The following is a 55,579-nucleotide window of genomic DNA, read 5'->3' as shown; positions in this document are numbered from 1 at the left end:
CAACGACGGCAAGCTCCCGGACGACCCCCGCGCCAAGATCACCGAGGCGCTCGGCAAGGTCTCCTTCGACGGCGTCACCGGCAAGGTCTCCTTCGACCAATACGGCGACACCACCAACAAGCAGCTCACCGTCTACAAGGTCACCAAGGGCGCCTGGAAGTCCGTGAAGAGCGAGACCTTCAAGGACTGACCCCCGGCAGCGATCCGCACACCCACGAAACGAATCCGCGCGAGGGCGTACCCATCGCCCTCGCGCGGCGTCATATCCGACACGCTCATCGGAGGCCCTGCGGTGCACGAACTGCCGCAAACGCTGGTCAACGGCCTGACCCTTGGCGCCCTCTACGGCTTGATCGCCATCGGGTACACCATGGTCTACGGCATCGTCCAGCTCATCAACTTCGCCCATGGCGAGATCTTCATGATCGGGGGCTTCGGGGCCCTCACCATCTACATCTGGCTGCCCAGCGGCACCGCGCTCTCCCTCGCCCTGCCCCTGATGCTGATCGGCGGCATCGTCGCCTCGGTCGCCATCGCCACCGCGGCGGAACGCTTCGCCTACCGGCCCCTGCGCGGCGGCCCCCGGCTCGCCCCCCTGATCACCGCGATCGGCCTGTCCATCGCACTGCAGCAGGCCGTCTGGGCCTTCTACCCCGACGCCAAGAAGCCCCGCAGCTTCCCGCAGTTCGAGGGATCGTCGTTCGAGATCCTCGACAATCTGCACATCCAGCGCGGCGACGCCTTCCTCCTCATCGCCGCCCCGCTGTGCATGCTCGCCCTGGGTCTTTTCGTCTCCAAGAGCCGGGCCGGCCGCGCCATGCAGGCCACCGCGCAGGACCCCGACACCGCCAAGCTCATGGGCATCAACACCGACCGCATCATCGTGATGGCCTTCGCCATCGGCGGTGCGTTCGCCGCCGTCGCCGCCCTCTCCCACGGGCTCAAGTACGGCCAGATCAACTTCGAGATGGGCTTCATCGCCGGCCTCAAGGCGTTCACCGCCGCCGTGCTCGGCGGCATCGGCAACATCTACGGCGCCATGCTCGGCGGCGTCGTCCTCGGCATCGTCGAGGCCCTGGCCATCAAGTACATCCAGGACATCCCCGGGATGGACCAGCTCGGCGGCGGCGCCTGGAAGGACGTATGGGCCTTCACCCTGCTCATCGTCGTCCTGCTGGTCAGGCCACAGGGTCTGCTCGGCGAACGCGTAGCGGACCGGGCCTGAGGGAGTGAACCGATGACCACCGACAAGACCCAGCCCACCGCCGTGCGCGAGGCCGCGGCCGGCGCCCCCGCCCCGCGCACCACCCTGCTCCGGGCCCTCACCGCGGCCGGCGGCGCCGCCGCCGTCGTCTCCACCTTCCTGGCCTGGACCTGGACCGCCGAGTTCCCCGGCGATCTGACCGTCTACGGCTACCCCGGCGGACTCCAGCTCCTCACCCTCGTCCTCTCCATCGCCACCGGCGTCTTCGCGCTGGCCGCCCTCGGCCTGAAGGGCCTGCGCTGGCTCACCCCCAGCGGCTCCACCCAGGCCCTGCGGATGCTGGCCCTCGGCACCTTCGCCGTCACCTGGTTCACCGTCATCGCCATCGCGGTCGATCTGGACGGCCTGGTCAACCTGGAACCCGGCGGCTGGATCGCCGCCGTGGTGACCGCCGTGCCCGTGGCCACCACCTTCCTGCTCCCGGACGACAGCCGCCCGCTGTGCCGTCCCAAGGAGCTGCCCTCCTGGGCCGAGATCCTGATCATCGCGGCGGTCTTCGCCGTCGGCCTCTACGTGGTCAACTACGGCATCCAGACCGACGCCGACCACCCCGAGCCGTTCCTCGGCTACCTCATCGCCGTCGGATTCGCGGCCGTCGCCCTCGTCAAGGCCGGGCTCATCAGCCGGATCAGCGAGCTCACCAACTCCTACCGCTCCGTCACCCTGGTGGCGGCGCTGATCACCGCGATCGTCTTCCCCTTCTTCCAGGACAAGTCCAGCTTCACCGAACTCGGCGTCAACATCGCCATCTTCGCGACCGTCGCCCTCGGCCTGAACATCGTCGTCGGCCTCGCGGGCCTCCTCGACCTCGGGTACGTCGCCTTCCTCGGCGTCGGCGCCTACACCGCCGCCCTGGTCTCCGGCTCCACCGCATCGACCATCGACGTCAAGTTCCCGTTCTGGGCCGCCGTGATCACCGGCGGCGTGGTCTCCCTGATCTTCGGTGTGGTCATCGGCGCCCCCACCCTGCGGCTGCGCGGCGACTACCTCGCCATCGTGACCCTCGGCTTCGGAGAGATCTTCCGTCTCGCCATGCTGAACCTCGACGGCACCTCCGGCCCCTCCGTCACCAACGGCCCCGACGGCATCCCCAACATCCCCCCGCTGGAGATCTTCGGGTTCAACTTCAACGACGACCACAGCGTCGGCGGAGTCACCCTCGACTCCAACGGCAACTACTACCTGCTGATGCTGCTGGTCACGGTGGTCGTCGTGCTGATCTTCAGCCGGGCGGGCAACTCCCGCATCGGCCGCGCCTGGGTCGCCATCCGCGAGGACGAGACCGCCGCCACCGCCATGGGCATCAACGGATTCCGGGTCAAGCTCATCGCCTTCGCGCTCGGCGCCACCCTGGCCGGGGTCGCCGGCGCCGTATGGGCCCACTTCCAGTCCACGGTCGTCCCCGAGCAGTACGTCTTCGCCGGACCCGTCCCGCCCAACTCCACCTTCCTGGTGGCCGCCGTCATCCTCGGCGGCATGGGCACCATCGGCGGCCCGCTGCTCGGCGCCACCCTGCTCTATCTGATCCCCAAGAAGCTGGAGTTCCTCCAGGACTACCAGCTCCTCGCCTTCGGTGTCGCGCTCATCCTGCTGATGCGCTTCCGCCCCGAGGGGATCGTCCCCAACCGGCGGCAGCAGCTCGAGTACCACGAGACCGGCCAGCTCGACGTCCCCGGCGCCACCGGACTCAAGGACGGTGCCGTCGGCGTCACCAAGGCGGAGGCATGACAGCGATGACCACCACCACGACCTCCCCCGTGCTCACCGCCACCGGCGTCACCATGCGCTTCGGCGGTCTCACGGCCGTACAAGCGGTCGACCTCGACGTCCACCCCGGCGAGATCGTCGGCCTCATCGGGCCCAACGGCGCGGGCAAGACCACCTTCTTCAACTGCCTCACCGGTCTCTACGTCCCCACCGAGGGCAGCGTCGCCTACCGGGGCACCGTGCTGCCGCCCAAGCCCCACCTCGTCACCCAGGCCGGCATCGCGCGCACCTTCCAGAACATCCGGCTCTTCGCCAATATGACGGTCCTGGAGAACGTGCTCGTCGGCCGCCACACCCGCACCAAGGAGGGCCTGTGGTCGGCCCTGCTGCGCGGCCCCGGCTTCAAGCGCGCCGAGGCCGCCTCCAAGGCCCGCGCCATGGAACTCCTGGAGTTCACCGGCCTCGCCGACAAGGCCGACCACCTCTCCCGCAACCTCCCCTACGGCGAACAGCGCAAGCTGGAGATCGCCCGCGCCCTCGCCAGCGACCCCGGACTGCTGCTGCTCGACGAGCCCACCGCCGGAATGAACCCCCAGGAGACCCGCGCCACCGAGGAACTGGTCTTCGCCATCCGGGACCTGGGCACCGCCGTGCTCGTCATCGAGCACGACATGCGCTTCATCTTCAACCTCTGCGACCGGGTCGCCGTGCTCGTCCAGGGCCAGAAGCTCGTCGAGGGCACCTCGGAGGTCGTCCAGAGCGATGAGCGCGTCATCGCCGCCTACCTCGGCACCCCCTTCGAGGGCGCGCCGGGCGCGGAGGAGGCCGCCGAGGTCGAGGCCGCGGAGGCCGGGGCCACGACCGGAGCCACGGGCGGGGCCACGCAGGACGAGGCCCAGCGGGGCACCACAGCACGTACGGAGGACGGACAGTGACCGCACTGCTCGAGGTCGAGGACCTGCGGGTCGCCTACGGCAAGATCGAGGCCGTCAAGGGCATCTCGTTCAGCGTCGAGGCCGGACAGGTCGTCACCCTCATCGGTACCAACGGCGCGGGCAAGACGACCACGCTGCGCACCCTGTCCGGCCTGCTCCAGCCGCTCGGCGGGGAGATCCGCTTCGACGGCAAACCGCTGAGGGGCGTCCCCGCGCACAAGATCGTCGCCCTGGGGCTGGCCCACTCGCCCGAGGGGCGGCATATCTTCCCGCGGCTGTCGATCGCCGAGAACCTCCAGCTCGGAGCGTTTCTCCGGAAGGACTCGGACGGCATAACCGCCGACATCCAACACGCCTACGAGCTCTTCCCCATCCTCGGCGAGCGCCGCAACCAGGCGGCGGGCACCCTCTCCGGCGGTGAGCAGCAGATGCTCGCGATGGGCCGGGCGCTGATGTCCCGCCCCAAGCTGCTGATGCTCGACGAGCCCTCGATGGGCCTCTCGCCGATCATGATGCAGAAGATCATGCAGACCATCGCCGAGCTCAAGTCCCAGGGCACGACGATTCTGCTGGTCGAGCAGAACGCCCAGGCCGCTCTGTCGCTGGCCGACCAGGGCCATGTGATGGAGATCGGCAAGATCGTGCTGTCGGGAACGGGCGAGGCGCTGCTGCACGACGAGTCGGTGCGGAAGGCGTACCTCGGCGAGGACTGAGGGCCGACGGAAAGGGCCCGCACCGCCGGAGCGGCGGTGCGGGCCCTTTCCCTCTTCTACTGCTCCTTGTTGGCGGCCTTCTTCTCCGCCGCGTCCTCGATGACGGCCTCCGCCACCTGCTGCATCGACAGCCGGCGGTCCATCGAGGTCTTCTGGATCCAGCGGAAGGCGGCGGGCTCGGTCAGCCCGTACTGGGTCTGAAGGATGCTCTTGGCCCGGTCGACCAGCTTGCGGGTCTCCAGCCGCTGGGAGAGGTCGGCGACCTCCTGCTCCAGGGTCTTCAGCTCGGTGAAGCGGGAGACGGCCATCTCGATGGCCGGGACCACATCGCTCTTGCTGAACGGCTTCACGAGATACGCCATCGCCCCGGCGTCCCGGGCCCGTTCGACCAGTTCGCGCTGGGAGAAGGCGGTCAGCATCAGGACGGGGGCGATGCGGTCGGCCGCGATCCGCTCGGCGGCGGAGATGCCGTCGAGCACTGGCATCTTCACATCGAGGATGACGAGGTCGGGGTGGTGCTCCTGGGCGAGCGCGACAGCCGTCTCCCCATCGCCCGCCTCGCCTACGACGGAGTACCCCTCCTCCTCGAGCATCTCCTTCAGGTCGAGGCGGATGAGGGCCTCGTCCTCGGCGATGACGACGCGGGTTGTCTGCGGTGGGACGTGCGACTGCGCGTCGGGGGCGTCAGCGGTGCTCACTGTGCTCCTCGTTTTCCTGGCAGGTGGGCACCACGAGCCTACCTAGCTGCGGTAAGGTGGACGCGCAGCGGGTCGTTGATGACCTTCGAACCGTTGGCCCCGGTAGCCCAATTTGGCAGCAGGCAATGGATTCAAAACCCATACAGTGTCGGTTCGAGTCCGACCCGGGGCACTTTTCCTTCGATTCCAAGGTCACAGGGAAATTGGGCCTTTTCACTCGATGAAGTGAACGATCCTTCGAGTGTGCGCGCGTCGGCGGCCTTACCGTCAGGCTCGCATTCGTGTACGACCTCGAAACGCGTGAGCGCGCACTCGCTCTCGTCCGTCAGGGCCGAAGCTTGAACTCGGTGAGTAAGCAAACCGGGATATCGCGTTCCGCGATCCGCGAATGGCAGGTCCGGCCAGAACCCGCCCGCCCCTCAGCGCACTGCCCCAGATGCGCGCCCGATCCACGGCCGCCGGAAGACATCGCTGCCTATGCCTACCTACTCGGGCTGTACCTGGGCGATGGCTGCGTCAGCCGCCTGCGAAAGGGCCTCTACTTCCTGCGCATCGCATGTGCGGACGCCTGGCCGGGCCTCATCGATTCCTGCACGGAAGCGATGCGCGCCGTTCGGCCCGACAACAGCGTTTGCCGCGTCCAGCGGCAAGGGTGCGTCATGGTGACCGGCTACAGCAAGCACTGGCCGTGCCTGCTTCCTCAACACGGGCCGGGCAAGAAGCACGAGCGGCCCATCACCCTGGAATCCTGGCAGCAGGAGATCGTCATGGCTCAGCCCTGGGATTTCGTCCGAGGGCTGGTGCACTCCGACGGCTGCCGGATCACCAACTGGACCACGAAGATCGTCGCCGGGGAGCGCAAGCGCTATGAGTACCCTCGGTACTTCTTCACCAACAAGTCCGACGACATCCGGAAGCTCTTCACCGACACGCTCGATCGACTCGGGATCGCGTGGCGGCAGACCAACACATGGAACATCTCCGTCGCCCGCCGCGCCTCCGTCGCCCTCATGGACCACCACGTCGGGCCGAAGTACTGAACCAGTACTCCGGCCCCAAGGAGCGAGGCTCGGCTACCTCAGGTCGTCCGCGCCGATGTGGTGGACGCGGACCAGGTTGGTGGAGCCGGAGACACCTGGCGGGGAACCGGCGGTGATGATGACCAGGTCGCCCTTCTTGCAGCGGCCGAGGCGCAGCAATTCCTCGTCCACCTGGGCCACCATCTCGTCCGTGGAGTTGACCATCGGACCGAGGAAGGTCTCCACGCCCCAGGTCAGATTGAGCTGGGAGCGGGTGCCCGGCTCCGGGGTGAAGGCCAGCAGGGGGATCGGTGAGCGATAGCGGGAGAGGCGGCGGACGGTGTCGCCGGACTGGGTGAAGGCGACGAGGAACTTCGCGCCGAGGAAGTCCCCCATCTCGGCCGCCGCGCGGGCCACCGCGCCACCCTGGGTACGGGGCTTGCTGCGCTCGGTGAGCGGGGGCAGGCCCTTGGCGAGGATGTCCTCCTCGGCGGCGGCGACGATGCGGCCCATCGTCTTGACCGTGACGATCGGGTACTTGCCGACGCTGGTCTCGCCCGAGAGCATCACCGCGTCCGTGCCGTCGATCACCGCGTTGGCGACGTCGGACGCCTCGGCCCGGGTGGGGCGGGAGTTCTCGATCATCGAGTCGAGCATCTGGGTGGCGACGATCACCGGCTTGGCGTTCCGCTTGGCCAGCTTGATCGCGCGCTTCTGGACGATCGGCACCTGCTCCAGCGGCATCTCCACGCCGAGGTCGCCGCGGGCGACCATGATGCCGTCGAAGGCGTCGACGATCCCCTCGAGGTTCTCCACCGCCTGCGGCTTCTCGATCTTGGCGATGACGGGGAGCCGGCGGTCCTCCTCGTCCATCACCCGGTGGACGTCCACGACGTCGTTGCCGTTGCGGACGAAGGAGAGGGCGATGACATCGGCGCCGATGCGCAGGGCCCAGCGCAAGTCCTCGATGTCCTTCTTGGACAGCGCGGGGACGGAGACGGCCACACCGGGGAGGTTGAGCCCCTTGTGGTCGGAGATCATGCCGCCCTCGATGGCGATGGTGTGCACCCGGGGTCCGTCGATGTCGACGACCTCGAGGGTGACCCGGCCGTCGTCGACGAGGATCCGCTCACCCTTGCTGACGTCGCCGGCCAGCCCCTCGTAGGTGGTGCCGCAGCGGAACCGGTCGCCCTCGATGGGTTCGACGGTGATGATGAACTCATCTCCGCGTTCAAGGAGTACGGGCCCTTCACGGAAACGGCCGAGCCGAATCTTCGGACCTTGAAGGTCGGCCAGGATGCCGACGCTGCGGCCGGTTTCCAGCGAGGCTTTGCGCACTCGCCGATAACGCTCCTCGTGCTCGGCATAGGTGCCGTGGCTGAGGTTGAAGCGGGCCACGTCCATTCCGGCCTCGATGAGCGCCTTGATCTGCTCGTACGAGTCGGTGGCGGGTCCCAAAGTACAGACGATTTTTGCTCGGCGCATGGTGCCGAGCCTATGACTTACCGGCGAGTAAAGAACCGGGAACTTCACACTCCTCCATGGCCTTTGGATGGCAGGTTATTGACAACTAATGAAACGTGCAGCGGGCCGCTCCGATGAGCGTTTCGGAGGGTGGTTACGGGGCTCCGGAGCAGGCGCTTCAGAGCTCGGGCGGGGTCATGGTGAAGCGCGCGTTGACGTGCGCGTACACCGTCTGGCGCTGCGGTTCGAGGTCGAGCGCGGCCACGGCGTCCCGGTCGGCGGGGCCGCCGTAGCCGGACCGGGCGCGCGGGGCGGCGACGGCCACGGGCTGGAGCGGGCCCTCCTCCGCCTCGAGGTCGGCGAGCTCGGTGAGCGCCACCAGCCGGGCGCCGAGCGCTCCCGCGTACTCGCGGGCCCGCTGCACCGCCTCGCGCACCGCCTGCTGCCGGGCCCGGCCGTACGCGGGCGAGTCGGGGCGCAGCCCCCACCAGGGGCCGTCGACCCGGGTGAGCTCGAGGTCGGCGAGGCGAGTGGTGAGCTCGCCCAGGGCGGTGAAGTCGGCGAGGGCCGCGGTCAGGTGTACCCGGCCGTGGTAGGCCCGTACGCGCTCATGGCGGCTCTTGGGGTTGATCTCGGGGGTGACCGAGAAGGCGCCGGTCTCCAGCTTCTCGACCGCCTCGCCGTAGGACTTCACCAGCTCCAGGACCTGGTTGTTGCGGCGGGTGAGGTCCTCCAGCGCGGCGCGCCGGTCGGCGCCGCGGGCGCTGACGGTGACGGTGAGCCGGGCGATCTCGGGATCGACCTCCAGGGTCGCCTCGCCGCGGACGGCGACGCGCGGGGTGTCGGGGGTCCCGTACGGCACGGGGGCGGCGGGCTGCGGCGGCTGGGCGGGCTGAGGCGGCTGGTCCACGGTGGCTCCCGGTCAGATGTGCGAGGGCTGGTGCGAAGCGGTGCGGTTGGGCCAGAATCTACGCGCGTTGTACCCAATTCGCAGGTACCTCAGGGGAGATCAGCCATGCCGCTCAACCGTCGGAAGTTCCTCGGCCGCACCGCGGCGACCAGTGCGGGGGCCGCCCTCGCCTCCGCCGCGGCCGCCGTCCCGGCGGAGGCGAGGGGCCACGGGCGGCCCCGGCGGCGGTACGCCTTCACCGTGATGGGCACGACCGATCTGCACGGCAACGTCTTCAACTGGGACTACTTCACCGACGCCGAGTTCGACGACGCGGCGCACAACGATGTGGGCCTGGCGAAGATCTCCACGCTGGTCGACCAGGTCCGCGAGGAGAAGGGGCGCCGCAATACGCTGCTGATCGACGCGGGCGACACCATCCAGGGCACCCAGCTGTCGTACTACTACGCCCGGGTGGACCCGATCACCGGGGCAGGCGGCCCGGTGCACCCCATGGCGCGGGCGATGAACGCGATCGGCTATGACGCGGCGGCGCTGGGCAACCATGAGTTCAACTACGGCATCCCGGTGCTGCGGAAGTTCGAGGAGCAGTGCGACTTCCCGCTGCTGGGGGCGAACGCGCTGGACGCGAAGACACTGCGGCCCGCCTTCCCGCCGTACTGGATGACGCGGCTGCGCACCCCGTGCGGACGGGATGTGAAGGTGGCGGTGCTGGGGCTGACCAACCCGGGCATCGCGATCTGGGACAAGGTCAATGTGCAGGGCAGGATGACCTTCCCGGGCCTGGAGGAGCAGGCCGCGAAGTGGGTGCCGCGGCTGCGGTCGATGGGCGCGGACGTGGTGATCGTCTCGGCGCATTCGGGGACCAGCGGCACCTCCAGCTACGGCGACCAGGTGCCGTACGTGGAGAACGCGGCGGCGCTGGTGGCCGAGAAGGTGGCGGGGATCGACGCGATCCTGGTGGGCCACGCGCATGTGGAGATCCCCGAGTCACGGGTGGTCAACAAGGAGACCGGGCGCGAGGTCGTGCTCTCGGAGCCGCTCAAGTGGGGGCAGCGGCTCACCCTCTTCGACTTCGAGCTGGAGTGGGAGCGGGGCCGCTGGCAGGTGGCGTCGGTGTCGGCGAAGGTGCTGAACTCCAACACGGCCGAGGAGGACCCGCGGATCGTGCGGCTGCTCGACGCCGAGCACAAGAAGGTCGTCGGCTATGTGAACCAGGTCATCGGCACCTGCTCGGCGGCGATGACGGCCACCGAGGCGCCGTACAAGGACGCGCCGATCGTCGACTTCATCAACCATGTGCAGGCGGAGACGGTGAAGGCGGCACTGGCGGGGACGGAGTACGCGGAGCTGCCGGTGCTCTCGCAGGCGTCCTGCTTCTCCCGTACGGCGGCGATCCCCGCCGGGGAGGTCACGATCCGGCAGGTGGCGGGGCTGTATCCGTTCGAGAACACCCTGGAGGCGCGGGTGCTGACGGGCGCCCAGCTCAAGGACTATCTGGAGTTCTCGGCGCGCTACTACGTCCAGACCCCGGCGGGCGGCGATGTGGACCCCGCGAAGCTGACGAACGCCTCGGGCATCCCGGACTACAACTACGACGCGGTCGGCGGCCTCCGTTACGAGATCGACATCGCGAAGGCGCCGGGCTCACGGATCGCGAAGCTCAGCTTCGACGGCGAGCCGGTCGACGAGAAGGCGCGGTTCGTGCTGGCGGTCAACAACTACCGGGCGAGCGGGGGCGGCAACTTCCCGCATGTGGCCTCCGCGAAGCAGGTGTGGGCCAATTCGGAGGAGATCCGGAACACGATCATCGCCTGGGTGCGGGCGAAGGGGACGATCGATGTGCCGCGGTTCGGGTCGGTGGACTGGAAGCTGACCCGCGACGGCGTTCCGGTGTTCTAGTTCGTACCTGGCATGCCCTACGCGGTCAGGGCCGCGTCGGGGTGAGGGGGGTGCGCTGGTCGGGGAGGTGCGGGTTGCCGATGACGGTGCCGCACCGCCCCGACGGCTGGAGCCCGAACGCGGTGAACGCGGTGCGGGACGGCAGCCGGTAGGCGGGGTCCGTGAGCAGCGAGTTGAGGATGACGGCGGAGCGCCAGGCGGCGAGGCCGAGGTCGGGGGTGCCGACGCCATGGGTGTGGCGCTCGGCGTTCTGGACGTACACCGAGCCCTTGATCATGGGGTCGAGGACCATGCGGTGGTCGGCGTCGACGCGGGGGCGCTCGGAGGCGTCCCGGCGGATGTAGGGGTCGAGGGCGGCGAGGAGGGTGTCGACGCGGCGCTCGCGGTAGCCGGTGGCGAGGACGACGGCCTCGGTGGTGTGGCGGGCCCGGGTGCCCTGCTCGGTGTGTTCCAGGTGGAGTTCGAGGCGGGCGGCGGCGGTACGGCCGGCGGTGCGGACGGTGACACCGGGGGTGAGGACGGCGCCGGGCCAGCCGTCGGAGTGCAGGGCGCGGCGGTAGAGCTCGTGGTGGATCGCGTCGAGCGTCTCGTGGGCGATGCCCTTGTAGAGCTGCCACTGGCGGGGCAGCAGTTGGTCGCGGACGGGCTCGGGCAGGGTGTGGAAGTAGCGGGTGTAGTCGGGGCTGAACTGCTCCAGGCCGAGCTTGCTGTACTCCATGGGCGCGAAGGCGGGGGTGCGGGCCATCCAGTGGAGCCCTTCGGCGCCGAGGGGGCGGTTGCGCAGCAGGTCGAGGAAGACCTCGGCACCGGACTGGCCGGAGCCGATGACGGTGACGTGGCCGGTGGCCAGGAGCCGCTCGCGGTGTTCGAGGTAGTCGGAGGAGTGGAGGACGGGCACGTTAGGGGCGTCGGCGAGCGGGCGCAGGGGTTCGGGGACGTACGGCTCGGTGCCGACGCCGAGGACGAGGTTGCGGGCGTATACGCGGCCGAGGGCCCTGCCCTCCTCATCCGTTCCGGTCGCGTCGGAGGCGGGGGCGTCGGCGGCCGGGCCGAGCCGGGTGAAGTCGATTTCGAACAGCTCGCGTTCGTGGTCCCAGCGGACGGCGTCGACGCGGTGGTCGAAGTGGAGTCCGGGGAGCTGTTCGCTGACCCAGCGGCAGTAGGCGTCGTACTCGGCGCGCTCGATGTGGAAGCGCTCGGCGACGTAGAAGGGGAACAGCCGCTCATGGGCCTTGAGGTACTGGAGGAAGGTCCAGGGGCTGCCGGGGTCGGCGAGGGTCACCAGGTCGGCGAGGAAGGGGACTTGGATGGTCGCGCCGTCGATGAGGAGGCCAGGGTGCCAGTGGAAGGCGGGCCGCTGCTCGTAGCAGGCGGTGCGCAGGGCGGGGACGCCGTGGGCGAGGGCGGCGAGGGAGAGGTTGAACGGGCCGATGCCGATACCGGCCAGGTCCAGGGGCCGGTCGGCGGCGGAAGCGGGCCCGGCGGGGGTGGGGGGTTGTGCGGTGCTCATGGGGTGGTGTCGCCTTCCACGAGTTCGAGCAGCCCGCGCAGATCGTCGGGCTGGATGTGCGGGTTGAGAACCGTGGCCTTGAGCCACAGCCCCTCGGGGGTGGCGGCGCGGCCGAGGACGGCCGCCCCGTGGTGGAGGAGGCGGCGGCGCAGCGCGGCGACGGCGGCGGGCGGTGCCCCGGTGGGGCGGAAGAGAACGGTGCTGATGGTCGGGCGGGCGTAGAGCTCGAGCCCGGGGCGGGCCTCGATGAGGTCGGCGAGGTGCTGGGCGGCCGCGCAGACGTGGTCCACGAGCTCGCCGAGACCGCGGCGGCCGAGCGCCCGCAGCGTGACAGCGATCTTGAAGATGTCGGGGCGGCGGGTGGTGCGGAGCGAGCGGCCGAGCAGATCGGGCAGGCCCGCTTCGGTGTCGTCGTCGGCGTTGAGGTAGTCGGCGTGGTGGGCCAGCGCGGCGAGCGCGGCGCCGTCGGGCACGGCGAGGAGGCCCGCGGCCACCGGCTGCCAGCCGAGTTTGTGCAGGTCGAGGGCGACGGTACGGGCGCGGTCGAGCCCGTGGAGCCGTTTGTGGAGGGTGTCGCTGAAGAGGAGGGGCGCGCCGTAGGCGGCGTCGATGTGGAGGGTGGCGCCGTGGTGGTCGCAGACGTCGGCGATGTCGGGGAGCGGGTCGATGGCCCCGGTGTCGGTGGTGCCGGCGGTGGCGACGACGAGGGTGGGGGCGTCGGACGGCCGGTCGAGGGCGGTGTGGAGCGCGACCGGGTCGAGGACGCCGCCGGGGGTGGGGAGGGTGAGGGGCTCGGGCAGCCCGAGCAGCCAGGCGGCGCGCTGGACGCTGTGGTGGGCGTTGGCGCTGCGGACGATACGGAGGGGAGCGCCCTGGGCGGCCTCGCGGGCGAGGAGCAGGCCGAGCTGGTTGGATTCGGTGCCGCCGGTGGTGACGAGGGCGTCGGGGTCGGGGCCGTGGGGGTGGACGAGTTCGGCCAGGGCGCGGCAGGTCAGCGCCTCCAGCGCACAGGCGGCGGGGGCCTGGTCCCAGGAGTCGAGCGAGGGGTTGAGCGCGGAGACCGCGAGGTCGGCGGCGGTGGCGACGGCGAGCGGTGGACAGTGCAGATGGGCGGTGCAGCGGGGGTCGGCGGGTTCGGCGGCGCCATGGGCGAGGGCGCGGACGAGGCTGCGCAGCGCGTGGTGGGGCCCCTCCCCCTCGTCGGGGATGAGCGGCCGGGCCGCACCGCGTATCCGCCGGGCCACCGCGGCCGGTCCCCCGGCCGGGAGGGGCCCACCGCGGTCGGCGGCGCCGTGGGCGAGGGCGTCGAGGACGGTGTCGACCATCGGGCGGAGCACGCCCGGTCCGCTCTGGCCCCCGGCGAGGAGGCGGGCGGTTCCGGATGCGGGCACGGGCATGGGTGTGCCCCTAGGGGGTGTCTGGGCGGCGGTCAGGGCTGCCTAAATTACTTCGCGCGCCAGCGGTCCGATCCGGGGTCGCGGTCAAGTGCACCCGTACGTGGTACGGCCCGGCCCCGCGAATTGATCGGCGGAGCCGGGCCGCCCCGGGCTCGCCTCCTGCTCCGGCCTGATCGGTTACTCGATGTGCCCGGTCTCGGGGTCCACTTGGGCGAGGAAGTCCCGTGCGGACTCCTCCAGTTCCCGGGTGCTCAAGGAATCAGCTCCGTGCACACCGGTGGTGAAGCCGTATCCGGGGTTGGGCCCGGTCAGCCAGGTGAAGTCGTACGTCCCGGGCTCGTCGGGACGCTCGGCGACGTCGAACCCCTCCCCGTCGACCGTCAGTGTCCACCGGCGCGTTCCTCGATCCATGCCCGCCAGTCTGCCTCGTGCCCGGACGGCATCCTCGGTCGGCTGTTACGGCTGCGTCCTGCGCGACTCCCGCGCGGCGGTGTACTCCGACAGCAGCGACTCGAGACGGCCCACCATGAAGTGGCAGTACTCCCGCATCTCGCTGAGCCGTTGCGGCTGGGACGACAGCGAGGCGGCGCCTCGGCGGCGGCGAGGGCGACCGGGCGCCTCGCCGTCCGCGTCAGCGGGAGGTCACTCGCCCTGCTTCTCCCGTACGCGCAGGGCGCGTCGCAGGTCGTCGATCTGGTCGGCGAGGCGGCGGCGGAGGGCGGGTACGGCGTCGGGGGAGGCGAGGCACTCCTCGCCCAGTCGCAGGGTTTCGGCGTCCACGGTGCTCGGGAAGCCGAAGCGGGCGACGGTGTCGGCGATGGCGGGGCCGCGGCGGGCGCCCAGGGCGACGGCGGCCGGGAAGTAGCGCGGCACATAGTCGGCCAGGACGTCGTGGTGCTCGGGCTGCCAGAAGCCCGCGACGGTCGCGGTGACCAGGTAGTTGGAGAGCTCGTCCCCCTGGCCGTCAGCGCTCCGGCCGTCCTCTCCGCCGCCGAAGAGGGCCTGCCACGCGGCCTCCTTCGCGGCGGCGTCCGGCAGGGCGGCCCGGCAGCGGGCGGCGCCCTCCTGGCCGGTGGCGCTGGAGTCGCGGGCGCGTTCGGCGTCGATGTCGGCGGGGCCGACGGCGCCGAGGACGGCGAGGCGGCCGAGGATCTGCCAGCGCAGCTCGGGGTCGAGGGCGGGGCCGCCGGGGACGGTGTCGCCGTCGAGCCAGTCGCTGAGCTCGGCGGGGGCGGTGGCGCTGCCGATGAACGTACGGACGGCGGCGAGCCGCAGCCCGTCCCCGGAGCCGTCCTCGGTGCGGCGCAGCAGATCGCGGCAGGTGGCGCTGATGGTGGCCAGGGCGGCGGGGCGCTGGTCCGCGGGGAGGTAGCGGTCGGCGATCTGGGTGCGGGCGAAGGCGAGGACGCCCTGGACGATCGCTATGTCGGTCTCGTGCGGCAGATGGGCGCGGGCGGCCTCGAGGTAGTCGGTGGCGGGCAGGTCGCCGTCGCGCACCATGTCGCGGGCGGCGTTCCAGACCACGGCGCGGCTGACGGCGTCGGGGAGGCCGGACAGCGAGCGGTGGACGGCCTTCCAGGAGGCGGGGTCGAGCCGGATCTTGGTGTAGGTGAGGTCGCCGTCGTTCAGCAGCAGCAGATCGGGGCGGGGGCCGGTGAAGGAGAGGCTGAGGCCGGGCTCCGCGCCGTCGAGTTCGGCCTCGACGCGCTCGCGCAGGACCAGTTGGTGCGGGGCGGCGGGCGCGTGGTCGTACAGGCCGATGGCGATGCGGTGCGGGCGCCGGGTGGGGGCGTCGCCGTCCGGGCCGCCGCCCTGGTGGCGGATCTCGGCGCTCCAGCGGCCGCCGCCCGCGGTGACGACGGGGGCGAGGGTGTCCACGCCGGTGGTGCGCAGCCAGCGGTCGGCCCAGGCGTGGACGTCGCGGCCGGAGGAACGGGCGAGGGAGTCGATGAAGTCGGCGAGGGTGGCGTTGCCGAAGCGGTGCCGGGTGAAGTGGTCGTTGATGCCGTCGAGGAAGGTCTTCTCGCCGAGCCAGGTGACGAGCTGGCGCAGCGCGGAGGCGCCCTTGGCGTACGAGATGCCGTCGAAGTTGAGCCGGGCGGCGGCGGTGTCGGGGACCAGCTCGGGCGCGGGGGCGACTGGGTGGGTGGAGGGGCGCTGGTCGGCGTCGTAGCCCCAGTTCTTGCGGCGGACGCCGAAGTCGGCCCAGGTGTCGGTGTAGCGGGTGGTCTCGGTGAGGATCTGGTAGCCCATGTACTCGGCGAAGGACTCGTTCAGCCAGATGTCGTCCCACCACCGCATGGTGACGAGGTCGCCGAACCACATATGGGCCATCTCATGGGCGATGACCATGGCGCGGGTCTGGCGCTCGGCGTCGGTGACGGCGGAGCGGAAGACGAATTCGTCGCGGAAGGTGACCAGGCCCGGGTTCTCCATGGCGCCGGAGTTGAACTCGGGGACGAACGCCTGGTCGTAGGAGTCGAAGGGGTACGGCTCCTCGAAGATCTCGTGGTAGCGGTCGAAACAGCGCCGGGTGATGTCGAACAGCTCGTCGGCGTCGGCCTCGAGGTAGGGGGCGAGGGAGCGGCGGACGTGCAGCCCGAAGGGGAGTCCGGCGTGCTCGGTGCGCACCGAGTGGTACGGGCCGGCGGCCAGGGCCATCAGATAGGTGCTGATGGGCGGGGTGGGCGCGAGCTGCCAGCGGCCCTCCTCGGGGGCGCCGACGCGCGTGGCGACGCCGTTGCCGAGGACGGTCCACTCGGGCGGGGCGGTGACGCGGACGTCGAAGACGGCCTTGAGGTCGGGCTGGTCGAACGCGGTGAAGACGTCGTTCGCGTCCGACATGCAGCACATGGTGTAGAGGTACGTCTCGCCGTCGGCGGGGTCGGTGAAGCGGTGCATGCCCTCGCCGGTGTGGGAGTAGCGCATGTCGGTCTCGACACGCAGCTCGTGCTCCCCCTCACCGAGCCCGGTGAGCGGGAGCCGGCCGCCCGCGAGCGCCTCGGCGGTCTCGCCGGTGAGGTCGAGCTCCCGGCCGTCGAGCACGGCGCGGTGGAGGGCGGCCGGCCGGAGCTCGGCGAAGGTGTCCGCGCCCGCCTGGCGCGCGCTGAAGCGGATGGTCGTGGTGGAGCCGAAGAGCTCCTCCCCGCGGGTGAGGTCGAGGTCGATGGTGTAGCGGTGGACCTCGATGAGGCGGGCTCGGTTCTGCGCTTCCTCGCGCGTCAGTACGGACATGGGGACATGCTGCCCTACGTGCGGCGGGCCGCACACGGGTGGGAAGTGGTTGCCCGGGTCGGACGGCCGCCCTGGCTCACTACCGGAGTGCGCCCTCGGGGCTCTCGGGGCCCTCGGGGCCGTTGTCGGAGCGCGCGATGGTCTCGTGGTGCCGGATGACCTCGGCGATGATGAAGTTGAGCAGCTTCTCGGCGAAGCCGGGGTCGAGCTTGGCGCTCTCGGCGAGCTGCCGCAGCCGGATGATCTGGCGCGCCTCACGGGCCGGGTCGGCCGGGGGGAGCCGGTGGGCGGCCTTGAGGTGGCCGACCTGCTGGGTGCATTTGAAGCGCTCGGCGAGCATATGGACCACGGCCGCGTCGATGTTGTCGATGCTGTCGCGCAACCGGGTCAGCTCGTCGAGGACGGACGGGTCGATCCCCTCGGGGTCTCCCGGCGTCGCCGGCTGCCCGGCGGTGTGGTCGCTCATGCTGTGCGTCATGCCTCCCGAGAGTACTTTCCCCGGGGCCCGGTTCCGCCCGGGGGCGCTTCGGCCCGCGTCGGGCGCGTCCGGGGCCTGCCCTCGGTCGGTCCCCGGACCGCCCCGACCCCTGTGGGGGGTTTGGGTTCCGGCCGGCGAAGGGCGCGGAAGGGGGCGGGGCGGTCGTGGTGGAGGGCCGCTCCCGGTGCGGCGTCTCCACCGTGGAGGAGTCGCCTGGGCGGGGAGAGGTTCCACTTCCGGCCCGACTTTCCCGGTGGCCCCGGCTCCGCTTTCCCGGCGGCCCTCGGCTCGGCTTTCCCGGTAGCCCCGGCTCGGCTTTCCCGGCGGCCCTCGGCTCGGCTTTCCCGGTAGCCCCGGCTCGGCTTTCCCGGCGGCTTACGGCCCGGCTTTCTCCGTGGCCCGCTCCGGACGGAGCCGTTCGAGGATAGGGGTGTCCGACGGGTCGCGGCGCCTGCGGCGGGCTGCTCCCCTCCCCGCCCCTTCCCGAATCTGGGGCTCCGCCCCAGACCCCGGAGGGCCAGGACTCCACCCCAGACCCCGGAGGACCGGGACTGCGGCCCAGACACCGAACGGCCAGGACTCCACCCCAGACACCGAACGGCCAGGACTCCACCCCAAACCCCGGAGGACCGGGACTGCAGCCCAGACCCCGGACGGCCGGGACTGCAGCCCAGACACCGAACGGCCAGGACTCCACCCAGACCCCGGAGGACCGGGACTCCACCCCAGACCCCGAACGGCCAGGACTCCGCCCCAAACCCCGGACCGCCAGGACTCCGCCCCAAACCCCAGACCGCCAGGACTGCGGCCCAGGCCCTCCGGGGGCCAGGGGCGGAGTCCCTGCCACGCGGCGGAGCCGCGTGATCGATATGCGGCTCCGCCGCGTGGTCCGCCGGACACCCCGTAGGGTCCTCACATGATCGCGACGCTTCAATGCACCGTCATCGACTGCCCCGACCCCGCCGCGCTGGCCGCCTTCTACGGCAAGATCCTGGGCTGGCGGGTGAACGACAGCGATCCCGAGTGGGCGACCCTGACGGCCGAGGACGGCCGTCAGCTGGCCTTCCAGCTGGCGCCGGACCACCAGCCGCCGCGCTGGCCGGATCCGGCCCACCCGCAGCAGATCCATCTGGACTTCGACGTGGAGACGCGCGCGGACGCGGAGCGGGCGCAGCAGGAGCTGATCGAGCTCGGGGCGACGTTCCTGCACGACAGCGGCGGGGAGCGTGCGGGGTTCCGGGTCTTCAACGATCCGGCCGGGCACCCGTTCTGCATCTGCTACGGACAGATGGAACCGAGCTGACGGCGACGCTGATGGAGCTCATGCAGGAGCTCATGCGACTGACCGGGGCCGGCACGGTGGCCGGGCCCCGGTCAGCTCCCGTCGAAGGCGGTGCTGAGGAGGGGTCAGCCGCCGAGCTGGGTCGCGCCCGCCTTGATGTCCTTGGCGAAGGTGCTCACCTCGGTGTAGACGCCGGGCTTACCGGGCCGTGCGCAGCCCTCGCCCCAACTGACGATGCCGACCTGGATCCACTGGCCGCTGTCGTCCTTGCGGAACATCGGGCCGCCGGAGTCGCCCTGGCAGGTGTCCACGCCGCCCTGGGCCATCTTCCCGGCGCAGATCTCCTCGCCGGGGACGAGCTCGTCGTAGGCGGACTTGCAGGTGGCGTCGTCGACGAACGGCACGGTGGCCTTGAGCAGGTAGCGCTGCTGGCCGCCGCCCTCGACCGCGGCACCCCAGCCTGCCACGGTGAAGTCGCCCTTGTTGTACGCCGTGGTCTCGGCGATCTTCAGGGTGGGCTGGTTGATCGGCTTGGCGAGCTTGATGAGCGCCCAGTCCTTGCCGGTGCCGTTGTAGCCGGGGGCCTGGAGCACCCGGGTGGACTTGACCTTGATGGCGCTCGAGCTCTGGAGGTCCACGACGCCCGCGGTGGCCGTGATGGAGGTGTTGGCGCCGGAGCCGTCCACACAGTGGGCGGCGGTGAGCACGATGTCCTGGGTGTAGAGGGCGCCGCCACAGCCCATGGACAGCCGGACCATGAAGGGGAATTCGCCCTGGGCGGCGCGGGTGCCGCCGACCACGGAGGGGCTCGGCTCGGGGCCGGTGGGCACGGCGTTGGCGCTGCCGGGGGTGAGGCTGAAGGCGGCGAGGGCCACCGCGCCCAGGGCCGAGGCTCTCTTGATGTGCTTCAGCGTGTTCCGCAACGGACTGTCCTTTCGTGGGGGGTTCGAGGCGCATGTCAGGCTCATGCCAAACCATTCGCGGCTCCGCCGCGTGACAAAAATCCGGAAACCTCTCCGAAATCCCGTGGATGAGCCGGTAAAACGCCCTGTGATTATGTGGACCGGGTGAACGGGGTGACAAGGGTCGGTTTCCAGCCAGCGCGGCCTACCCACTGCTCCACCGAACGACCGTAAGGTTGACGTGAGACAGGGCGCACGGCTGGCGACGGGCACGGGGTGACGGCGTGGCGGCACCGGGCAGCGACATCGAGCACGGCTATCCCCACCTGGACACCGTCCGGGCCGCGATCACCGCGCTCTACCGCCGCCTGTCCCGCGACACGGTGGACACCTTCGGGCTCAGCGTGGTCCCCGGCGATGTGGCCTTCGCCGACCAGGACGACCTCTACCTGGGCGTTCAGCGGGTGGCCCGGGTCATGGTGCAGCATCTGCGGCTGCCCGACGCCCGGATGATCGTGAGCTTCCGGGAGATGCGGCACGCGGGGAACGTGGAGCTGGCGGCGGGCCCGGAGTACTTCATCGAGCTCAACTCCCGCTTCAAGACCCACCGTCGGGACATCGGCGCGGCCCTGGCCCACGAGGTCACGCATGTGTATCTGCACCGCCTGGACCTGTCGTTCCCCGGCACACGCGACAACGAAATCCTCACCGACACCGCCGCCGCCTACCTCGGCACGGGCTGGTTGCTGCTCGACGCCTACCGCCAGGACTCGGTTTCCAGCCAGAAACTGGGCTATCTGACACCGGAGGAGTTCGGCTACGTCCTGGCCATGCGGGCGCTGCTCTTCGGCGAGGACCCCTCCCCCTGGTTCACCTCTCCGCAGGCGTACGAGGCGTACGCCAAGGGGCTGGAGCTGGCCCGCCGCGAGCAGGCCCGGCCGCCGCTCGCCGCCGCCGGCTGGACCGGCCGCCGCCGCTACGCCAAGGACCGCCGGTCGGCCCAATCCGGCCACCCCGCCCCCACCGGAGGCGACTACGCCTTCGACGCCGGCCCCCCGCTGAGCGTCTCCTTCCCCTGCCCGACCTGCCGTCAGCGCATCCGGGTCCCGGTGCGCGGGCGGCTGCGGGCCCGCTGCGGGCTGTGCCGCACGGTGCTGGAGTGCGACACGTGACGCGGCACCCGACGGACACCTGACGCGACGACTGGCGCGGCACCTGACGCGACGACTGGCGCGGCACGCGACGCGGCGGCGGTCCGTGGCCATACGGACGTGGAGTGGGCTCGACGTCGTACGCTCGCCTGCATGAGCCCCTCCATCGCCACCAACACCCACGTCGGCCTCGACGAGCTGCTGGAGTTCGTACGCCCGCGCCACCGTGCGCTGCTGATGACCCGCCGGGCCGATGGCTCGCCCCAGGCATCCCCGCTGACCTGCGGAGTCGATGACTCCGGCCGGATCGTCATGTCCACCTACCCGGAGCGCGCCAAGGTGCGCAACGCCAAGCGCGACCCCGCCGTGAGCCTCGTCGTGCTGTCCGACGAATGGAACGGCCCGTGGGTGCAGATCGACGGCACCGCCGAGGTGATCGACACCCCGGAGTCCGTCGAGCCGCTGGTCGAGTACTACCGCAATATCGCGGGTGAGCACCCGGACTGGGACGAGTACCGCGAGGCCATGCGCAAGCAGGGCAAGTCGCTGATCCGGGTCACCCCCGAGCGCTGGGGCCCGGTGGCCACCGGCGGCTTCCCGGCCCGGCTGGTGGAGAACGAGGGCTGACGGCGCCCGGCAGCGTTCAGCACTCCCCCGCGCGCCCGTAGAGCACGATCCGCATCCCGGTGACGTCCCTGACGGCGCATCGGTGGAAGTGCTCCGCGAGCACCTGCCGTTTCACCCGCTCCTGAGGGGTGTCGTCCAGCGGCTGGCCGGGCGGGTCGTTCACCGTGACGATCCGCCCGGCCGTCAGCATCCGGGCCCGGATCAGCGGTGCGGGCAGTTCGATGCCGTGCAGGGTGCCCGAGGGGATCGCGTGCCGGGCCAGCGCCAGCTCCCGCAGGCCCCGGAAGTCCCCCGGTCTTGACAGGATCGGCTCCCGGCGCCGGGCGGGCAGGAAGAGCACCCCGTCGCCGGGTCGGCTCAGCTCCCGTACGGCGCGGGCGGCGGCGAGGGGGTCGTCGAGCCGGCTCTGCGGGATCCGCAGTTGGAGGGAGTACGGCAGCAGGGCCGCCACGGCGGCCACCGCCAGCCCTCCGGCGAGCGCCCGTGGGGCGGCGACGGTGCGCGACAGCGCGTCCAGCCGGGCCCCGATCAGCAGCGCGAGACCCACGTAGGCGTAGAGCACGTAGCGGTCGGCGTAGAGCGGATGCAGATACGACACCGCCAGCAGCGCGGCCGGGGGCAGGATCAGCAGCGCGAGCGCGAGCTCGCGCAGCGGGACGGGGCCCCGCGCGGGCAGCGGTCCCCGGGCGGGCAGCGGTCCCCGGGCGCAGACGAGGCCCGCCAGGGCGAGCGCGCCGAAGCCGAGCAGCTCGGGCGGGCCCGGCGGGGCGATCCAGCCGACCAGCGCCGCCTGCTGCTGACTGACGATCACCAGCGGCGCAAGCACCACCGCCACCGCGGAGGCCGCCTGCCCCCACGCCCAGCCGAAGCGCGCGCCCACCCGTGCCCGGTACAGCGCGACGCCGTGCGCGGCGACGGCCAGCACCGCGAACTCGTGCAGCAGACAGGCCAGCGAGGCGACGGCGGCGTATCCGGCCCAGGTGCGCTTGCGGGGCCGGGCCACGGCGCTCAGCAGCAGATGCGTGGCCGCGACGACGGCGGCGCAGACCAGGGCGTACGACCGCCCCTCCTGCGCGTACCGCTGCACCGCCGGGGCCAGCGGGAAGACCAGCCCGGCGGCGAGTCCGGCGCGCGGCCCCGCGAGTCGCCGCCCGAGCAGTCCGACCCCGGCGGCCGCGGCGGCCATGGCCAGCACCGAGGGGAGCCGGAGAGCGACAAGACCGCCGTCCCAGAGGGCGAAGACGCCGTGCACGAGCAGGTAGTACAGGCCGTGGACGGCGTCGGCCCCGCCGAGCAGGTGCCAGATGTCGGCGACGCCGCGGTGGGCGACCTGGTACGTCGTCGACTCGTCCCGCCACATGCTGTTCTCGCGGCGGATCCCCCACAGCCCGAGGGCCAGCGTCAGCCCGGCCGGGACCAGCCCGACGACGGCGCGCCCGGCGCGCCCGGCGCGGCGGGTCGCCGGGGCCGGGGGCGCCGGGCGGGCACGCGGGGCGGCCCCGGCGGTGTCGAGGGCAGGCGAGACGGCCATGGGAAGGGGAACTCCGATCGGAGCGGAAGGTGATGCTGGTGGCGGGAAGGGGCGCGGGTCAGGCCCGTCTGCGGCGGATCCACCACAGGCAGAAGGCGGCCAGCGCGACGGCCGCGGCCAGGCAGATCCCGGCCTGCATCCACTGCATGGGCCAGTAGTGGCTCGCCGGGTGCAGCTCCTCGTACCACCTATCGGTGGCGCCGAGCCGGGCGAAGCAGCGGTCCCAGCCGTCCGCACCGAGGGCGGACGAGCAGCGCTCAAGGGGGAGCTTCTCCCCGGACCGGGTCAGATAGCCGTTACCCATGCCACGCCACGCGTTGAAGTAGACCTTGAGGGGGGTGGCCGAGAATTGCCCGGAGGCGTCTGCTTCGGAGACGACCGTCCGCGGGACCATCAGATGGGGGCGCAGGGCGCTCAGCCCGTACTGAACACCAGCGGTGGCCCCCAAGGTGACCGCCATGGCGGGCAGGGTGCGCCGCAGCAGCAGCCCGGCCGCCGCGCCGAGGAGGAAGGACAGCGGGGCGAGGGCGACCGCGGCCGGGCCAGTCGCGTCGAACGGCACGGCGGTGCCCCAGGCGATGTCCTGGAACTGGCCCCGGGCCACCCGCCACCACCAGGTGTAGAGGCCAACGAGGACCGCGGTGCCGACCGTGACGGCGACGAGGGGGAGCGCGAGTTTGGCGATGAGCCAGCGGGTCCTGCCGACGGACTGGGTCCACACCAACTGGTGGGTGCCCGTCTCCAGCTCCCTGGCGAACAGGGGCGCGCCGATGAAGACGCCGATCAGCGCGGGCAGCGCGATGAGCAGCCGTCCGGCGTTGAGCAGCGATGTGCGGTAGGTGTCGGTACGCTCGATCTCCCTGCCGTGGCAGAGCTCCTTCCAGTTCCAGTCCGCGCAGCCCTGGATGTCGTGCGCCCGCATGGAGCCGACCATCTCGGTGCGCTGCCAGATGATGTACGCGGCGATCGCCGCGACCACGGCCAGGCCCGCCCAGAGGGCGGCCCGGTGCTGGCGCGCCACCAGCCACACCAGCCCTCGGGCGCGGAGCCGCGCGCCGGATGACGACCCGATCCGTATGCCGATCGCGCTCATGTCCCCACCTCCGTGACGGTCGCCCGCGCTTCGGCCGTGACCATCGGCGGGGCGTCGGGTGCGCGCAGATAGCCGAGCAGGACGTCCTCGAGGGAGGGTTCGGTGACGATCCAGCCGTCCCCGTCCGGGGTGCCGTCCGGGCGTATCAGCGCGGTGAGCTGACGGCCCGTGGTACGGGTCTCGACCACGGTGTGGCGGGCGAGCGCCTCCGGTGTGCCGCCGCCGGTCGCGCTCGGGCCGGTGACCAGGCGGTGGGCGGCCTGGAGGGCGTCCGTCCCGCCCGCCAGGCGGATCCGGCCGCCGCCCATCAGCAGCAGGTAGTCGCAGACGCCGTCGAGTTCGGCGAGCACATGGGTGGAGATGACCACGCCGGTGCCGTGCTCGGCGGCCTGCGCCATCAGGGCGCCCATCATCCGGTGGCGGCGCAGCGGGTCCTGATCGGCCATCGGCTCGTCCAGGAGCAGCAGATCGGCGCGCTTGCCGAGGGCGAGGGCGAGGGCCACACAGGTGCGCTGACCGCCGGAGAGCGAGCCGACGCGGGCGGACAGCGGCACCTCGGCCTCCGCCACCACCCGTTCGGCGGTCCTCTGGTCCCAGCGGGGGTTGAGCTCCCGGCCCAGGCGCAGGGTGTCGGCGACGGAGAAGCGCGGGTAGAGCGGCTTGTCCTGGGCGACGAAGGCGATGCGCTCGCGGGTGCCGGGGTCGGCGGAGGGGCGGCCGAAGACCCGCAGGGTGCCGGCGGTCGGGGTCAGCAGCCCGGCGGCGAGGGACAGCAGGGTGCTCTTGCCGGAGCCATTGGGGCCCACCAGGGCGCAGATCCGCCCGGCGGGCAGCCGGAAGGCGACGTCTCTCAGGGCCCAGCCGCGCCGGTGCTTCATGCCCAGCCCGGACGCCTCCAGCGCGCCGCACGCGTCGATCTCGTCGGTCACCCGTTCTCCTCGTGTCCACGCTCGCCGGGGGCGGCGGTCTCGCCGAAGCGCTCCTCGAGGACCGAGGCCACCAGCGCCGTCACGTCCTCGCGGTCGAGCCCGGCGGCGCGGGCCCGGTCGGTCCAGTCGGCGAGCTCCGCGCGCAGTGGTGAGTCCGCGGCGGCGCCGGGCCGGGCCAGCGACCGGCGGACGAAGGTGCCAAGACCCGGCCGGGGCTCGACCAGCCCTTCGCGCTCCAGCTCGCGGTACGCCTTCAGGACGGTGTTGGGGTTGATGGCGGTGGCCGCGACGACCTCCTTGGCCGTGGGCAGCCGGTCCCCTGGCTGCAGCAGTCCGAGGCGGAGTGCCTGTTTGGTCTGCTGGACGATCTGCAGATAGGTGGCGATGCCGCTGCGCCGGTCGATGCGGTACTCGACCATCCGCCCTCCACCACCCTTTCACTAATCAGTTAGTGGAATGATGGTGGAGTGCGCCGGGGGGAATGTCAACCGGCCTGGTCGGCCGGGCCGAGGGAACGGCAGGCGAAACGCCACGCGGCGCCTTCCCCCGGTCGGGAGGGGGAAGGCGCCGCGCGGCCGGTCCGTACGCCGTTGTACGGGCGGAGATCCGGGAAGACCGGAGGACCGGGTCAGACCATGAGGGCCCGGTCGGTGGGGCGGATCGGGGCGGGCAGCTCGCTGGCCCCGGCCAGATAGCGGTCCACGCCGTGCGCCGCGGAGCGGCCCTCGGCGATGGCCCAGACGATCAGCGACTGGCCGCGGCCCGCGTCACCGGCCACGAAGACACCCGGCACATTGGTGGCGAAGTCGGCGTCGCGCGCGATGTTGCCGCGCTCGTCCAGCTCCAGGCCGAACTGCTCGACCAGGCCGTTCTTCTGGTCGGTGCCGGTGAAGCCCATGGCGAGGGTGACCAGTTGGGCCGGGATCTTCCGCTCGGTGCCCGGCTTCTGCTCCAGCTTGCCGTCCTTGAACTCCACCTCGGTCAGGTGCAGCCACTGGACGTTGCCGTCCTCGTCGCCCTCGAAGTGGGTGGTGGAGACGGAGTAGATCCGCTCGCCGCCCTCCTCGTGCGCCGAGGTGACCTTGTAGAGCATCGGGAAGGTCGGCCAGGGCTGGCCCGGGTTCCGCTCCTCGCCCGGCCGCGGCATGATCTCCAGCTGGGTGACGGAGGCGGCGCCCTGCCGGTGGGCGGTGCCGACGCAGTCCGCGCCGGTGTCACCGCCGCCGATGACCACGACGTGCTTGCCCTCGGCGGTGATGGGGGACGTGGTGAGGTCGCCCTCCTGCACCTTGTTGGCGAGCGGCAGGTACTCCATCGCGAAGTGGATGCCGTTCAGCTCCCGGCCCGGGACCGGCAGGTCGCGCGAGGTGGTGGCGCCGGCCGCGATGACCACGGCGTCGTACCGCTTGCGCAGCTTGGCGGCGTCGATGTCACGGCCGATCTCGGTCTCGGTGCGGAACTTGGTGCCCTCCGCGCGCATCTGCTCGATGCGGCGGTTGATGTGCCGCTTCTCCATCTTGAACTCGGGGATGCCGTAGCGCAGCAGCCCGCCGATGCGGTCGGCCCGCTCGTAGACGGCGACCGTGTGGCCGGCCCGGGTGAGCTGCTGGGCGGCGGCCAGGCCCGCCGGGCCCGAGCCGATGACGGCGACGGTCTTGCCGCTGAGCCGCTCGGGCGGCTGCGGGGTGACGTTGCCGGAGTCCCACGCCTTGTCGATGATGGTGACCTCGACGTTCTTGATGGTCACCGGCGGCTGGTTGATGCCGAGCACACAGGCCGACTCGCACGGGGCCGGGCACAGCCGCCCGGTGAACTCCGGGAAGTTGTTGGTCGCGTGCAACCGCTCGCTGGCCTCGCGCCAGTCCTCCCGGTAGGCGTAGTCGTTCCACTCGGGGATGAGGTTTCCGAGCGGACAGCCGTTGTGGCAGAACGGGATGCCACAGTCCATGCACCGGCCGGCCTGCTTGCTGATGATCGGCAGCAGCGAGCCGGGGACGTAGACCTCGTTCCAGTCCTTGACGCGCTCCTCCACCGGGCGGGTCTTGGCGACCTCGCGTTCAGTGCTCAGGAAGCCCTTGGGGTCAGCCATTGATCGCCGCCTCCATCATCTTCTCGTGGGTCTCGGACTCGGAGAGCCCGGCACGCTCGGCGGCGTCCTTGGCGGCGAGCACGGCCTGGTACGTAGCGGGGATGATCTTGCTGAAGCGGGTGACGGCGGTCTCCCAGTCGTCGAGCAGCGCGCCCGCGACGGTGGAGCCGGTCTCCTCGTGGTGGCGGCGCACCGCGTCGTGCAGCGCCTGCTTGTCGGTGTCGTCCAGCTCGCCGACGGCGTCGCGGAGGTCGACGTTGACGTTGTCCCGGTCGAGGTCGATGACGTACGCGATGCCACCGGACATCCCGGCCGCGAAGTTGCGCCCGGTCGGCCCGAGGACGACCGCCTGGCCGCCGGTCATGTACTCGCAGCCGTGGTCGCCCACGCCCTCGGAGACGACCGTGGCGCCGGAGTTGCGGACGCAGAACCGCTCGCCGACCCGGCCGCGCAGGAACATCTCGCCGCCGGTCGCGCCGTACGCGAGGGTGTTGCCCGCGATCGTCGAGTACTCGGCGAGGTGGTCCGCGCCCCGGTCCGGGCGGACGATCACGCGGCCGCCGGACAGGCCCTTGCCCACGTAGTCGTTGGCGTCGCCCTCGAGCCGCAGCGTGACACCGCGGGGCAGGAACGCGCCGAAGGACTGGCCGGCCGAGCCGGTGAAGGTGATGTCGATGGTGTCCTCGGGCAGGCCCGCGCCGCCGAACTTCCGGGTCACCTCATGGCCGAGCATGGTGCCCACGGTCCGGTTGATGTTGCGGATCGCGACCTGGGCCCGGACCGGCTGGGCGGCCTCGGCGGAGTCGGCGTTCAGCGCGTCCGCCGCGAGCTTGATCAGCTCGTTGTCCAGGGCCTTCGCCAGGCCGTGGTCCTGCTCGACCAGCTGGTGGCGGACGGCGCCGTCGGGCAGCTCGGGCACGTACAGCAGCGGGGCGAGGTCCAGGCCCTGCGCCTTCCAGTGCTGGACGGCACGGGTGGTGTCCAGCAGCTCGGCGTGGCCGATGGCCTCGTCCAGGGAGCGGAAGCCCAGCTCGGCGAGGAGCTCGCGGACCTCCTCGGCGATGAACTGGAAGAAGTTCACCACGTACTCGGCCTGGCCGCTGTAGCGCTCGCGCAGCACCGGATTCTGGGTGGCGATGCCGACCGGGCAGGTGTCCAGGTGGCAGACGCGCATCATGACGCAGCCGGAGACCACCAGCGGCGCGGTGGCGAAGCCGTACTCCTCGGCGCCGAGCAGCGCGGCGATCACCACGTCACGGCCGGTCTTGAGCTGGCCGTCGGTCTGCACCACGATGCGGTCGCGCAACCCGTTGAGCAGCAGCGTCTGCTGGGTCTCGGCGAGGCCGAGCTCCCAGGGGCCGCCCGCGTGCTTGAGCGAGGTGAGCGGCGAGGCGCCGGTGCCGCCGTCGTGGCCGGAGATCAGCACCACATCGGCGTGGGCCTTGGAGACGCCCGCGGCCACCGTGCCGACGCCGACCTCGGAGACCAGCTTGACGTGGATCCGGGCCTGCGGGTTGGCGTTCTTCAGGTCGTGGATGAGCTGGGCGAGGTCCTCGATCGAGTAGATGTCGTGGTGCGGCGGCGGGGAGATCAGGCCGACGCCCGGGGTGGAGTGCCGGGTCTTCGCCACCCACGGGTAGACCTTGTGGCCGGGGAGCTGGCCGCCCTCGCCGGGCTTGGCGCCCTGCGCCATCTTGATCTGGATGTCATCGGAGTTGACCAGGTATTCGCTGGTCACGCCAAAGCGGCCGGAGGCCACCTGCTTGATCGAGGAGCGGCGCGCCGGGTCGTGCAGCCGGTCGGAGTCCTCGCCGCCCTCACCGGTGTTGGACTTACCGCCCAGCCGGTTCATGGCGATGGCGAGGGTCTCGTGCGCCTCCTGGGAGATGGAGCCGTACGACATGGCGCCGGTGGAGAACCGCTTGACGATCTCGCTGACCGGCTCGACCTCCTCGATCGGGATCGAGGGGCGCTCGCCCTTGAAGGAGAACAGACCGCGCAGCGTCATCAGCCGCTCGGACTGCTCGTTCACCCGCTCGGTGTACTTCTTGAAGATGTCGTAGCGGCGCGACCGGGTGGAGTGCTGGAGCCGGAAGACCGTCTCGGGGTCGAAGAGGTGCGGCTCGCCCTCGCGGCGCCACTGGTACTCGCCGCCGATGTCCAGCGTGCGGTGGGCGGAGGGGACGCCGGTGGCGGGGTACGCCTTGGCGTGGCGGGCGGCCACCTCCTTGGCGATGACGTCAAGACCCGCGCCGCCGATCTTGGTGGCGGTGCCGTGGAAGTAGGTGTCCACGAAGGACTCGTCCAGGCCGACGGCCTCGAAGACCTGCGCGCCCCGGTAGGAGGCCACGGTCGAGATGCCCATCTTGGACATGACCTTCAGCACGCCCTTGCCGAGCGCCTTGATGAGGTTCTTGATCGCGGTCTCGGCCTCGACGCCGGGCAGGAACGTCCCGGCCCGGACCAGGTCCTCGACCGACTCCATCGCCAGGTACGGGTTGACGGCCGCGGCGCCGTAGCCGATCAGCAGCGCGACATGGTGCACCTCGCGGACGTCGCCCGCCTCGACCAGCAGCCCCACCTGGGTGCGCTGCTTGGTGCGGATGAGGTGGTGGTGGACCGCGGAGGTGAGCAGCAGCGAGGGGATCGGGGCGTGCTCGGCGTCCGAGTGGCGGTCGGAGAGCACGATCAGCCGGGCGCCGTCCTCGATGGCGCGGTCGGCCTCGGCGCAGATCTCGTCCAGCCGGGCGGCGAGCGCCTGACCGCCGCCACCGACCCGGTACAGGCCCGAGAGGTTCGCCGCCTTGAGGCCCGGCATGTCCCCGTCGGCGTTGATGTGGATGAGCTTGGCCAGCTCATCGTTGTCGATCACCGGGAAGGGCAGGATGACATTGCGGCAGGAGGCCGCGGTCGGCTCCAGCAGATTGCCCTGCGGGCCCAGCGAGGAGATCAGCGAGGTGACCAGCTCCTCGCGGATCGCGTCCAGCGGCGGGTTGGTGACCTGCGCGAACAACTGGGTGAAGTAGTCGAACAGCAGCCGCGGCCGCTCGGAGAGGGCGGCGATCGGCGAGTCGGTGCCCATCGAGCCGATCGGCTCGGCGCCGGCCTTGGCCATCGGCGCGAGCAGGACGCGCAGCTCCTCCTCGGTGTACCCGAAGGTCTGCTGACGGCGGGTGACCGAGGCGTGGGTGTGCACGATGTGCTCACGCTCGGGGAGGTCGGCCAGGTCGATCAGACCGGCCTCGAGCCATTCGCCGTACGGCTGCTCGGCGGCCAGCTCGGCCTTGATCTCGTCGTCCTCGATGATGCGGTGCTCGGCGGTGTCCACCAGGAACATCCGCCCCGGCTGGAGCCGGCCCTTGCGGACCACCTTGGCCGGGTCGATGTCCAGGACGCCGACCTCGGAGGAGAGCACGACCAGACCGTCGTCGGTGACCCAGTAGCGCCCGGGACGCAGACCGTTGCGGTCCAGCACGGCGCCGACCTGGGTGCCGTCGGTGAAGGTGACACAGGCCGGGCCGTCCCAGGGCTCCATCATCGTGGAGTGGTACTGGTAGAAGGCGCGCCGGGCCGGGTCCATGGAGGGGTGGTTCTCCCACGCCTCGGGAACCATCATCAGCACCGAGTGCGGCAGCGAGCGGCCGCCGAGGTGGAGCAGCTCCAGGACCTCGTCGAAGGTCGCCGAGTCGGAGGCGTCCGGGGTACAGACGGGGAAGATCCGCTCCAGGCCCTTCTCCCCGAACAGGTCGCTGACCAGCTGGGACTCCCGGGCGCGCATCCAGTTGCGGTTGCCCTGGACGGTGTTGATCTCACCGTTGTGGGCGACGAAGCGGTACGGGTGGGCCAGCGGCCAGCTCGGGAAGGTGTTGGTGGAGAACCGGGAGTGGACCAGCGCGACGGCGGTGGCGAAGCGGCGGTCGGAGAGGTCCGGGAAGAACGGCTCGAGCTGACCGGTGGTCAGCATGCCCTTGTAGACCAGGGTGCGCGCGGACAGCGAGGGGAAGTAGACCCCCGCCTCGCGCTCGGCGCGCTTGCGCAGGCCGAACGCCTTGCGGTCCAGGGCCACGCCGGTGCTGGTGCCGTCGGCGACGAAGAGCTGGCGGAAGGCGGGCATGGTGGCCCGGGCCCGGTTGCCCAGCAGGTCGGGGGCGACGGGCACCTCGCGCCAGCCGAGGACGGTCAGGTCCTCGTCGGCGGCGAGCCGCTCGATGTGCTCCGCGGCGGCCGCACCCTCGGTCTCGCCCTCCGGGAGGAACGCGATACCCACCGCGTAGGCACCGGCTTCGGGCAGCTCGAAGCCGGTCACACTGGCCCGCAGGAAGGCGTCCGGAACCTGGACGAGGATGCCCGCGCCATCGCCGGAGTCGGGCTCGGAACCGGTGGCGCCGCGGTGCTCGAGGTTCCTCAGCACGGTGAGAGCCTGCTCCACGAGCTCATGGCTGGCCTCGCCGGTGAGGGTCGCCACGAAGCCGACGCCACAGGCGTCGTGCTCATTGCGCGGGTCGTACATCCCCTGTCGGGCGGGGTGGGATGCGGAACGCATCGGCTCTCCCGTCGTCGTCATGGCATTTTGCGTGTGCCGAGGGACGACGTTGGCCCTCCGCGAGAATTTCGTGCAGGTTACATGATGGGGCGAATCTCGGGAAGCGGAAATTCCGTTCCATCATGCGGACACCCCAGAGGCGGGGTGAGGTCAGGCAGTACGGGCATTGGGGATGGGGCGACCGGCGTCGCCATCGCGCGGATCGGGCGACACTGCCCAAGCGCTTCGGGCTTATGCCCGCCCGTAAAAGGATCGAAACCGAGGAGTAACGGCGTGATGATCGCGGCTCGCCGTACGACTGTCATCCTACGGCCGTTCCGAAGAAAGCGCCCAGGGCATAGGTCACACCCGCCGCCGCGCCGCCCAGCGCCAGCTGCCGCAGCCCGCTGTACCACCAGCTCCGGGCGGTCACCCGCGCCACCGCCGCACCACACCCGAACAGCCCGATCAGCGCCAGCACCACGGCCGGCCACAGCGCCGTGGCACCCAGCAGATACGGCAGCACCGGCAGCAGCGCGCCCAGCGCGAAGCAGCCGAACGAGGACACCGCCGCGACCAGCGGCGACGGCAGATCGTCCGGGTCCACACCCAGCTCCTCGCGGGCGTGTATCTCCAGCGCCTGCTCGGGGTCGCGGGAGAGCTGCTCGGCCACCTCACGGGCCAGGGCCGGCTCCACCCCGCGCGACTCGTAGAGCGCGGCCAGCTCCTCCAGCTCGTCCACCGGGTGCTTGCGCAGCTCGCGCCGCTCCACCTCCAGCTCGGCCTGGACCAGATCGCGCTGGGAGGCGACGGAGGTGTACTCACCGGCGGCCATCGAGAAGGCACCGGCCGCGAGGCCCGCCAGACCGGTGATCACGATGGTCTGCCGGTCCACGGCGCCACCGGCCACACCGGTCATCAGCGCGAGGTTGGAGACCAGTCCGTCCATGGCCCCGAAGACGGCGGGGCGCAGCCAGCCGCCGTTCACATCACGGTGGGTGTGGTTGTCGCGGTGGGCGATGTGCGGTGACTCGGCACTGTCGATGACGGACATATGAAGATGTGCTCCCTTCGAGAAGGGTGTGGCGATGCGGCCCTCACCCCAACGGTTCGAAGGTACGCACGAATTCCCCCGCTCCGCCAGCAAGGAAGGCCGAACTTACCTCGCTGACCTGCGCAAACGCAGAAGGGCCGCCGAACCTCGAGGGGTCCGGCGGCCCGATGGACGCACGCGGGCGCGCGTCAGGGATTCTTGGTGGGCTCCGCCTCGGCGGCCACCGCACCGGCCTCGTCCGCGCCGTCGCTCCTGGCCGGGGTGGCACTGCCCGTCTCGGTGGCCGGGGCCGCTCCGGCGCCGTCCTCGGCCGCGCCGCCCTCGGCCGGGCCGTCCTCGGCCGCGGCGGGCTCCACGACCTCCTCGCGGCCCGGGGCCCGCTTCGCGGAGATCACCAGATACGCCACCGCGGCCAGGAAGACCACGACGGACGTCCAGTTGTTGAGCCGCAGCCCCAGCACATGGTGGGCGTCGTCCACCCGGAGGTACTCGATCCAGAAGCGGCCCACGGTGTACGCCGCGACGTAGAGGGCGAACGCCCGGCCATGCCCCAGCTTGAAGCGGCGGTCCGCCCAGATCACCAGCAGGGCCACGCCGACGCACCACAGCGACTCGTACAGGAAGGTCGGGTGGTACGTGCCGGCCACCCGGCCCGCGTCGGCGTCGCCGTCGATCTTCAGCGCCCAGGGCAGTGTGGTGGCCTTGCCGTACAGCTCCTGGTTGAACCAGTTGCCCCAGCGCCCGATCGCCTGGGCGAAGGCGATCCCGGGGGCGATGGCGTCCGCGTACGCCGGGAGCGGGATCCCCCGGCGGCGGCAGCCGATCCAGGCGCCGAGCGCGCCCAGCGCGATGGCTCCCCAGATCCCCAGGCCGCCCTGCCAGATCTTGAAGGCGTCCACCCAGTCACGGCCGTCGGTGAAGTACAGCTCGTAGTCGGTGATGACGTGGTAGAGGCGGCCGCCGACCAGGCCGAAGGGCACCGCCCATACGGCGATGTCGGCGACGGTACCGACCCGGCCGCCACGGGCGACCCAGCGCCGCCCGCCGTACCAGACCGCGACGAAGACGCCGATGATGATGCAGAACGCATAGCCGCGCAGCGGGACCGGACCGAGATAGATCACGCCGGACGACGGGCTGGGGATGTAAGCGAGGAGGTCCATGACAGGACCGACGCTACCGTGCCGGGCGGGAGATGCGGCAACCCACCCGGCAACGGCTGCGTAACAAGGATCAGTCGCGGGCCGCCGCGAGGACCATGCGCTTGAGCTTGTCGGGGCTCAGCGGCTTCTTGGGGTCGCCGTAGATCGACTTGCCGCCCAGCAGCACGGTCGGCGTGGAGGCGTAGCCGGAGTGGGCGAAGACGTCGTTGGACTCGCGCACCCAGGCGTCGTGCCGGCCGTCCTCGACGCAACGCCGGAAGGCGGGCGTGACCAGCCCGGGGACCTGGTCCGCGAGCTTGATCAGCCTGCCGTTGTCGGCATAGGTGTCCCGGGTCTCCTGGGGCTGGTGGCGGTAGAGCACATCGTGGTACGCCCGGAACTTCGCGGGGCCCTTGTCCTGGGCGCAGGCCGCCGCGTTCGCGGCGCGGACCGAACCGGTGCCGCCGAGGTTCCCGTCGATGATCGTGACCAGGTGGTACTCGACCCTCAGCCGGCCGCTGTCCTGGAGCTCGTGGACGGTCTTGCGGAAGACGTCCTCGAACTGCTTGCACCCCGGGCAGCGGAAGTCCTCGTAGACCGTCAGGGTCACCGGGCCCGCCTTCCCCGCCTTCCCCGCCTTCCCCTCCTGCCCGGACTTCTCCGACTTCCCCGAGGGGATCACCAGACGCCCCTTGCCGACGGCTCCGCGCGGCGGCACCAGGGCGCTGCCCGACTTCCCCGGGTCGTCGTCGGTCCTGGACGCGAACATGCCCACGCCCACCGCCGCGCCGAGGACTGCCACCACCGCCCCCAGGACGCCCAGCGTCCGCTTACGCTTCGCGCGCGCCCGGTCCCGCTCGCGCTGTTCCCGCAGGCGCTCTCGGGCGCCGCGCTTTCCCTCACGGTTTCTCTGGCTCACGCCCTCGCCTAACGAGGCGGAGGAGCACCGCTGAGCTCCTCCGCCCCGTTGTTCCCTCGAACGAGCGACCCTCTAACGGGCGGTGCGGACGCCCTCCGCCAGCTCACCCGCGAGCTCGCGCAGCCCCGCCAGACCGGCCTCGGTGTCACCCTCGGCGTCCAGCAGCCGCTTGACGAAGGCCGAGCCCACGATGACCCCGTCGGCGAACGCCGCGACCTCCGCCGCCTGCGTGGCATTGGAGACGCCGAGGCCCACGCACACCGGGAGCGAGGTGGTGGCGCGGGTGCGCTCCACCAGCGCGCGGGCCTCCTGCCCCACCGATTCCCTCGTTCCGGTGACACCCATCAGGGACGCCGCGTAGACGAAACCGCTGCCCGCCGCCGTGATCTTCGCCAGCCGCTCATCACGGCTGCTGGGCGCGACCACGAACACGGTCGCCAGACCGTGCTGCTCGGCGGCCTTCCGCCAGATCTCCGACTCCTCGACCGGCAGATCGGGCAGGATGCAGCCCGCGCCGCCCGCCTCGGCGAGATCGGCGGCGAACCGCTCGACGCCGTACCGGTCCACGGGGTTCCAGTACGTCATGCACAGGACCGGGGCGCCGGTGCGGGCGTGCACCTCCCCCACCGTGCGGATCACATCGCGGATCCGGACCCCGCCCCGCAGCGCGATGTCGTCGGCGGTCTGGATCACCGGCCCGTCCAGCACCGGATCGCTGTGCGGCAGCCCGACCTCGACGATGTCGCAGCCGCCCTCGATCATGGCGGTCATCGCGTCCACCGCGCCGTCGATGGTGGGGAAACCGGCGGGCAGATAGCCGACGAGCGCGGCGCGCCCCTCGTCCTTGGCGCCCGCCAGGACGGACCCCAGCAGCTCCAGGTTCCCGGCCATCACTTCGCCCCCTCGTCGCCCTGCTGCTCGTAGAGCCCGAAGTACCGAGCCGCCGTGTCCATGTCCTTGTCACCGCGTCCGGAGAGATTGACCAGCACCAGGCCGTCGCTCCCCAGCTCCCGGCCGAGGTCCAGGGCGCCCGCGAGCGCGTGGGCGCTCTCGATCGCCGGGATGATGCCCTCGGTCTCCGACAGCAGCCGCAGGGCTCGCATCGCCTCGTCGTCGGTGACCGCCCGGTACTCGGCGCGGCCGATGTCCTTCAGATACGCGTGCTCAGGGCCGACACCGGGGTAGTCGAGACCGGCCGAGATCGAGTACGGCTCGGTGATCTGGCCGTCCTCGTCCTGGAGGACGTAGGACCGGGAGCCGTGCAGGATCCCGGGCTCACCCTGGCTCAGCGTGGCCGCGTGCTCCCCGGTGGCCACGCCGTGCCCGGCGGGCTCGAAGCCGACGATCCGCACGCTCTCGTCCGGCAGGAAGGCGTGGAACAGCCCGATCGCGTTGGATCCGCCGCCCACACACGCCGCGACCGCGTCCGGCAGCCGCCCGGTCCGCTCCAGGATCTGCCGCCGCGCCTCCACGCCGATCACCCGGTGGAAGTCGCGCACCAGCGCCGGGAAGGGGTGGGGACCTGCCACGGTGCCGAAGAGGTAGTGGGTCCGGTCCACATTGGCGACCCAGTCCCGGAACGCCTCGTTGATGGCGTCCTTGAGGGTACGGCTGCCGGACTTCACGGCGATGACCTCGGCGCCCAGCATCCGCATCCGCGCCACGTTGAGCGCCTGACGCTGGGTGTCGACCTCGCCCATGTAGATGGTGCACTCGAGCCCGAACAGCGCGCACGCGGTGGCCGTGGCCACCCCGTGCTGACCGGCGCCGGTCTCGGCGATGACGCGGGACTTGCCCATCCGCCGGGTGAGCAGGGCCTGCCCCAGCACGTTGTTGATCTTGTGGGAGCCGGTGTGGTTCAGGTCCTCCCGCTTGAGGAAGACCCGGGCACCCCCGGCGTGCTCGGCGAACCGCTCCACCTCGGTCAGCGCACTGGGCCGGCCGGTGTAGTTGACCAGCAGATCCTCGAGCTCGGCCGCGAAGGCGGGGTCCGCCTTGGCCTTCTCGTACTCGGCGGCGACCTCGTCCACCGCGGCGACGAGCGCCTCGGGGATGAACTTGCCGCCGAAGGCGCCGAAATACCCCTCGGCGCTGGGCACCTGGCCCTCCGGGTCAGGGATGAAGAAATCAGAGGACATGCGACGTACTCCTCGATCGGGGCATCGCCCCGCAACAGGCTGGGATGGATGGGAAAGCGTGCGGCGTGCGCTCAGCGCGCTGCCGCCCGGCGCCATCGCCGCCCGTTGATCTGCCCCGGCTCGCATCCGATGTGGTAGCGCACGCGCCGCCCCCGCACCCGCCGCGCGGGCGCGCGGCAGCCCCGGGGCCGACAGCCCCGTGCCAGGCGCGCGTACGTCTCCATGGTCCGCCGATCCCGCCCCGCCGTCAGTCCCGGCCGTGGCGCAGCGCCGGATGGGCGCCCGCCGCCACCAGATCGGCGACCGCGGCCTTGGGGTCGCGCCCGGTCACCAGGGACTCGCCGACCAGCACCGCGTCCGCGCCGTCATTGGCGTAGGCGATCAGGTCGTGCGGGCCGCGCACGCCGGACTCCGCGATCTTGACGATGTGGTCCGGGATCTCCGGGGCGATCCGCGCGAAGTTCGAGCGGTCCACCTGGAGGGTCTTGAGGTCACGCGCGTTGACACCGATCACCCGGGCCCCGGCGTCGACCGCCCGGGCGGTCTCCTCCTCGTCGTGCACCTCGACCAGGGGCGTCAGCCCGATCGACTCGGCCCGCTCGATGAGCGAGACCAGCGCCTGCTGCTCCAGCGCGGCGACGATCAGCAGGATGACGTCGGCGCCGTGCGCCCGCGCCTCCCACAGCTGGTACGAGGTGACGATGAAGTCCTTACGGAGCACCGGAATGTCGACCTTCGCCCTTACGGCTTCCAGGTCGGCCAGCGATCCGCCGAAGCGCCGCTGCTCGGTCAGCACGCTGATCACGGCCGCGCCGCCCGCCTCGTAGTCCGCGGCGAGCCCGGCGGGGTCGGCGATCGCGGCGAGCGCGCCCTTGGAGGGGCTGGACCGCTTGACCTCGCAGATCACCTTGACGCTGTCGCCCTTGAGCGCCGCGACACCGTCCTTCGCCGGCTGCGCCTTGGCCGCCCGCTCCTTGAGCTCGTCGAGGGCGACGCGCGCCTGCCGCTCCGCGAGGTCGGCACGGACTCCGTCGATGATCTCGTCGAGCACACTCACCGAGCGGCCCCCTTCCGTGACGGGGATGAAGCTTCTGATCTGTACCGGGTGGGGCGGTCCACCGCGTCACCTGGCACTGCGATGGTAGCCGCCGGTAGGCCGAGGTCTCGCATCCGGTTGACGCGGACGCCCGCCACATGCACATACACAACAGCGGTCAGGGCACCAGTAGTCCCCCGAACGGGAAATTCCGGACGATTGTGAAGACCAGGGCGACCACGCCGAGCGCCCCCGCGTGCCACAGCCGCGGCGCCGGGAAGCGTCCGCGCACGCACCACACCGTCCAGCAGACGGCGAAGGCCGCGTAGCAGCCGACGGCGAGGGCGTTGTCACGCAGCGCGGCCGCCAGATCGCCGTGGGCCAGGGCATGGGCGCCGCGCAGCCCGCCGCAGCCGGGACAGTACAGCCCGGTGAGCCGCAGCAGCGGGCAGACGGGGTAGTGGCCGGGCTCCCGGGGGTCCACGGCGCCGACGTAGCCGAAGGCGGCGAGGACGCCCGCGAGCACGCCGAACGGGGCGGCCAGGCGCCGCACCAGGGGAGCGAGGGCGGTCGGCGGTGGTTCGGTCACACCGCCGAGTCTGCCCGGGGATCCACGAAGGCGCAGCTCAGGGCCGGTGCGCCGGCCTCCGTACGGCTCAGTGCCGGGTGCGGTGGAGGCGGGCACGGCCCCGGGCCGCGCCGGGGCTCAGTGCTGGGTCTGCGCCTGCGACTGCGTCGCCGTGGGCTGCGGCTGGGGCCGCGGGGGCTGCGTCTTGGGCATGCCCAGCCCGGCCGCGCGCATCGCCGCGCCGACGACACCGCCGAGGGCGATGATCACCATGCCCGCCCAGAAGCCGAGCGGGTTCGCCGCCACGGTGAACGCGCCGGCGACGCAGAAGCCGATGAAGGCGATGGTGACACCGGTCCAGGCGGCCGGGGTGTGTCCGTGGTCGTGACCCGCCATGAATTCTCCTCGTAGCTGTACGCGCCTGATCCGGCGCTCGGGGGGCGAACGCTCCCACGCCATTGTCCCCGACGCGCGAAACGCCCTTGAGCGGGGGTGGGACCTTACGGTGCGAGCCGGGACGGCGGGCGGGAGGGCGGCGCCCAGGGGCGGGGCCTACGGGGTGTCCGGCGGCCCCTGGAGCGCCGCCCCGGCCCCCGAGGTCCGAGGCGGAGCTGCGGCCCTCCGAAGTCTGGGCCACAGCCCCGGCCCCCGAGATCTGGAGCGCAGCCCCGGCCCCCCGAGATCTGAGGCGGAGCTGCGGCCCCCGGGGGTCTGGGGCGGAGCCCCAGTTTCGGGAAGGGGCGGGGAGGGGAGCAGCCCGCCGCAGGCGTCACGCTAGGCGCCGCGCTCGGCCTCCTGCCGCGCCGGGGCCTCCGTCGGGTCCTCGCCGCGGTCCAGGGCCTTCCACAGCTCCTCGGGGCGGTCCGGGTCGGAGGCGGCGCCGCCGCGCCGGGTGCGGCCCCGGCCCGCGGCGGCCGCGGTGCCCGCGCGCTCGTACCGGCCGGACATGGCGGGCCAGTGACGGCCGTAGCCCAGGGCGAGCACGCCCGCGAGCAGCAGCAGCACCCCGCCCGCCGCGGCGACCCACGGCCAGGGGGTGTACGCCACGTCGTGGATCGGGCTGTGGGTCAGCCCGCTCACCTTGGACGCCTTCTCCTCCAGCGCCGCCTTGTCGGACGCGCCGAGGGCCGAGCTGATCACGATGCCCGCGCCGCTGAGGGCGAGCAGCGCCGCGACGACGGCACGGCCGAGGCGGCGCACGGCGAAGACGGCGACCAGCGCGGCCAGGCCGACGACCGCGAGGGCACCGGGGAGCCCGGTGATGTCATCGCCGTTGGCGCTCTGCGAGAGGGATCCCTGGGCGACGGAGGCGGTGCCCTCGGCCCACTTGCGGCTGGTGGCCAGCAGGACGAGGGCGGCGCCGAGCGCACCGGCGAGCAGGGCGATGGCAAGGCTGCTTCGGCGGCCGCGCGCGGCGGGGGCGGAGGGCTCGTGCTCGGCCCTGGGCTGGGGTACGGCTGCTGCAGTCACGCCTACCACTATCCCCCACCCGGGTACGGGGTCGTTCCCGGGTGGGGGACAGGGGACCTACCGGGAAGTACCGGCTGCGGAAACCACGGGGCGTCCGGCGGATGCGGGGTATCCGATCCGCCGGACAGCCCCTACCGTCCCAGCCGGCCCGCCGCGTGCACCGCCCGCAGCACCGCCGCCGCCTTGTTGCGGCACTCCGCGTCCTCGGCCACCGGATCGGAGTCGGCGACGATCCCGGCGCCCGCCTGGACGTACGCCGTGCCCTCGCGCAGCAGCGCGGTGCGGATGGCGATCGCGGTGTCGGAGTCGCCCGCGAAGTCGAGATAGCCGACACAGCCGCCGTACAGCCCGCGGCGGCTCGGCTCCAGCTCCTCGATGATCTGGAGCGCCCGCGGCTTGGGGGCACCGGAGAGGGTGCCCGCGGGGAAGCAGGCGGTGAGTACGTCGAAGGCCGTACGGCCCTCGGCGAGGCTGCCGGTGACGGTCGAGACGATGTGCATGACGTGGCTGTAGCGCTCGATCGACATGAAGTCGACGACCTCCACGCTGCCCGGCTCGCAGACCCGCCCGAGGTCATTGCGCCCGAGGTCGACGAGCATCAGGTGCTCGGCCCGCTCCTTGGGGTCGGCGAGCAGTTCCTCGGCGAGCGCGGCGTCCTCCTGCGGAGTGGCCCCCCGGTGGCGGGTGCCGGCGATGGGGTGCAGCATCGCCCGGCCGTCCTCGACCTTGACCAGGGCCTCCGGGCTGGAGCCCACCACATCGAAGCCCTCGAACCGGAAGAGGTACATATAGGGGCTCGGGTTGGTGGCGCGCAGCACCCGGTAGACGTCGAGGGCGCTGGCCGAGCACGGCGTCTCGAACCGCTGCGAGGGGACGACCTGGAACGCCTCGCCCGCGCGGATGCGCTCCTTGATGTCGTCCACCGCCGCCTTGAAGTCCTCGCCGCCCCACAGTGCGGTGTACTCGGGCAGCTCGGAGTCGGGCAGCGCGGCGGGGTCGGTCGCGACGGGGCGGACCAGGTCGGCGGCCATCGCGTCGAGCCGGGCCACGGCGTCCGCGTACGCCTCGTCCACGCCCGTGTCGAGGTCGTTGTGGTTGATCGCGTTGGCGATCAGCAGCACGGTGCCGTCCCAGTGGTCCAGCACCGCGAGGTCCGAGGTGAGCAGCATGGTCAGCTCGGGCAGGCGCAGATCGTCCCGCCCGTGCTCGCCGACCTTCTCCAGGCGGCGGACGATGTCGTAGCCGAGGTAGCCGACCATGCCGCCGGTGAACGGCGGCAGTTGGACCAGTCCCCCGAGGTCCCGGGGGGTGTGCAGGGCCTCGACGGTGGCGCGCAGCGCCTGCAGGGGGTCGCCGTCGGTGGGGACGCCGACCGGCGGGGTGCCCAGCCAGTGGGTGCGGCCGTCGCGTTCGGTGAGGGTGGCGGCGCTGCGGACGCCGACGAAGGAGTAGCGGGACCAGGAGCGGCCGTTCTCGGCGGATTCGAGGAGGAAGGTGCCGGGGCGCTCGGCGGCCAGCTTGCGGTAGAGGCCCACGGGGGTGTCGCCGTCCGCGAGCAGCTTGCGACTGACGGGGATGACGCGGCGGTCGGCCGCCAGCTTGCGGAAGGTCTCGAGATCCATCGTGACAGCGTCCTGGGTCTGGGGCTGGGGAGCCCGGCGGGGCACGGGGGCTGGGGGCTGGGGCTTGGTTGGGGTGGTGGCCGGTCCACCGGCCGGTCTACGGACCGGTCTACTGGTCGGTCCGCGGGCCGAGCGGGAGCTCGTCGGCGTCGAAGCAGGTGCGGTCGCCGGTGTGGCAGGCGGCGCCGACCTGGTCGACCTTGACGAGGACGGTGTCGGCGTCGCAGTCGAGCGCGACGGACTTGACCAGCTGGACATGGCCGGAGGTGTCGCCCTTGACCCAGTACTCCTGGCGGCTGCGGCTCCAGTAGGTGCAGCGGCCGGTGGTGAGGGTGCGGTGCAGCGCCTCGTCGTCCATCCAGCCGAGCATCAGCACCTCACCGGTGTCGTACTGCTGGGCGATGGCGGGCAGCAGGCCGTCGGCGCCGCGCTTGAGGCGGGCGGCGAGGGCCGGGTCGAGGGCGGAGGGGCGGTCGGAGCCGGTCATGCGACCATTCTGCACGTCCGGAGGGGGGTCCCCGCGAATGATCTCTGCCGGACCGGGGGCCGGGCCGGGAAACCGGGCTGGGAAACCGGCCGGTAGGCAGGGCCCGATGGGCGGATTGTCAGTGGAATGGGGCATGCTTCGGGCATGACGTTCCCGCCGCCGTCGAACGACCCCAACCGGCCTGGAAACGGCGGGGGGTTCGGTCCGCCGCCGCAGCCGTACCAGCAACCACCACAGCCACAGCCCGCGCAGCCGCAGCAACCCGCGCAGCCTCCGCAGCCGCAGCAACCCGCGCAGCCTCCGCAGGCGCAGCAGCCGCAGCAGGGCTTCGGGCCGCCGCCCCCGGCGGACCAGCCCGCGCAGCCCGGTCCGCCCGCGCAGCCGAGCGGCGGTTTCGGCCCGCCCACCCCACCGGCCCTGCTGCCCGGCGGCCCGCCCCCGGGCGCACTGCCGCCGGGGCCCATACCTCCGGGGGCGCTGCCGCCCCCTCCCCCACCGCCCGGCACCGGCGGCTCCAAGGTCACGGCGATCGTCATCGCGGCGGTGGTGGCCGTGGCGGTGGTCGTCGGCGCGATCGTCATCGGGACGAAGGACGACGGCGGCAAGGAGACGTCGGCCGACGCCGGCCCGTCCGCCTCGGCCTCGGACCGCCCCCTCTCCTCGCCCTCGGACGCCGAGTCGTCCGCCGCCCCGTCGGGCTCGGAGGACCCCGGCGAAGGCGCGCCGCTGGGCGGCGGAAGCGAGGCCCCCGACGGGGACCCGGGTGCCTCGGAGTCGGCGGCCCCGGACGCGTCGGAGTCCGGCGCGCCCGGTGACAAGGTGCCGTATGTGGTGCTCGACCCCGGCCAGTGCTTCGACCACCCGGCGATGGACAGCAGCGTCACCAAGGTCGAGAAGCGGTCCTGCCACGGGCCGCACGACGGCGAGGTGATCGCCAATGAGACGCTGAGCGGCGACTTCTCCACCGAGAAGGCGATTCAGACCAAGGCGCTGGCGCTGTGCGCGACGGATGCCAAGAAGCGGCTCAAGAGCGTCCCCAACGACGGCCGGATGTATTACTACTACGCGCTGTACCCCGCGCTGGGCACGTACTCCATCCAGGGCGAGGACCAGGTGTCCTGCGCGCTCACGCTGAGCGCCGGGCGCGACGGCAAGAAGCTGAGCAAGCCGCTGCCGGGGTAGGGAGCGTCCGACGGATCGTGACGCCTGCGGCGGGCCACGCGGCGGAGCCGCATATCGGTGCTTCCCCCTCCCCGCCCCTTCCCACAACTGGGGCTCCGCCCCAGCCCCCGGGGCCCAGGGGCGAAGCCCCCACCACGCGGGCGCAGCCGACCCGCAGCGCGGGCGGGGCCGGCCCATAGCGGGCGGAGCGGCCTCGCCGGGGCGCGCGGCGGCGCTCCTCGTGGCAGTGGGCGGGCCCCGGTCGTAGGGTGGACGCATGTCCACTCACGCGAAGCGCGAACGCCTGCTCCTCGCCGACCTCTTGAACGGCGCGGGCCCCGGGGCCCCGACGCTGTGCGAGGGCTGGAGCACCCGCGATCTGGCGGCCCATCTGGTGGTCCGCGAGCGCCGCCCCGACGCGGCCGCCGGGGTGCTGGTCAAGCCGCTGGCCGCGCGGCTGGCCCGGGTGCAGGAGGAGTTCGCGGCGCGGCCGTACGAAGAGCTGCTCCAGCTTTTCCGCACCGGTCCGCCGCGGATGTCGCCGTTCGCGCTGAAGCAGGTGGACGAGGCGGCCAACAGCTTCGAGTTCTACGTCCACGCCGAGGATGTGCGCCGCGCCCGCCCGGACTGGACGCCGCGCGAGCTGGACCCGGTCTTCGCCGACACGCTGTGGTCCCGCATCGAGCGCGGCGCCCGGATCTTCGGCCGCCGCTCCCCCGTCGGCCTGGTGCTGCGCCGCCCGGACGGCCGTACGGCGGTGGCCCACCGCGGCACCCCGGTCGTCACGGTCACCGGCGAACCGGGCGAGCTGGCGCTCTTCCTCACCGGCCGCCAGGAGGCCGCCCGGGTGGAACTGGAGGGCGACAAGGAGGCCGTGGCCGCGGCGCACGAGGCCAAGCTGGGCATCTGAGACCGCGAAGCGTCCCCGCCCGCCGGGCAGGCGGACGGGGACGACGCGAGGGAACTCCCTAACAGGTCTCGCGAACGTAGCCGTCCTCGCCCGCCGGAGAGACGCCCTCGTCCCGCCGGACGACGCTGAGCCGGTCGCCCCAGCCCTCGCACGCCTTGGCGAAGCCCTCGTCGCCGTACTCGACCACCACCACATGGTCGTCGTACGCCTTGGCGAACTCACCGCACTCGTCGTACTCGCCGCACTCCTCGACCACCGCGAAGTCCAGCCCGGCCGCCTCCCGGTCGGGGAGGAGCTCCGCGGTGTTCTTCTGCGCGATGGCCAGCCCCTGGGCGTGGGCGTGCTCCGACAGCAGGGCCATGAACGCCTTGGCGTGAGCGGTGGTCAGCAGCTTCTTGGAGCGTTCGTAGCTGTCGTAGTTGTCGGGCTCGACGGCGTCGAAGCCCTTGTCGGCGCAGCCGTCGATCCACCCGTCGACCTTGTCCGCCACGCGCTCGCGCTTCTCGGCGGTACGGAGGTCGAGCAGCGGTTCCTTCCACTTGGTGTCGATGACGAGATCGCCGTTGCGGTCGCGCAGCAGCAGGTCGTCCGGCCACTGGTCGCGCTCGCCCGGCTGGACCTGGAAGGCGTTGACGTAGCAGATGTTGTACAGACCCTTCGCCGGGGAGTCCCCGCGGTCGCGGCTGACGATGTCGACCCCCTTCGGCGGGGTGTACGCCCCGCCGATCTGGTAGTCGAAGCCACCGTGGACGGGCGGCAGCGCCACTTCGGACGCGCTGGCTCCCGAGGACATGGACACGGCCACGACGGCGGCCGCCGCGGCGGCGGCCGTCACCACCGACCCGAGGGCCCAGCGGCGGCGAAGGCGTGCGGCATGGCTGGCTGGCATGAAAGCTCCAACACTCGCGGGTAGCGTCCCCGCCTCGGATGGCATCCGCCGTCCTGGCGACTGTGTCCGGGCTCGGGACCGGCACCGGGTCCCCTACCGGCTGGGCGCACCTCTTGCTCGGCACGGGGCGGTACACCGTGCGGCTGCTGCGATCAAAGCGGGCCCCGGCAACGACGTCAAGTCGGCCGCCCCGCTGGACCGGAAGGCGTCACGTCGGCCGCCCCCCGGACCAGATCCGCTGGAGCGGCCGGTAGTCGATCACCACGATGCCCTCCTCCGCCAGCAGTTCGCGGGCCCGCGCCGACGTCAGGAACGCGTGGTCGCCGTGGCGCACCCGCCACCCGCCGCCGGGCTCGGCGGCCCGCGACCGGGCGTCGTCAAGACCGGGGTGGACCGCCCACTCGCTGAGCCCGGGCGGAAGAGCGCGCAGCAGCTCGGCGTAGCGGGCCGCCTTACCGTCGATGTCGAGGGCGAAGCTGTCCAGGAAGTCATGGTCGGTGACCGGCAGTCCTCGCCCGCGCGCCGTCCGGCGGCCGCCGTCGAGCCAGACCCGCACCGCCAGTCCGTACTCCCCCGCCAGCGCCACGGTCAGCTCGAAGACGTCCTCGCGTCCGCCGTCGGCCAGACAGTGCCAGTCCAGATGAGTCGGCGTCAGTCCCGCGTCGGCCACGGCCTCGATCTGGGCCCGGAACTCCCGCTCGACCTCGTCGGGACGCGCCCGCGCGAGCAGCTCCTCCCGCCGGTCGGCGGTGAAGAGCTCGCCCCGCTCGTCCAGCAGCGACGCCACCGTCCCCCTCGCGCTCAGCGGTCCCCATCGGAGGTGGTCCGCGTCGCGGACCAGCGTGAGGTGGATGCCGAACGGGATGTCCGGCCGCGCGCGCAGCATCCGCAGGGCCTGCGACGCCCCCGGGCACGGCACCATCAGGCTGCAGGAGCTCGCGATCCCCTCCTCGATCGCGTCGATGACGGCGACGTTGACCGACTCGTGCATGCCGAGGTCGTCGCAGTTGACGATGAGCACCCGCGCGTCCGGCGGGAACCCCAGCAGGTGACTCGACGTGGCTCCATCCATGCCCTCAGTGTGAGCCGCCGTCAGCGATCGCCGTACGGATTTTCCGCCCGCCCCTCCTGGACGGCCCGCTGGACGGCCCGCTGGGCGGCCCGCCCCTACTGGGCACTCGCGGCCGGGCGCACCACGATCTCGTTGACGTCGACCTCGGGCGGCTGCCCGACGGCGTACGCGATGGCGTCGGCGATCGCGGAGGCGGGGATGGCCACCGAGCGGTACGTCTTCATGGCCTCGCGGGCGCTCGGGTCGGAGATGGACTCGGCGAGTTCGGACTCGGTCACGCCCGGGGAGACCAGGCTGACCCGGATGTCACCGGCCGACTCCTGGCGCAGCCCCTCCGAGATGGCGCGTACGGCGAACTTGGTGGCGCAGTACACCGCCGCGGTGGGCGACACCTCGTACGCACCGACCGAGGCGATGTTCACGACATGCCCGGCGCCCTGCTCCTTCATCACCGGAAGGGCCGCGGCGATGCCGTACAGCACACCGCGCACATTCACATCGAGCATCCGGTCCCACTCGTCGACCTTCAGCGCCTCGAGCGGCGAAAGCGGCATCACCCCGGCGTTGTTGACGATCACATCCACCCGTCCGAACCGCTCCCGGGCGGCCGCCACGAAGGCCCGCATGTCGTCGGCCGCGGTGACATCCAGCCTCTGGTACGCCGCGCTGCCGCCCTCGGCGGTGATCTCCCCGGCCAGCTCCCCCAGCCGCTCGGTCCGGCGCGCTCCCAGATAGACCCGGTGCCCGTCGGCGGCGAGCCGACGCGCGGTCGCCGCCCCGATCCCGCTGCTGGCCCCGGTGATGAGCACGACCTTGCCGGTCCCGGTCATGGCGTTCATGGCGTTCATGGCGGTATTCCTTTCCGTCCTGGTGCCGCTCTGTCCTGCCCCCCCCCGAGTCTGCGCAGGTCAGAGCCCCCGTACCAGGACGTGCTCCTCCTGGGTGCGACACTCCCGGTCAGCGCCTCGTGCTGGGCGGGGCCGGCTCCGCCACCGCGGGGACACGAAAGGGAGGGCACAGACGATGGGCCGACAGCACACCTACCGCGCCACCGTCCGGTGGACCGGTAACACCGGTTCGGGGACGAGTGGTTACCGGGACTACGGGCGGTCGCACGACATCCTCGGCGAGGGGAAGCCGACCCTGCGGGGCAGTGCGGATCCCGCGTTCCTGGGGGATCCGGAGTGCTGGAACCCGGAGGAGTTCCTGCTGGCCTCGCTCTCGCAGTGCCACATGCTGACCTACCTCTCCGTATGCGCCCGGGACGGGGTGACGGTCACGGCGTACGAGGACGTCGCCACCGGGGTCATGGAGGAGGCGGCCGGGCACAGCGGGCGCTTCACCGAGGTGGTGCTCAATCCGGTGGTCACCGTCGCCGACGAGGCGATGCTGGAGCGGGCGCGTACGGCGCACAGGGACGCCCATCAGACGTGCTTCATCGCGAACTCGGTCAACTTCCCCGTCCGCCACCAGCCGGCCGTCCGGGTCGGCTGAGCTCAGGCCGCCGTCAGCGTGGGGTAGTCCGTGTAGCCGGTCTCGCCGCCCACGTACATCAGGTACGCGTCCCGGATGGGGTTGAGCGGGGCGCCGGTGCGCAGGCGGGTCACCAGGTCGGGATTGGCCAGGAAGGTGCGGCCGAGGGCGATCAGGTCGGCGCCCTCGGCCAGCAGCGCCCCGGCCTGGCGCATACCGCCGTCGGCGGGGACGCCGTCGCCGGGCAGCGACGGGTTGGCGATCAGCGTGGCCGGCCAGGAGGCGCGGAGCTCCCGGAAGAGGGGCTGGTCCGGCCGGGCGCGGACGATGTGCAGATAGGCGAGGCCGGTGTCCGCGAGCTCCTTGACGAGCGCGGGGTAGAGGGCCTCGGTGTCGCCCTCCTCGATGCCGTTGACGGTGGACCCGGGCGAGATGCGCAGGCCCACCCGCTCGGGGCCGATCGCGTCGGCGACGGCGTGGACCACCTCGGCCACGAACCGGACGCGCCCGGCCACCGAGCCACCGTAGGCGTCGGTGCGGCGGTTGGTGCCCTGGGCCAGGAACTGGTGGAGGAGGTAGCCGTTGGCCGCGTGCACCTCCACTCCGGCGAAGCCCGCGTCCCGGGCGTTGCGCGCGGCGGCGGCGAAGTCGGCGACGGTGGAACGGATCTCCTCGAGCGTCATCTCGCGCGGTACGACGGCCCGCTGATGACCGTTCGGGGTGAAGATCGTCTCCGGGAGCGGGACCGGCGAGGGCGCCACCGGCATCAGCCCGCTGGTGTCCGGGTGGCCGACCCGGCCGCCGTGCTGAAGCTGGAGGAACATCCGGCCGCCCGCCGCGTGCACCGCGTCGGTCACCCGCCGCCATCCGGCCACCTGCGCCGCGTTGTGGATCGCGGCGATGTCGGGGTAGGTCTGCCCCACCGCGTTGGGCGTGGCGGCCTCGGCGATGATCAGCCCGGCCGTGGCGCGCTGGGCGTAGTAGGTGGCCATGATCGGCAGGGGCACGCCGTCGGCGGCGGCGCGGTTGCGGGTCATCGGCGCCATGACCAGGCGGTTGGGGAGGTCGAGAGGGCCGAGTCGGGCGGGTTCGAAGAGGCTGGGTATCTCGGGTGTGTGCGTCATGCGGGTACGGTAAAACTTGCCATTGATGTCAGATTCAAGTCCGGACCGGCAGGCGAGGTGAGGAATGCGGATCGGCGAACTGGCGCGGCGCACCGGCGTCAGCGAGCGCTCGCTGCGCTACTACGAGAAGCAGGGCCTGATGACGGCCGAGCGCACCCCGGGCGGCCATCGCGAGTACGGGGAGGGCGCGGTGGACCGCGTCATCCGCATCCAGGAGCTCTTCGCCGCGGGGCTGTGCAGCGAGAAGATCGCCCAGTTGCTCCCCTGCATGCGGGACTCGGACGGCGGCCCGTCGCGAACGGCCAACGGGCAGTTGGTCTCCGACCTGACGGTGGAGCGGGAGCGCATCGACCGCATGATCGCGGACCTGCTCCGCTCCCGTGAGGTCCTGGACGAGGTGATCGAGGCGGCGTCGGTCCCGGCCGATTAGCCGGGTGCCGGCGGTACGCGTACGCCTGCGGCGGGCTGCTCCCCTGCCACGCGCCCGGACACCCCGTAGGCGCCCGCGCCCCACATGTGGCGCAGGTCACGGGAACCACCTCCGCCGTGCGGAGAGGCACGGGTGTGAGGTGTGAACGAGATGAGTGAGGGCCTGCGGGCGCGGATACGGGCGGGTGACCGCGAGGCGTTCGCGGAGCTCTACGAGAGTTACGCGCGTACGGTCTACAACCATGCCTTCCGGCTGACCGGCGACTGGTCGGTGGCCGAGGAGGTGATGGGCGATACGTTCCTCGACGCCTGGCGGACCCGGGAGCGGCTGGAGCCGGGCGACGGCACGCTGAAACCGTGGCTGCTGGGCGTGGCGACGAACAAGGCCCGCAACGCCAACCGCGGCATCGGCCGCCGCCTGGCCTTCCTGGCCCGCCGCCCGGCGCCCGACCCGGTGGCGGACTTCGCGGACGAGGCGGCGGGCCGTATCGACGACGCCCGCCGGCTCGCCGCCGTGCGCACGGTGTTCGGCCGGCTGCGGCGCGGGGAGCAGGAGGTGCTGGCGCTGTGCGTCTGGTCCGGCCTGGACTACGCACAGGCGGCCGAGGCCATGGGCATCCCGGTGGGAACGGTGCGCTCGCGGCTGTCCCGGGCCCGCGCCCGGCTGCGCAAGCTCGCCGATCAGCGGCTCGCGGAGGAAAAGAAGGAACCGCCGCACCGTCGCGGAGAGGTACAGCATGAGGCCGCGTTCGCGGCCCTGCCCATTCAGGAGTTTCAGGAGGACCCCCGATGAACGCCGTCGGCTCCGGGCCCGCCCGGCCCGAGCGCGAGCGCGAGGACGCCGCGTACGAGGACACCGCGCGCGAGGAGCTCGCCCGGCTGCTTCCTCCCGTCCCGGCCGAACGGGACGTGCCCTCCGCTCCGTACCTCCACCACAAGGACCGTTTGATGCAGCACATCGATGACGACCAGAACCGCACCCCCGCGCCCGCCCGGAAGGCCCGGCCGCGGCTGCTGCGCCCCGCGCTGGTGATGCCCGCCGCGGCCCTGGCGCTGGCCGGGGCGCTGGCCGTCACCTTCACCGGGGGCGGGACGTCCGGCGACACCACCGCCCAGCCGCGCGAGACCGCCACCGTCCTGCTCGACCGGATCGCCGGGACCGCGGCGAAGTCGGACGTCAAGCCGGTGCGACAGGACCAGTTCGTCTACGTGAAGAGCCTGACGGCGGGGGCCGAGATGAAGGAGGACGGCTCCTCGAAGCTGGAGCCGCGGCATGAGCGCGAGGTCTGGATGTCGCAGCAGGTGAAGCGGATCACCAAGACCGGCGAGATAAAGGAAAACGGGGAGTGGGGCCGGATGGCCGAGTTGGGCGGGTCCCCGGCGGGCGCCTACCGCCCCACGTACCAGTGGCTGGCGTCCCTGCCGACCGACCCGGACGTCCTGCTCAAGGAGCTGTACCGGATGGCCACACCGGACGAGGACGTGGAGAAGGCACAGGCCGTCTTCAACCGGATCGGCTCCTTCCTGGGCGAGACGGTGATGCCGCCGGAGAACGCCGCCGCCCTCTACAAGGCCGCCGCGAAGATCCCCGGGGTGACGCGGAAGGAGGACGCGGTGGACGCGGCGGGCCGCCACGGGGTCGGCATCGCCCGCGTCGACAAGAGGTCGGGGGAGGCCACCGAATGGGTCTTCGACCGGGACAGCCTGACCCTGCTCGGTGAGCGCAGCTACCTGACGAGGGACGTCGGGGCGGGCAAGAAGGGCGACGTCATGGAGAAGACCGCGTACCTGAAGCGCGGCATCGTCGACCACTACCGCGAGCGGCCGACCAGCTGAGACGTCACGGCGGCGGGGGACCACCGTCCGGTGGTCCCCCGCTTCATCGCGTCTGCCTCAGCGCACCGGGTGCCCAGCCTCCCGCAGCGCGTCCTTCACCTGGCCGATCCGCAGATCGCCGAAGTGGAAGACGGAGGCCGCGAGCACCGCGTCGGCCCCCGCGGCGATGGCCGGCGCGAAGTCGGCCGCCTTGCCGGCGCCGCCGCTGGCGATCACCGGGATGGTGACGTGCTTGCGGACCGCCTCGATCATGGCCGTGTCGTAGCCGTCCTTGGTGCCGTCCGCGTCCATGGAGTTCAGCAGGATCTCCCCGGCGCCCAGCTCCGCCGCGCGGTGGGCCCATTCGACGGCGTCGATGCCGGTGCCGCGGCGGCCGCCGTGGGTGGTGACCTCGTAGCCGGACGGGGTCACCGTCCCCTCGGGGCAGCGGCGGGCGTCGACCGAGAGGACGAGCACCTGGCTGCCGAAGCGCTCGGCGATCTCGCGGATCAGCTCGGGGCGGGCGATGGCGGCGGTGTTGACGCCGACCTTGTCCGCCCCGGCGCGCAGCAGCTTGTCGACGTCCTCCGGGGTGCGGACGCCGCCGCCGACCGTCAGCGGGATGAAGACCTGCTCGGCGGTGCGGCGGACCACGTCGTAGGTGGTCTCGCGGTCGCCGGAGGAGGCGGTGATGTCGAGGAAGGTGAGCTCGTCCGCGCCCTCCTCGCCGTAGATCTTGGCCATCTCGACCGGGTCGCCCGCGTCGCGCAGATTCTGGAAGTTGACGCCCTTGACGACCCGGCCGTTGTCCACGTCCAGGCAGGGGATGACTCGGACCGCCAGGGTCATGACTGTCGTGCTCCTCGGAATGCTTCCAGTTCGACTTCCACCAGGACGCGCGAGTCGACGAAGCCGGACACCACGACCAGCGTCGCGGCGGGGCGCACGGCGTCGAAGAGCTCCTTGTGGGCGCGGCCCACCTCGTCCACGTCGCGGGCGTGGGTGAGGTACATACGGGTGCGGACCACCGATTCGACGCCGAGGTCGAACTTCTTCAGCGCGTCCAGCGCATGGCGGAAGGCCGCGAGCGTCTGCTCGTACGGATCCCCCTCGCCCTCCAGGACGCCGCGCTCCGCGAGCGGCATCGTCCCGGCGACGAGCACCAGGTCACCGGCCTCGACGGCCCGGGCGAACCCGATGGTCTGCTCCCACGGACTGTCGGTCTGGACCCGTCGCCCGATCTCGGGTGAGGTCATACGGCCACCGCCTCCAACGCCTCTTCCAAGGTGAATGCCTTGGCGTAGAGCGCCTTGCCCACGATGGCGCCCTCGACACCTTCCGGTACCAGGGTCGCAAGGGCACGCAGGTCGTCGAGCGAGGAAACGCCGCCGGAGGCGACGACGGGGCGGTCGGTCGCGGCGCAGACATTGCGCAGCAGCTCCAGGTTGGGGCCCTGGAGGGTGCCGTCCTTGGCGATGTCGGTGACGACGTAGCGGGCGCAACCCTCGGAGTCGAGGCGGGCCAGCGTCTCGTACAGATCGCCGCCGTCGCGGGTCCAGCCGCGGCCGCGCAGCGTGGTGCCGCGCACATCGAGGCCCACGGCGATCAGGTCGCCGTGCTCGGCGATGACCTTGGCGACCCACTCGGGGGACTCCAGCGCGGCCGTGCCGAGGTTCACCCGGGCGCAGCCGGTGGCCAGGGCGGCGGCCAGCGAGGCGTCGTCGCGGATCCCGCCGGACAGCTCGACCTTGAGGTCCATGGCGCGGGCCACCTCGGCGATCTGCGCGCGGTTGTTCCCGGTGCCGAAGGCGGCGTCGAGGTCCACCAGGTGCAGCCACTCGGCGCCGGCCCGCTGCCAGGCCAGGGCGGCCTCCATCGGGTCGCCGTACGACGTCTCGGAGCCGGACTCGCCGTGGACGAGGCGGACGGCCTGGCCGTCGCGGACATCGACGGCGGGGAGGAGTTCGAGGCGGTGCGTGCGCATGCGGACAACCTTCGGTGAGAGCGTGCGGGCGGTGAGAGCTGACGCGGGGGCCGGTCAGAGCGTGTCGAGCCAGTTGCGGAGCAGCCGCGCCCCGGCGTCGCCCGACTTCTCGGGGTGGAACTGGGTGGCCCACAGCGGGCCGTTCTCGACGGCGGCGACGAACGGCTCGCCATGGGTGGACCAGGTGACCTTGGGGGCGGGGATATGCGGGTTGGTGACCTCGAGCTCCCAGGTGCGGACCGCGTAGGAGTGGACGAAGTAGTACCGCTCGCCCTCGTCCAGGCCCGCGAAGAGCTGGGAGTCGCCGGGCGCCTTGACCGTGTTCCACCCCATGTGGGGGACGACGGGCGCGCGCAGCCGCTCGACCGTGCCGGGCCACTCGTCCAGGCCCTCGGCCTCGACTCCGTGCTCGATACCGCGCCCGAAGAGGATCTGCATGCCGACGCAGATGCCCATGACCGGGCGGCCGCCGGACAGCCGGCGCCCCACGATCCAGTCGCCGCGCGCCGCGCGCAGCCCCTTCATGCAGGCGGCGAAGGCGCCCACACCGGGGACGAGGAGACCGTCGGCGGCCATGGCCTTGTCGTAGTCACGGGTGATCTCGACCTGCGCGCCGACATGGGCGAGGGCCCGCTCGGCGGACCGGACGTTGCCGAATCCGTAGTCGAGAACAACGACGCTCTTGTTGCTCAATTCCATACCTCAAGCCGCAGGACGCCGGCGAGCAGCGCCATCGTGGCACCGATCCCGAGCAGCGTGATGACGCTCTTGGACATGCCCTGCTTGACGAAGGAGATGACCCCGCCGAGCAGAAAGAGTCCCAGGAGGATGAACGCGGTCGACAGGCCGTTCACGCAGCTACCTCGTTCGCTTCTCCGCCCGCGCGGCGAAAGCGCGGGTCGAGTGTCGTCTGCGGCCCGGCGGCCGCGCGGGCGACGCTCACAGTTAGAGGGCCCCCTTCGTGGAGGGGAGGATCCCGGCGGCGCGGGGGTCGCGCTCGCTGGCGTAGCGCAGGGCCCGCGCCAGGGCCTTGAACTGGCACTCCACGATGTGGTGGGCGTTGCGCCCGTAGGGCACGTGGACGTGCAGGGCGATCTGCGCCTGGGCCACGAAGGACTCCAGGATGTGCCGGGTCATCGTGGTGTCGTAGGTGCCGATCATCGGCGCGATGTTCTCCGGCTCGGTGTGCACCAGGTACGGGCGGCCGGAGAGGTCGACCGTCACCTGGGCCAGCGACTCGTCCAGCGGCACCGTGCAGTTGCCGAAGCGGTAGATGCCCACCTTGTCGCCGAGCGCCTGCTTGAAGGCGGCGCCCAGCGCGAGGGCGGTGTCCTCGATGGTGTGGTGGGTGTCGATGTGCAGGTCGCCCTCGGTCTTGACCGTGAGGTCGAAGAGGCCGTGGCGGCCGAGCTGGTCGAGCATGTGGTCGTAGAAGCCGACCCCTGTCGACACATCGACCTGGCCGGTGCCGTCGAGGTCGATCTCGACGACGACCGAGGTCTCCTTGGTCGTGCGCTCCACGCGTCCCACGCGGGTCATGCGCTCTTCTCCTTCATCAGCTCGCGTACCGCGTCGAGGAACGCGTCGTTCTCGGCCGGGGTCCCCGCGGTGACCCGCAGCCATCCCGGTACGCCGTTGTCCCGGACCAGGACGCCCCGGTCCAGCAGGCCCTGCCATGCCGCGTGGGCGTCCTCGAAGCGGCCGAACTGGACGAAGTTGGCGTCGGAGTCGGTCACCTCGCAGCCGATGGTGCGCAGCTCGCTCACCACCCGGTCGCGCTCGGCCTTGAGCGCCTCGACGTACCCCAGCAGCGTATCGGTGTGCTCCAGGGCGGCCAGCGCGGTGGCCTGGGTGACGGCGGACAGGTGGTACGGCAGGCGGACCAGCTGGACGGCGTCGACGACCGCCGGGTCGGCGGCGAGGTAGCCGAGCCGCAGCCCGGCCGCGCCGAACGCCTTGGACATGGTCCGCGAGAGCACCAGCCGCGGCCGCCCCTCGATCAGCGGCAGCAGCGACGGACGGTGGCTGAACTCCCCGTACGCCTCGTCCACGACGACGAGCGCCCCGGCGGTGTCCGCCCTGGCGTCCTGCGCCGCGTCGTGCAGCGCCAGCACCGTCCCGGCGTCGACCGCCGTCCCCGTCGGATTGTTCGGCGAGGTGATGAAGACGACATCGGGGCGGTGCTCGGCGATGGCCTTACGGGCGGCATCGACATCGATGGTGAAATCGGCGTTCCGGGGACCGGAAATCCAGCCGGTGCCGGTGCCACGGGAGATCAGCGCGTGCATCGAGTACGAGGGCTCGAAGCCGATCGCGGTGCGCCCCGGGCCGCCGAAGGTCTGGAGCAGCTGCTGGAGCACCTCGTTGGACCCGTTGGCCGCCCAGACCTGGGCGACGCCGACCTCGAGACCGGCCGTACGGCTGAGGTAGCGGGCCAACCCGGTGCGGAGCTCGACCGCGTCCCGGTCCGGATAGCGGTTGAGGTTCCGGGCCGCCTCGGCGACCCGCTCGACGATCCGGGCGACCAGCGGCTCGGGCAGCGGATAGGGGTTCTCGTTGGTGTTCAGCCGTACGGGCACGTCCAGTTGCGGAGCGCCGTACGGGGATTTGCCACGGAGCTCGTCCCGGATCGGGAGATCGTCAATGCCGGTCACTTGCTCGGTGGCACCTTCCAGTCGAACCTTGCCTTCACCGCGGCGCCGTGGGCGGGCAGATCCTCCGCCTCGGCCAGCGTCACCACATGGCCGGCGATCTCGGCCAGCGCGTCCCGGGTGTAGTCCACCACATGGATGCCGCGCAGGAAGGACTGCACGGACAGTCCGGAGGAGTGGCAGGCGCAGCCGCCGGTGGGCAGCACGTGGTTGGAGCCCGCCGCGTAGTCGCCGAGCGACACCGGGGCGTAGGCACCGACGAAGATCGCCCCGGCGTT

General features: G+C 71.9%; 55 protein-coding genes and 1 tRNA gene (2 of these 56 running past the window's edge). 17 read left to right on the top strand and 39 right to left on the bottom strand.

Going from position 1 to position 55,579, the window contains the following annotated elements:
* The 5 genes from ACZ6TD_RS34755 to ACZ6TD_RS34735 form a co-directional block, all read left to right on the top strand.
* On the top strand, positions 1-190 hold the 3' portion of the coding sequence (locus ACZ6TD_RS34755; RefSeq protein ID WP_471344521.1) for a branched-chain amino acid ABC transporter substrate-binding protein. 1,019 nt of this gene lie to the left of the window's left edge; only the last 190 of its 1,209 coding nucleotides appear in the window; the start codon falls outside the window, past its left edge; its stop codon occupies positions 188-190.
* A 102-nt stretch (positions 191-292) separates the two neighbouring features.
* Positions 293-1,225 carry a branched-chain amino acid ABC transporter permease gene (locus ACZ6TD_RS34750; protein ID WP_037948794.1) on the top strand — a complete coding sequence of 311 codons (933 nt, stop codon included), beginning with the start codon at positions 293-295 and terminating at the stop codon, positions 1,223-1,225.
* A 12-nt stretch (positions 1,226-1,237) separates the two neighbouring features.
* Positions 1,238-2,992, top strand: a complete 1,755-nt coding sequence (locus ACZ6TD_RS34745) for a branched-chain amino acid ABC transporter permease (protein ID WP_471344520.1) — start codon at positions 1,238-1,240, stop codon at positions 2,990-2,992.
* Complete coding sequence (locus ACZ6TD_RS34740; protein WP_086880995.1) at positions 2,989-3,906, top strand: ABC transporter ATP-binding protein; 918 nt, start codon at positions 2,989-2,991, stop codon at positions 3,904-3,906. The genes ACZ6TD_RS34745 and ACZ6TD_RS34740 overlap by 4 nt, the downstream gene beginning before the upstream one ends.
* A complete protein-coding gene (locus ACZ6TD_RS34735; RefSeq protein WP_471344518.1) occupies positions 3,903-4,619 on the top strand; it encodes an ABC transporter ATP-binding protein in 717 nt (238 codons plus the stop codon). Before ACZ6TD_RS34740 ends, ACZ6TD_RS34735 begins: the two co-directional genes overlap by 4 nt.
* Positions 4,620-4,675: 56 nt before the next feature.
* Here ACZ6TD_RS34735 and ACZ6TD_RS34730 read toward each other — a convergent pair whose 3' ends face one another.
* Entirely contained in the window at positions 4,676-5,317 is a 642-nt protein-coding gene (locus ACZ6TD_RS34730) for an ANTAR domain-containing response regulator (RefSeq protein ID WP_470005213.1), read from the bottom strand.
* A gap of 96 nt (positions 5,318-5,413) precedes the next feature.
* Here ACZ6TD_RS34730 and ACZ6TD_RS34725 point away from each other — a divergent pair.
* Both ACZ6TD_RS34725 and ACZ6TD_RS34720 read left to right on the top strand, forming a co-directional pair.
* Positions 5,414-5,489 (top strand) — tRNA-Leu (locus tag ACZ6TD_RS34725).
* Positions 5,490-5,598: 109 nt separating this feature from the next.
* Positions 5,599-6,357: a transcriptional regulator gene (locus ACZ6TD_RS34720; protein ID WP_471344516.1), complete on the top strand. Its 759-nt coding sequence runs from the start codon at positions 5,599-5,601 to the stop codon at positions 6,355-6,357.
* Between the two features lie 33 nt (positions 6,358-6,390).
* Here ACZ6TD_RS34720 and pyk read toward each other — a convergent pair whose 3' ends face one another.
* Together pyk and ACZ6TD_RS34710 are read right to left on the bottom strand one after the other, a co-directional pair.
* Positions 6,391-7,821, bottom strand: coding sequence for a pyruvate kinase (pyk, locus tag ACZ6TD_RS34715; protein ID WP_471344514.1), 1,431 nt, complete (start codon positions 7,819-7,821; stop codon positions 6,391-6,393).
* 157 nt (positions 7,822-7,978) lie between these two features.
* A complete protein-coding gene (locus ACZ6TD_RS34710; protein WP_471344513.1) occupies positions 7,979-8,710 on the bottom strand; it encodes an SIMPL domain-containing protein in 732 nt (243 codons plus the stop codon).
* A 105-nt stretch (positions 8,711-8,815) separates the two neighbouring features.
* On the opposite strand from ACZ6TD_RS34710, the gene ACZ6TD_RS34705 reads away from it, so the two are divergent.
* Complete coding sequence (locus ACZ6TD_RS34705) at positions 8,816-10,612, top strand: bifunctional metallophosphatase/5'-nucleotidase (protein ID WP_471344511.1); 1,797 nt, start codon at positions 8,816-8,818, stop codon at positions 10,610-10,612.
* Positions 10,613-10,637: 25 nt separating this feature from the next.
* On the opposite strand, the gene ACZ6TD_RS34700 is transcribed toward ACZ6TD_RS34705, so the two are convergent.
* The 5 genes from ACZ6TD_RS34700 to ACZ6TD_RS34680 all read right to left on the bottom strand — a co-directional run bounded on the left by ACZ6TD_RS34700 (position 10,638) and on the right by ACZ6TD_RS34680 (position 17,219).
* Positions 10,638-12,122, bottom strand: a complete 1,485-nt coding sequence (locus tag ACZ6TD_RS34700; protein ID WP_471344509.1) for a lysine N(6)-hydroxylase/L-ornithine N(5)-oxygenase family protein — start codon at positions 12,120-12,122, stop codon at positions 10,638-10,640.
* Positions 12,119-13,519, bottom strand: a complete 1,401-nt coding sequence (locus ACZ6TD_RS34695; protein ID WP_471344507.1) for a pyridoxal phosphate-dependent decarboxylase family protein — start codon at positions 13,517-13,519, stop codon at positions 12,119-12,121. The genes ACZ6TD_RS34700 and ACZ6TD_RS34695 overlap by 4 nt, the downstream gene beginning before the upstream one ends.
* A gap of 177 nt (positions 13,520-13,696) precedes the next feature.
* Complete coding sequence (locus ACZ6TD_RS34690) at positions 13,697-13,930, bottom strand: hypothetical protein (RefSeq protein ID WP_471344506.1); 234 nt, start codon at positions 13,928-13,930, stop codon at positions 13,697-13,699.
* Between the two features lie 231 nt (positions 13,931-14,161).
* A complete protein-coding gene (gene pepN, locus ACZ6TD_RS34685; protein WP_471344504.1) occupies positions 14,162-16,753 on the bottom strand; it encodes an aminopeptidase N in 2,592 nt (863 codons plus the stop codon).
* 79 nt (positions 16,754-16,832) lie between these two features.
* The gene (locus ACZ6TD_RS34680) at positions 16,833-17,219 is read right to left on the bottom strand and encodes a chorismate mutase (RefSeq protein ID WP_471358298.1); all 387 of its coding nucleotides are present in this window, start codon (positions 17,217-17,219) and stop codon (positions 16,833-16,835) included.
* Between the two features lie 928 nt (positions 17,220-18,147).
* Between ACZ6TD_RS34680 and ACZ6TD_RS34675 the strand changes: the two genes are divergently transcribed.
* Positions 18,148-18,534, top strand: coding sequence for a VOC family protein (locus ACZ6TD_RS34675; protein ID WP_471344503.1), 387 nt, complete (start codon positions 18,148-18,150; stop codon positions 18,532-18,534).
* A gap of 104 nt (positions 18,535-18,638) precedes the next feature.
* On the opposite strand, the gene ACZ6TD_RS34670 is transcribed toward ACZ6TD_RS34675, so the two are convergent.
* Entirely contained in the window at positions 18,639-19,436 is a 798-nt protein-coding gene (locus tag ACZ6TD_RS34670) for a S1 family peptidase (RefSeq protein ID WP_471344502.1), read from the bottom strand.
* A 263-nt stretch (positions 19,437-19,699) separates the two neighbouring features.
* On the opposite strand from ACZ6TD_RS34670, the gene ACZ6TD_RS34665 reads away from it, so the two are divergent.
* Together ACZ6TD_RS34665 and ACZ6TD_RS34660 are read left to right on the top strand one after the other, a co-directional pair.
* The gene (locus ACZ6TD_RS34665; protein ID WP_471344501.1) at positions 19,700-20,587 is read left to right on the top strand and encodes a hypothetical protein; all 888 of its coding nucleotides are present in this window, start codon (positions 19,700-19,702) and stop codon (positions 20,585-20,587) included.
* 132 nt (positions 20,588-20,719) lie between these two features.
* Positions 20,720-21,193 (top strand): PPOX class F420-dependent oxidoreductase, encoded by a 474-nt coding sequence (locus ACZ6TD_RS34660; RefSeq protein WP_470009031.1) that lies wholly within the window; start codon positions 20,720-20,722, stop codon positions 21,191-21,193.
* Positions 21,194-21,209: 16 nt separating this feature from the next.
* Here the strand turns inward: ACZ6TD_RS34660 and ACZ6TD_RS34655 are convergent, their stop codons facing one another.
* The 18 genes from ACZ6TD_RS34655 to hisI form a co-directional block, all read right to left on the bottom strand.
* Positions 21,210-22,724 carry a glycosyltransferase family 39 protein gene (locus ACZ6TD_RS34655; protein WP_471344500.1) on the bottom strand — a complete coding sequence of 505 codons (1,515 nt, stop codon included), beginning with the start codon at positions 22,722-22,724 and terminating at the stop codon, positions 21,210-21,212.
* Positions 22,725-22,782: 58 nt separating this feature from the next.
* The gene (locus ACZ6TD_RS34650) at positions 22,783-23,817 is read right to left on the bottom strand and encodes a translation initiation factor IF-2 (protein ID WP_471344499.1); all 1,035 of its coding nucleotides are present in this window, start codon (positions 23,815-23,817) and stop codon (positions 22,783-22,785) included.
* A complete protein-coding gene (locus tag ACZ6TD_RS34645) occupies positions 23,814-24,695 on the bottom strand; it encodes an ABC transporter ATP-binding protein (RefSeq protein ID WP_471358295.1) in 882 nt (293 codons plus the stop codon). Before ACZ6TD_RS34645 ends, ACZ6TD_RS34650 begins: the two co-directional genes overlap by 4 nt.
* A gap of 47 nt (positions 24,696-24,742) precedes the next feature.
* Complete coding sequence (locus ACZ6TD_RS34640) at positions 24,743-25,165, bottom strand: GntR family transcriptional regulator (protein WP_470009038.1); 423 nt, start codon at positions 25,163-25,165, stop codon at positions 24,743-24,745.
* A 209-nt stretch (positions 25,166-25,374) separates the two neighbouring features.
* Entirely contained in the window at positions 25,375-26,835 is a 1,461-nt protein-coding gene (locus ACZ6TD_RS34635) for a glutamate synthase subunit beta (protein ID WP_471344498.1), read from the bottom strand.
* Positions 26,828-31,378, bottom strand: a complete 4,551-nt coding sequence (gltB, locus tag ACZ6TD_RS34630) for a glutamate synthase large subunit (RefSeq protein WP_471344496.1) — start codon at positions 31,376-31,378, stop codon at positions 26,828-26,830. The genes ACZ6TD_RS34635 and gltB overlap by 8 nt, the downstream gene beginning before the upstream one ends.
* Positions 31,379-31,679: 301 nt before the next feature.
* The gene (locus ACZ6TD_RS34625; protein WP_471344494.1) at positions 31,680-32,411 is read right to left on the bottom strand and encodes a VIT1/CCC1 transporter family protein; all 732 of its coding nucleotides are present in this window, start codon (positions 32,409-32,411) and stop codon (positions 31,680-31,682) included.
* A 188-nt stretch (positions 32,412-32,599) separates the two neighbouring features.
* Entirely contained in the window at positions 32,600-33,574 is a 975-nt protein-coding gene (gene lgt / locus ACZ6TD_RS34620) for a prolipoprotein diacylglyceryl transferase (protein WP_471344492.1), read from the bottom strand.
* 70 nt (positions 33,575-33,644) lie between these two features.
* On the bottom strand, positions 33,645-34,472 hold the full coding sequence (locus ACZ6TD_RS34615; RefSeq protein WP_471344490.1) for a DsbA family protein: 828 nt from the start codon (positions 34,470-34,472) through the stop codon (positions 33,645-33,647).
* Between the two features lie 72 nt (positions 34,473-34,544).
* Entirely contained in the window at positions 34,545-35,363 is an 819-nt protein-coding gene (trpA, locus tag ACZ6TD_RS34610) for a tryptophan synthase subunit alpha (protein WP_471344488.1), read from the bottom strand.
* Positions 35,363-36,610, bottom strand: coding sequence for a tryptophan synthase subunit beta (trpB, locus tag ACZ6TD_RS34605; RefSeq protein WP_471344487.1), 1,248 nt, complete (start codon positions 36,608-36,610; stop codon positions 35,363-35,365). The genes trpA and trpB overlap by 1 nt, the downstream gene beginning before the upstream one ends.
* A gap of 71 nt (positions 36,611-36,681) precedes the next feature.
* On the bottom strand, positions 36,682-36,834 hold the full coding sequence (trpM, locus tag ACZ6TD_RS34600) for a tryptophan biosynthesis modulator TrpM (RefSeq protein ID WP_369075658.1): 153 nt from the start codon (positions 36,832-36,834) through the stop codon (positions 36,682-36,684).
* A 23-nt stretch (positions 36,835-36,857) separates the two neighbouring features.
* Entirely contained in the window at positions 36,858-37,667 is an 810-nt protein-coding gene (gene trpC, locus ACZ6TD_RS34595; protein WP_137977522.1) for an indole-3-glycerol phosphate synthase TrpC, read from the bottom strand.
* A gap of 157 nt (positions 37,668-37,824) precedes the next feature.
* Positions 37,825-38,235 (bottom strand): DUF2752 domain-containing protein, encoded by a 411-nt coding sequence (locus ACZ6TD_RS34590; protein ID WP_471344485.1) that lies wholly within the window; start codon positions 38,233-38,235, stop codon positions 37,825-37,827.
* A gap of 117 nt (positions 38,236-38,352) precedes the next feature.
* A complete protein-coding gene (locus ACZ6TD_RS34585) occupies positions 38,353-38,610 on the bottom strand; it encodes an HGxxPAAW family protein (protein ID WP_471344483.1) in 258 nt (85 codons plus the stop codon).
* 378 nt (positions 38,611-38,988) lie between these two features.
* On the bottom strand, positions 38,989-39,684 hold the full coding sequence (locus ACZ6TD_RS34580) for a TIGR02234 family membrane protein (protein WP_471344481.1): 696 nt from the start codon (positions 39,682-39,684) through the stop codon (positions 38,989-38,991).
* 131 nt (positions 39,685-39,815) lie between these two features.
* A complete protein-coding gene (locus ACZ6TD_RS34575) occupies positions 39,816-41,306 on the bottom strand; it encodes an anthranilate synthase component I (RefSeq protein ID WP_471344479.1) in 1,491 nt (496 codons plus the stop codon).
* Between the two features lie 109 nt (positions 41,307-41,415).
* Complete coding sequence (gene hisI, locus ACZ6TD_RS34570; protein ID WP_191067856.1) at positions 41,416-41,793, bottom strand: phosphoribosyl-AMP cyclohydrolase; 378 nt, start codon at positions 41,791-41,793, stop codon at positions 41,416-41,418.
* Positions 41,794-41,937: 144 nt separating this feature from the next.
* Here hisI and ACZ6TD_RS34565 point away from each other — a divergent pair, with 144 nt between their 5' ends.
* Together ACZ6TD_RS34565 and ACZ6TD_RS34560 are read left to right on the top strand one after the other, a co-directional pair.
* Positions 41,938-42,975 carry a hypothetical protein gene (locus tag ACZ6TD_RS34565; RefSeq protein WP_471344477.1) on the top strand — a complete coding sequence of 346 codons (1,038 nt, stop codon included), beginning with the start codon at positions 41,938-41,940 and terminating at the stop codon, positions 42,973-42,975.
* A 256-nt stretch (positions 42,976-43,231) separates the two neighbouring features.
* Positions 43,232-43,864: a TIGR03085 family metal-binding protein gene (locus tag ACZ6TD_RS34560; RefSeq protein ID WP_471344476.1), complete on the top strand. Its 633-nt coding sequence runs from the start codon at positions 43,232-43,234 to the stop codon at positions 43,862-43,864.
* A 58-nt stretch (positions 43,865-43,922) separates the two neighbouring features.
* Here ACZ6TD_RS34560 and ACZ6TD_RS34555 read toward each other — a convergent pair whose 3' ends face one another.
* The 3 genes from ACZ6TD_RS34555 to ACZ6TD_RS34545 all read right to left on the bottom strand — a co-directional run bounded on the left by ACZ6TD_RS34555 (position 43,923) and on the right by ACZ6TD_RS34545 (position 46,664).
* Positions 43,923-44,753: an endo alpha-1,4 polygalactosaminidase gene (locus ACZ6TD_RS34555; RefSeq protein WP_471344474.1), complete on the bottom strand. Its 831-nt coding sequence runs from the start codon at positions 44,751-44,753 to the stop codon at positions 43,923-43,925.
* A 208-nt stretch (positions 44,754-44,961) separates the two neighbouring features.
* Complete coding sequence (locus ACZ6TD_RS34550) at positions 44,962-45,825, bottom strand: polysaccharide deacetylase family protein (protein ID WP_471344472.1); 864 nt, start codon at positions 45,823-45,825, stop codon at positions 44,962-44,964.
* A gap of 95 nt (positions 45,826-45,920) precedes the next feature.
* Positions 45,921-46,664 (bottom strand): SDR family oxidoreductase, encoded by a 744-nt coding sequence (locus ACZ6TD_RS34545; RefSeq protein WP_471358292.1) that lies wholly within the window; start codon positions 46,662-46,664, stop codon positions 45,921-45,923.
* Positions 46,665-46,848: 184 nt separating this feature from the next.
* Between ACZ6TD_RS34545 and ACZ6TD_RS34540 the strand changes: the two genes are divergently transcribed.
* Complete coding sequence (locus ACZ6TD_RS34540; RefSeq protein WP_471344471.1) at positions 46,849-47,319, top strand: OsmC family protein; 471 nt, start codon at positions 46,849-46,851, stop codon at positions 47,317-47,319.
* A 2-nt stretch (positions 47,320-47,321) separates the two neighbouring features.
* On the opposite strand, the gene ACZ6TD_RS34535 is transcribed toward ACZ6TD_RS34540, so the two are convergent.
* Positions 47,322-48,422 (bottom strand): alkene reductase, encoded by a 1,101-nt coding sequence (locus ACZ6TD_RS34535; protein WP_471344470.1) that lies wholly within the window; start codon positions 48,420-48,422, stop codon positions 47,322-47,324.
* Positions 48,423-48,486: 64 nt separating this feature from the next.
* On the opposite strand from ACZ6TD_RS34535, the gene ACZ6TD_RS34530 reads away from it, so the two are divergent.
* From ACZ6TD_RS34530 to ACZ6TD_RS34520, 3 genes are all read left to right on the top strand, one after another.
* Positions 48,487-48,852 carry a MerR family transcriptional regulator gene (locus ACZ6TD_RS34530; protein WP_471344468.1) on the top strand — a complete coding sequence of 122 codons (366 nt, stop codon included), beginning with the start codon at positions 48,487-48,489 and terminating at the stop codon, positions 48,850-48,852.
* Between the two features lie 150 nt (positions 48,853-49,002).
* Entirely contained in the window at positions 49,003-49,644 is a 642-nt protein-coding gene (locus ACZ6TD_RS34525; RefSeq protein WP_471344467.1) for an RNA polymerase sigma factor, read from the top strand.
* Positions 49,641-50,687, top strand: coding sequence for a CU044_5270 family protein (locus ACZ6TD_RS34520; RefSeq protein ID WP_471344466.1), 1,047 nt, complete (start codon positions 49,641-49,643; stop codon positions 50,685-50,687). The genes ACZ6TD_RS34525 and ACZ6TD_RS34520 overlap by 4 nt, the downstream gene beginning before the upstream one ends.
* A 57-nt stretch (positions 50,688-50,744) precedes the next feature.
* On the opposite strand, the gene hisF is transcribed toward ACZ6TD_RS34520, so the two are convergent.
* The 8 genes from hisF to hisD form a co-directional block, all read right to left on the bottom strand.
* Positions 50,745-51,515, bottom strand: a complete 771-nt coding sequence (gene hisF, locus ACZ6TD_RS34515; RefSeq protein ID WP_471344464.1) for an imidazole glycerol phosphate synthase subunit HisF — start codon at positions 51,513-51,515, stop codon at positions 50,745-50,747.
* The gene (locus ACZ6TD_RS34510) at positions 51,512-51,922 is read right to left on the bottom strand and encodes a RidA family protein (protein ID WP_471344463.1); all 411 of its coding nucleotides are present in this window, start codon (positions 51,920-51,922) and stop codon (positions 51,512-51,514) included. Before ACZ6TD_RS34510 ends, hisF begins: the two co-directional genes overlap by 4 nt.
* On the bottom strand, positions 51,919-52,650 hold the full coding sequence (gene priA / locus ACZ6TD_RS34505) for a bifunctional 1-(5-phosphoribosyl)-5-((5-phosphoribosylamino)methylideneamino)imidazole-4-carboxamide isomerase/phosphoribosylanthranilate isomerase PriA (RefSeq protein ID WP_471344461.1): 732 nt from the start codon (positions 52,648-52,650) through the stop codon (positions 51,919-51,921). Before priA ends, ACZ6TD_RS34510 begins: the two co-directional genes overlap by 4 nt.
* Before the next feature lie 54 nt (positions 52,651-52,704).
* Entirely contained in the window at positions 52,705-53,349 is a 645-nt protein-coding gene (gene hisH, locus ACZ6TD_RS34500) for an imidazole glycerol phosphate synthase subunit HisH (protein ID WP_471344460.1), read from the bottom strand.
* Complete coding sequence (locus tag ACZ6TD_RS34495; RefSeq protein ID WP_471344459.1) at positions 53,340-53,504, bottom strand: hypothetical protein; 165 nt, start codon at positions 53,502-53,504, stop codon at positions 53,340-53,342. The genes hisH and ACZ6TD_RS34495 overlap by 10 nt, the downstream gene beginning before the upstream one ends.
* Positions 53,505-53,595: 91 nt before the next feature.
* Entirely contained in the window at positions 53,596-54,189 is a 594-nt protein-coding gene (gene hisB, locus ACZ6TD_RS34490; protein ID WP_014059975.1) for an imidazoleglycerol-phosphate dehydratase HisB, read from the bottom strand.
* Positions 54,186-55,304: a histidinol-phosphate transaminase gene (locus tag ACZ6TD_RS34485; RefSeq protein ID WP_471344458.1), complete on the bottom strand. Its 1,119-nt coding sequence runs from the start codon at positions 55,302-55,304 to the stop codon at positions 54,186-54,188. The genes hisB and ACZ6TD_RS34485 overlap by 4 nt, the downstream gene beginning before the upstream one ends.
* A protein-coding gene (gene hisD, locus ACZ6TD_RS34480) for a histidinol dehydrogenase (protein WP_471344456.1) crosses the window boundary here: on the bottom strand, positions 55,301-55,579 show its end. Its footprint extends 1,047 nt past the window's final position; 279 of the gene's 1,326 nt are visible here — the last part of the coding sequence; its start codon lies off the right edge, out of view; its stop codon occupies positions 55,301-55,303. The genes ACZ6TD_RS34485 and hisD overlap by 4 nt, the downstream gene beginning before the upstream one ends.

Source organism: Streptomyces yongxingensis (assembly GCF_055597465.1).
The sequence above is the reverse complement of the archived record's forward strand: the minus strand, read 5'-3'. Positions and strand labels throughout refer to the sequence as shown.

Coding starts and splice junctions, on each gene's coding strand:
- priA (WP_471344461.1), bottom strand. CDS start 52,650: ATGCGCACGCACCGCCTCGAACTCCTCCCCGCCGTCGATGTCCGCGAC.
- ACZ6TD_RS34510 (WP_471344463.1), bottom strand. CDS start 51,922: ATGACCTCACCCGAGATCGGGCGACGGGTCCAGACCGACAGTCCGTGG.
- hisH (WP_471344460.1), bottom strand. CDS start 53,349: ATGGAATTGAGCAACAAGAGCGTCGTTGTTCTCGACTACGGATTCGGC.
- pyk (WP_471344514.1), bottom strand. CDS start 7,821: ATGCGCCGAGCAAAAATCGTCTGTACTTTGGGACCCGCCACCGACTCG.
- ACZ6TD_RS34585 (WP_471344483.1), bottom strand. CDS start 38,610: ATGGCGGGTCACGACCACGGACACACCCCGGCCGCCTGGACCGGTGTC.
- ACZ6TD_RS34645 (WP_471358295.1), bottom strand. CDS start 24,695: ATGAAGCACCGGCGCGGCTGGGCCCTGAGAGACGTCGCCTTCCGGCTG.
- trpB (WP_471344487.1), bottom strand. CDS start 36,610: ATGTCCTCTGATTTCTTCATCCCTGACCCGGAGGGCCAGGTGCCCAGC.
- ACZ6TD_RS34535 (WP_471344470.1), bottom strand. CDS start 48,422: ATGACGCACACACCCGAGATACCCAGCCTCTTCGAACCCGCCCGACTC.
- ACZ6TD_RS34575 (WP_471344479.1), bottom strand. CDS start 41,306: ATGGATCTCGAGACCTTCCGCAAGCTGGCGGCCGACCGCCGCGTCATC.
- ACZ6TD_RS34680 (WP_471358298.1), bottom strand. CDS start 17,219: ATGAGCGACCACACCGCCGGGCAGCCGGCGACGCCGGGAGACCCCGAG.
- ACZ6TD_RS34655 (WP_471344500.1), bottom strand. CDS start 22,724: ATGGCCGTCTCGCCTGCCCTCGACACCGCCGGGGCCGCCCCGCGTGCC.
- ACZ6TD_RS34520 (WP_471344466.1), top strand. CDS start 49,641: ATGAACGCCGTCGGCTCCGGGCCCGCCCGGCCCGAGCGCGAGCGCGAG.
- ACZ6TD_RS34625 (WP_471344494.1), bottom strand. CDS start 32,411: ATGTCCGTCATCGACAGTGCCGAGTCACCGCACATCGCCCACCGCGAC.
- ACZ6TD_RS34565 (WP_471344477.1), top strand. CDS start 41,938: ATGACGTTCCCGCCGCCGTCGAACGACCCCAACCGGCCTGGAAACGGC.
- ACZ6TD_RS34675 (WP_471344503.1), top strand. CDS start 18,148: ATGATCGCGACGCTTCAATGCACCGTCATCGACTGCCCCGACCCCGCC.
- lgt (WP_471344492.1), bottom strand. CDS start 33,574: ATGGACCTCCTCGCTTACATCCCCAGCCCGTCGTCCGGCGTGATCTAT.
- pepN (WP_471344504.1), bottom strand. CDS start 16,753: ATGTCCGTACTGACGCGCGAGGAAGCGCAGAACCGAGCCCGCCTCATC.
- hisF (WP_471344464.1), bottom strand. CDS start 51,515: ATGACCCTGGCGGTCCGAGTCATCCCCTGCCTGGACGTGGACAACGGC.
- ACZ6TD_RS34660 (WP_470009031.1), top strand. CDS start 20,720: ATGAGCCCCTCCATCGCCACCAACACCCACGTCGGCCTCGACGAGCTG.
- hisI (WP_191067856.1), bottom strand. CDS start 41,793: ATGACCGGCTCCGACCGCCCCTCCGCCCTCGACCCGGCCCTCGCCGCC.
- ACZ6TD_RS34525 (WP_471344467.1), top strand. CDS start 49,003: ATGAGTGAGGGCCTGCGGGCGCGGATACGGGCGGGTGACCGCGAGGCG.
- ACZ6TD_RS34740 (WP_086880995.1), top strand. CDS start 2,989: ATGACAGCGATGACCACCACCACGACCTCCCCCGTGCTCACCGCCACC.
- ACZ6TD_RS34745 (WP_471344520.1), top strand. CDS start 1,238: ATGACCACCGACAAGACCCAGCCCACCGCCGTGCGCGAGGCCGCGGCC.
- ACZ6TD_RS34545 (WP_471358292.1), bottom strand. CDS start 46,664: ATGAACGCCATGACCGGGACCGGCAAGGTCGTGCTCATCACCGGGGCC.
- trpM (WP_369075658.1), bottom strand. CDS start 36,834: ATGGAGACGTACGCGCGCCTGGCACGGGGCTGTCGGCCCCGGGGCTGC.
- ACZ6TD_RS34540 (WP_471344471.1), top strand. CDS start 46,849: ATGGGCCGACAGCACACCTACCGCGCCACCGTCCGGTGGACCGGTAAC.
- ACZ6TD_RS34705 (WP_471344511.1), top strand. CDS start 8,816: ATGCCGCTCAACCGTCGGAAGTTCCTCGGCCGCACCGCGGCGACCAGT.
- ACZ6TD_RS34555 (WP_471344474.1), bottom strand. CDS start 44,753: ATGCCAGCCAGCCATGCCGCACGCCTTCGCCGCCGCTGGGCCCTCGGG.
- ACZ6TD_RS34700 (WP_471344509.1), bottom strand. CDS start 12,122: ATGAGCACCGCACAACCCCCCACCCCCGCCGGGCCCGCTTCCGCCGCC.
- ACZ6TD_RS34640 (WP_470009038.1), bottom strand. CDS start 25,165: ATGGTCGAGTACCGCATCGACCGGCGCAGCGGCATCGCCACCTATCTG.
- ACZ6TD_RS34690 (WP_471344506.1), bottom strand. CDS start 13,930: ATGGATCGAGGAACGCGCCGGTGGACACTGACGGTCGACGGGGAGGGG.
- ACZ6TD_RS34695 (WP_471344507.1), bottom strand. CDS start 13,519: ATGCCCGTGCCCGCATCCGGAACCGCCCGCCTCCTCGCCGGGGGCCAG.
- gltB (WP_471344496.1), bottom strand. CDS start 31,378: ATGCGTTCCGCATCCCACCCCGCCCGACAGGGGATGTACGACCCGCGC.
- ACZ6TD_RS34530 (WP_471344468.1), top strand. CDS start 48,487: ATGCGGATCGGCGAACTGGCGCGGCGCACCGGCGTCAGCGAGCGCTCG.
- ACZ6TD_RS34635 (WP_471344498.1), bottom strand. CDS start 26,835: ATGGCTGACCCCAAGGGCTTCCTGAGCACTGAACGCGAGGTCGCCAAG.
- ACZ6TD_RS34650 (WP_471344499.1), bottom strand. CDS start 23,817: ATGAGCGCGATCGGCATACGGATCGGGTCGTCATCCGGCGCGCGGCTC.
- hisB (WP_014059975.1), bottom strand. CDS start 54,189: ATGACCCGCGTGGGACGCGTGGAGCGCACGACCAAGGAGACCTCGGTC.
- ACZ6TD_RS34560 (WP_471344476.1), top strand. CDS start 43,232: ATGTCCACTCACGCGAAGCGCGAACGCCTGCTCCTCGCCGACCTCTTG.
- ACZ6TD_RS34550 (WP_471344472.1), bottom strand. CDS start 45,825: ATGGATGGAGCCACGTCGAGTCACCTGCTGGGGTTCCCGCCGGACGCG.
- trpA (WP_471344488.1), bottom strand. CDS start 35,363: ATGGCCGGGAACCTGGAGCTGCTGGGGTCCGTCCTGGCGGGCGCCAAG.